Below are 57671 nucleotides of genomic sequence, written 5' to 3' on the forward strand. Positions count from 1 at the left end.
GAGCGCCCGCATGATGAAGAAGATGATCACGCCCGCGAGGGCGTACATGACGATCAGGCTGGGACCGGCCTTGGCGATGTTCGCCCCGGCTCCCAGGAAGAGGCCGACGCCGATGGCGCCGCCGATCGCGATCATCTGGACCTGACGGCTGCCGAGCCCGCGCTCGTACCCCTCTTCGGGGGCGTCGCCGCCCACGGCCTCACTGCCGTCGTGACTCTTGCCGACCTGCGATGAGGTCATGTCTGGTGCGCCTTTCTCCGTACCGGTCCGAGCCGGTCTCCCGGCTTCGCATCGGCTTCCGATCCCCCCGGACAGGTGGAGCTCGTGCCTGGCCGACGGTCCGCCGGCTCGGTGGCGCACCCGGCGGGACGTGGGTGGTGTCCTGCCGGGCGGTCGTGAAGATCTATCACGGCGAAGGCGTCGATCGATCGAGGCTCGTGTTGCGCAGACCACAGGAAGAACCGGACAAAACGTCGAACCGCGCCCCAAAGGACGCGGTTGCGGTGACGCGATCGTTATGCGGATTTGAGCGTCCTCTGAGCGAACACACAGACAGGTGTGCCGGAGGACGGATCCGGATGGATCAGGGCATAAGGGTGGCGACGAGGGTCTCCTGGAGGCCCCCCAGCCACAGGTAGGCCATCACCATCGGCTTGCGCGGGTCCTCGTCGGGCAGGCGGTAGAGGAGGTCGGTGTCCTCCTCGTCGACGACGTCGAGCCGTGAACCGATCGCCAGGCGCAGGTCGTTCAGGGCACGCAGCCACTGCTCGGACTGCCCCGTGGTCAGCTCCAGGACCGCTCCGCCGTCGCCGCCGGGCGTCAGCGCGTCCAGCGAGCGGATGACGGCGAGGGCGTTCTCGCGCTTGCCGGCGCGCAGGTCGTTCTCGGTGAAGCGGCGGAACTCGGCGGAGTGGGCCTGCTGCTCCTCGGCCTGCTCGGGCGTGGCGGCCTCGACGCCGGGGCCGCTGTAGGCGTCGGGGAACAGGCGCCTGAGCACGGGGTCGCTCGGCGGCTCGCTCGGGCCCTCGGCGAACAGCTCGGCGAGCGGGTCGGCGGAGGCGTTCTCCGCGGGGCCGGGACCGATGAGCTCCAGGAGCTGGACGGCGAGGGAGCGGATGATGGAGATCTCGACCTCGTCGAGCGCGACGGCCGCGCCGCCGCCGGGGAGCGGTTCGAAGTGTCCTGGCATGGAGTGAGTTCGCTACTTCCGGTCCTGCGGGCGGTCGGTGGACAGGGGGCCGGCTACTTCCGGTCCTGCTGAAGGGTGGCCCACAGACCGTAGCCGTGCATGGCCTGCACGTCGCGCTCCATCTCCTCGCGCGTGCCGCTGGAGACGACGGCCCGGCCCTTGTGGTGGACGTCCATCATCAGCTTGGTGGCCTTGTCCTTGGAGTAGCCGAAGTACGTCTGGAAGACATACGTCACATAGCTCATGAGGTTGACCGGGTCGTTGTGGACGATCGTGACCCAGGGGACGTCCGGCTCGGGTACGGCGAAGACCTCCTCCGCCGACTCGGTCTTCTCGATCTCTAGAGGTGCGGGAGCCGTCACATCGCCCATGCTCCCACCCCGGGGGGTCACCCGCATAAACGGACCCCCGGGCGGCGGTTCAGGGACCCGGGAACCGCCACCCGCACGAGAAATCGTCAAACTGACGAAATGGGGGTACGATCCCTGCCATGAACACAGCGGACCTTGGGCTGCCGGTGGATGTCCCCTCTACGGCGCTCTTCACCGACCAGTACGAGCTGACGATGCTGCAGGCCGCGCTCGCGGCCGGGACGGCCGAGCGGCGCTCGGTCTTCGAGGTCTTCACCCGCAGGCTGCCCGAGGGGCGGCGCTACGGAGTGGTCGCGGGCACCGGGCGTGTCCTGGACGCCGTCGAGAACTTCCGGTTCGACGCGGACGTCCTCGGTTTCCTGCGCGAACGCGGGATCGTGGACGAACCGACCCTGGAGTGGCTCGCCTCCTACCGCTTCGGCGGCGACATCTGGGGCTACCCCGAGGGCGAGGTGTACTTCCCGGGCTCTCCGCTGCTGCGCGTCGAGGGCAGCTTCGCGGAGTGCGTGCTCCTGGAGACGGTGATCCTCTCGATCCTCAACCACGACTCCGCGATCGCGGCGGCCGCCTCCCGGATGTCCTCCGCCGCGGGCGAGCGGCCGCTGATCGAGATGGGCGCCCGGCGCACCCACGAGCTCGCGGCGGTCGCCGCCTCGCGGGCCGCCTACCTCGGCGGCTTCACCAGCACCTCCGACCTGGCCGCGGGCTTCCGCTACGGCATCCCGACCGTGGGCACCTCCGCGCACGCCTTCACCCTCCTGCACGACCACGAGCGGGACGCCTTCCGGGCCCAGGTGGACTCGCTGGGCCGGGGCACCACCCTGCTCGTGGACACCTACGACGTCGCCGAGGCGGTCCGCACGGCCGTCGAGGTCGCCGGGACGGACCTCGGCGCGGTGCGCATCGACTCCGGCGACCTGCTGCTCGTCGCCCACCGGGTGCGCCGGCAGCTGGACGAGCTGGGCGCGACCGGGACGAAGATCGTCGTCACCTCCGACCTCGACGAGTACGCCATCGCCTCGCTCGCGGCGGCGCCCGTGGACGCGTACGGCGTCGGCACCCAGCTGGTGACGGGATCCGGCCATCCGACGTGCTCGATGGTCTACAAGCTGGTCGCCCGCGCCGAGTCCGCCGACCCGAAGGCTCCGCTGGAGCCGGTGGCCAAGAAGTCCACGGGCGGCAAGACGTCCGTCGGCGGCCGCAAGTGGGCCGCGCGCCGCCTGGACGCCCAGGGGGTCGCGGAGGCCGAGGTCGTCGGCGTCGGACCGGTGCCGCCCGAGCTGGCCGACCGGCAGCTCCTGGTCCAGCTGGTCAAGGGGGGCCAGGTCCTGTCCCGTGAGTCGCTCGACGTCGTACGCGACCGGCACGCGGAGGCCCGCGCCCGGCTGCCGCTGTCGGCGACGCAGCTCTCGCGCGGCGAGCCGGTGATCCCCACCGAATACGTCTGATACGCCCGGGACGGGTGGTGCGGGTGGTGCCGGGGTGGCACCGCGCATGAACCCTCGGTGAGCGGGAATGCAACGGCAGCGTGCCCCCGCGGGCCGCCGAAGCCGAATACCCCCTCCCGCACCACCCCGGAATTCTCTAGGCTCGGAAGTTCAACGGCCGGGCCCGCACCCTTGTCTGCCGCACCCATAGCCGAAGGACACCGCCCATGCGCCGCGCCTTGATCGTCGTAGACGTGCAGAACGACTTCTGCGAGGGGGGCAGCCTCGCGGTGGCCGGGGGCGCCGACGTGGCCGCCGCCGTCACGGAGCTGATCGGGCAGGCCCCCGCCGGCTACCGGCACGTCGTGGCCACCCGCGATCTGCACATCGCCCCCGGCGGCCACTTCGCCGACAACCCCGACTACGTGCACTCCTGGCCCGCGCACTGCGTGGCCGGCACCGAGGGCGTGGGCTTCCACCCGAACTTCGCCCCGGCCGTCGCCTCCGGCGCGATCGACGCGGTCTTCGACAAGGGCGCCTACGCGGCGGCGTACAGCGGCTTCGAGGGCGCCGACGAGAACGGGGTGGCCCTCGGCGACTGGCTGCGCGCCCGCGAGATCGGCGAGGTGGACGTGGTCGGCATCGCGACCGACCACTGTGTGAAGGCCACCGCCCTGGACGCGGCCCGGCAGGGCTTCCGCACGAACGTCCTGCTGGACCTGACGGCCGGCGTGGCCGAGGAGACGACGCAGCGGGCCCTGGAGGAGCTGCGCGCCGCCGGGGTCGAGCTCACGGGCAAGCCGGTCGTCTGAGGGCGGTCCCCCGGGCGCCGCACGGCCCCGGCCGGGGTCAGGACGGGGGCGCGGGCCGTCCGAACCGGGTCGGAACAGCGACGCGGGGCGTCCGGGCAGGGTCAGGACAGCGGCACGGGGCTCCGGAACAGGGTCAGGACAGCGGCGCCGGGCGTCTGAGCAGGGTCCGCACGGGGTGCCACAGCTCCTGGCTGAGCTCGGTGCACCCGCTCTCGGGGGCCGTGCGCCATATGAGCCCGTCGGGATGGTGCAGGACGGCGGTGATCTCGTCGGGGGTCGGCGGGGCGGCGTTGCCCCGCAGGTAGACGGCCCGCAGGCCGAGGTTCCGCAGCCGGGTCAGGGCGCGGGCACGGTTCGGGGCGCGGACCAGGAACCGCAGGCAGCCGCCCGCCGGACCCGCCGGGCTGGGCAGGTTCAGCGCCACGACGACGCTGCCGTTGGGCAGTCTGCAGAAACCTCCTGCGGCCATGCGGTCACACCCCCGTGTGAGTCGGTGTCGATGTCGGTGTCAATAAGCCGGGCACAGGAGGCACCTAAACACGATCGGCGGCAACCCGCCAGGGGTTGCCGCCGATACGCTTCTGACCTGCGGTTATTCCAATTACTTGACCGCGGGGCCGACCTTGAGCGAGATCGAGGAGCCGTCCTTGGCCTGCTTGACGATCTCGATCTTGGTGTTGGTGTCAGTGATCTTCACGCCACCGGTGGGGTTCCGGTTGTCGTAGTAGTCACTGGTGTGGTCGTTGAAGACCGAGACGCCCTTCGACGACGGGATCTTCGTGGCGACGTCCGCGCTGTGCAGCGTGATGCCGCCCGTGCGGTACAGGCTGAAGGGCGAGTCGTAGGCCTGGATGCGGTTGCGCATCAGCGTGCCGTTGTCCCACCACAGGGCCTTCGGGTGCGAGTCGACCGGAAGCGCGAGGCCGACACCCGGGTGCTGGCTGGTGTTGTTGTCCGCCTGCGAGGTGTCCCACTTCCAGATCAACAGGCCGGTCTGGTACGGGTAGTGCTCCACCCAGTCCGGACGGGTCGTCGAGAAGCCGAAGTTGTACGGGCCGACCTTGAGGGTCTTGTCGTACGACACGTACTGGCGGTTCTCCGCGAGGTAGTACTGCGCGTAGGCCTTGGTGAACGAGGCACCGATGCGCGAGAAGCCCGCGGCGGTCCAAGCGGGGTCGGCCGTCTCGGCGTTGTCCGTGAACAGCGCGGTGCCGTCGGCGGTCACGCTGATCTCGTCGGCCGCGAAGCCCTTGAGCGCCACGCCGCCGTCGCTCTGGTAGCGGAAGCGGATGTCGATCTTCTTGCCCGCGTAGGCGTCGAGCGGGTACACGAGCTTCTTGTACGCGTCGACCGTTCCGGTCAGGACGGGCTTGTCGCTGCCGTCGCGCGGGATGGCCGCGCCGTCCACCGTGCCGTCCAGGGCGGTCCAGTTGGCGCCGCCGTCGGTCGAGACCTCGGTGTACAGGTAGTCGTAGTTCGCCTCGATGTCGTACCAGCCGTCGAGGGTCAGCTTCGCCGAGGACTTGCCCGTGAGGTCCACGGACCGGGTCAGCGTGTTCTTCAGGTTGTCGCCGCTGCCGCTCCACCACTGGGACGAGCCCTGCGCGGGGTTGACGACCGTGGTCGTGACGTCCTTGTCCGGCAGGTTGACGACGAGCGCCTGCTTGTTCCAGGTGTTGTACTCGGCGACGCCCAGCTTGTGCGTGGACTGCTTGCCGGCCTTGGCGGTGTCGTAGTTCAGCCAGCCGAGCTGCAGCTTGTCCCAGGCGTTGAAGTCGCCGGGGAGGTCACCGATGGACTGCTTGCCGGTGCCGAGCCACGAACCGGAGGACATCAGGGTCCAGAAACCGGTGGAGTTGTCGCCGCCGGCGGTGTCGTAGTGGTCCGGCAGACCGAGGTCGTGGCCGTACTCGTGGGCGAAGACGCCGAGTCCGCCGTTCTCCGGCTGGATGGTGTAGTCGCCGACCCAGATGCCGGAGTCGCCGATCTGCGCGCCACCGAGCTTGTTGTCCGCGGGACCCGTGGCACCGGCGTCGGTGCCGAAGGCGTACCAGCGGTGGGCCCAGATCGCGTCCTTGCCCTGGACGCCGCCACCGGCGGACTCGTCCTCACCGGCGTGCACGATCTGGAAGTGGTCGATGTAGCCGTCCGGCTCGTTGAAGTTGCCGTCGCCGTCGTAGTCGTAGCGGTCCCACTGGTCGAACTGGGCCAGGTCCGCCTTGATGGCCGCGTCGGACTTGCCGGCCGCCTTCTGCTGCGCGACCCAGGCGGTGACGCCGTCCTTGACGACGTTCCACACGCTCGGGCAGTTGGTGCTGCCGCAGGCGTTGTTGCCGTAACGCGCCTCGTTGTACGGCACCTTGACCCAGTCGGCGACCTCGCCGTCGACCGAGTAGCGGCCCGAGGACTGCGTCTCGTAGAACTTCTTCATCGACTCGGTGTTCTTGCCGGTGCCGAAGTAGAGGTTCTGGAAGTGCTTCTGGTTGTAGTCCGCCTGCCAGGCCGTGCTGTTGTCCTTCGCACGGTCCGGCGCGGCTATCTGGTTGTGCGCGGGGCCGGCGGTGCCACCGAACTTGGGGTCGGTCTTGTCGCCGAACTCCACCAGGATCGTGAAGATCTTGTCGGTCTTCTCGCGGCCGAGCTCGACGTACTTCGAGCTGCCCTTCTTGCTCTTGAGCTGCACGACCTGCGAGCCGTGGCGCTTCTGCACCTTGGCGTCGCCGGAGATGACCTGGTTCAGCGCCTCCTGGCGCTGGGCGTTCTGGGTCTTGCTCAGCGGGCCGTCGAGGTCGTGGTCGACCGTGTTGCGGACCGGCTGGGGGTCGTGGCGGTCCACGACCGGGGACGCGGCGGCCGAGTCGGCCTGCGCGACGGCGTACGTCGAGAACGTGGCGGTGGCCGCCGCGAAGGCTACGCCCACCGCGGCCGCTCTGAACGTCCATGGTCTGTTGGTCACTTGATGTCCTCCCCCGCGCACGTTCGCGCGGAGGGGGTTCCGGGTCATGGAGGTCCGCACGCGTCTACGCGATTCAAGTGACGTCATTTGACCGGAGTTACCAAAGAAAAAACAGATCTTGACTTGAACCTGGCAAGTGCATTATGCGGAGCCTGCGTTCGGATTACGGACGCACCGGAAACGCCTCAACAGGCGCGCTCGAACGTCCACTTGATGGACGCGATGACTCCGTGCGCCCCCTGTGCACCGGCACCGTGGGTAAGGTCACGCTTACCGGACGTTCCAGTCGGGCATGCAGGCGAATAGAGTCGATTGGCGGACGTCGGAAGCCGGCGGACACCACGTCGACACCGTTGTCTCCACCCCGACATCTATCCGCACCTCCCCCATCGCGAGAGGCACCGGGGGGAGAACCCCCATCCGAGGACACGATTGCCATGCCTCGTCCGACCGCCGCACAGCTCGCCTACGGTTCCTGCACCGTGATCTTCTCCACACTCGCCATGCTGCTGCTGTCACAGACGAGTTCGAGTCTGGGGATCGTGCTGATCGCCCTCTCGGCGCTCGCTCTCGGACTGCTGGTGGCCATGACGGTCCCGCTGCCGAAGCCCGCGCCGGCCGCCGCCGTCGTCCGCGAGCGCGTGCCGGCGCAGCGCGAGACCGCCTCCGTGTCCGCCGCCTCCGCCTCCTCCACACCCGAGCCGGTGCGCGAACCCGCGGGGCCCTGAAGCCGGGTGCACCGGCCCGCGCGTGCTCCGGTTCCCCGACGGGACCGGTGGACCGCGCCGGCACCCCGGACGCCACGACCTACGACCTCGCACGCAAAAACGGCGGGCCCGTGAACCACGGGCCCGCCGTTTCCGCGTCCGCTGCCGCTCCCACCGCCGGGAGAGCCGCCGTACCGGCCGTCAGCCGGTGTCGACCACCACCGTCTTCGCCGCCTTGTCGTGCAGACCCTGCTTGTAGGGCTTGTCGAAGAAGCTCCAACCGCCCGCGATCGCGGTCCAGATGCAGGCGCAGCAGAACGCGAACGGGATCCACAGGACCAGGGCGCGGACCAGGGAGGTCTGCACGGAGGGGGTGGATCCGTTGTCGAGGTTGGCGACCCGGTGGTTGAACAGCCGCTTGCCGAGGGTCTGGCCCGTCTTGCTGATCATCACGGTGTCGTAGGAGACGTAGAGCACGGCGGCCACCAGTGACTGCCCGAGCGACTTGCTGTACTCGATCTTGTTCGAGTCCATGTTGTACTCGGTGACCCCGAACGCCCAGGACAGCAGCCACACCACGACGCCCACGAGGATCATGTCCAGGATCCTGGCCAGCACCCGCTTGCCGCTGTCCGCGAGCGGAGGCATGCCGGCGAGCGGGTCGCCGCCGTACGGGCCGCCACCGCCGTAGGGATCGCCGCCTCCCGGGTACGGGCCGCCGCCCTGTCCGTGGGGTCCGCCGCCGAACGGGGGCGGTTCGCTGCCGTACGGCGGGGTCCGGTCGCCCGAGGGGGGCGGCGGGTCGTAGGGGGAACCGCCGCCGGACGCGGGCGGCGGGTCGTACGGGGAGCCCGTGCCCCCGCCGGGCGGGGGCTGCTTCTTGAACGGGTCGTCGTCCGGTGGCCCCCCGGAACCCGGGGGCGGCGGTTCGCTGCTCATGGCCCGAGTCGACCGCGAACCCCCCGGCTCCGCATCCGGCGAAGGGCCGTCCGGGGGACGGGGTTACCTGGCCGGACCCGCCACGAAGGTGTGGGCCGCCTTGTCGTGCCAGCACTGCTTCCAGGGCCGGTCGAACAGGCACCACAGGACGCCGAGGAAGCCGACGAGCAGCAGGCACGGCACGCTGAGGACCAGCCAGCGCAGCAGGGCCCGGCCGAAGCCGGGCGGTTCGTGGCCCTCGATGTCGTGGACCTCGATGCCGCACAGCTTCTTCCCCGCCGTTCGGCCCCACTTGACGGTGGGCAGGACTTCGTAGAGCACGCCGAAGACGAGCAGGACGGCGAGGACGGCGCCGAGGCAGGAGGCGGTCGTGCCGTCGAGCAGCCAGACGGTCACCTTCTCCCCCGACAGTTTGGCGGCGTCGATCTTCTCGTTGATGTGGTCGACCGCCCTGGTGCCCAGCGGCACGGCGGCCGCCGCGGTGACACCGCCGATGACGACGGTGTCCACCAGCCGGGCGGCCAGGCGCCGGCCGAGGCCGGAGGGGCGGGCCGCCGCCTGCCGGCGCGCGGCCGCCTGGAACACGTCGTCGACGGGCGGCTTCCACGGCGCCACCCTCGTCCCGTCCTCGGCCGGATCGCCGGCGAGCTGGTGCACCTGCTGCGCCCAGGAGGGCTGGCCACCGCCGGACCCGGAGGTCACGGGGGCGGAACCGCCCGGCTGTTGGGGGACGGCGGACGCGGGAGCGGCCTGGACGGCGGACGCCTGCGCGGCGGGGGCCGGGTCCGGTGCGGCCCCGGTGGCGGCGGCTGCCGACGCCTCGGGCGCGGCTGGATCCGCGGGTGCACCGGGTGTTGCGGGTGCGGCGGCCGCGGCGGACGAAACGGGAGTGGCCGGTACGGCTCCCACGAGGCCGGCAGACGAACCGGCGGGCGCGGCGGAGTGGCCGGGCGCGGAGCCGAAACCGCCGCCGGCCGGGGCCGCGGACGAACCGGCGGGGGTGGTGGACGCGGGGGAAGGACCCGGCACGACCGGCGCGGGACCGAAACCACCGGCGGCCGGTGCGGCCGTCCCGGCTCCGCTGCCGCCGCCCGCCGCTCCCCCGGGCGTGCCGGGCGTGGCGGACGCGGCGGACGGTCCGGGAGCGGCCGGTGCGGGGCCGAAACCGTCGGCGGCCGGGGTCGCGGGCACGCCCGGCGCACGCGCCGGAGCCGTGCCCCCGTCCTGCCGCTCCGTACGCGGGGAGGGCGCACGGAACGCCGGGTCGCCGCCGTCGGAAACGGGGTCCGTAGCGGCGGGGGCACCGGTTCCGACAGCGCCCCACACGTCGGCTCCGGACGAACTCGCCTCTCCCGCAAGGCCCGTACCGTCGGCGCCCTCCGGGCCCGTGGACGGCACCGGCCCCGTGGGACGGCGGAAGACCACGGGCCCCGCGGGCGCCGGGGGCCGGACGGCGGATTCGGCGGGCGGGATCGTCGCCGTGCCGTCCGCCCGCGCCGACGCCCCGTCGGGCCGGTTCACCGGGTCGGCGGCTCCCGCGGCACGCGGGTCCTGCGGACCGGACGCCCGGGGCGCGCCCCACGAGATCCGGCGGTCCTGGTCGCCGCCGAAGCCCGACTGCCGGGAGCGGTCAGCGCCCCACGAGGCGGCGGGTTCGGGCCGGCTGCCGTGCTGGGACTCGGCGGGGTCGGGAGCGGCGACGGGGTCGGGAGCGGAGGAGGAGGGCTGCGGGTCCTCGTCGAAGAAGTGCGGACCGGTCTCCTCCGCGGCGGGGACACCGGTCCGGCCGCGGGAGGCCGAGAACTCGGGGGACGACGCCGGGGCGGGCACCTGCGCGGGGCGCACGGCGGCCGGAGGGGAGAGCGCCTCGCCCGCGGACGGTGCCGGGCGGCTCGTGCCCGGCACCCAGGCGGCACCGTTCCAGTACCGGACGTATCCAGGGATGGAGGGGTCCGGGTAATACCCTTCGCGGGGCCTGTCGTCACCAGGGGCCGGGGTTGGGGCGCTCATGTCCGTCGTCCCGTATCTGCTCGGGGGTCGTGTGGGAGGTCCACATCTACCAGACCGGCGCACGTGTCACGGCCGGTCCCGCCGTACCCAATCCTTTCGGGCAAGGTTGCGCCCGCCCTCGCGACGGGACGTCCGGCGGGCCGGACGGCAGGTGACCGCGAGGGGCCGGCGCGGGGGCGGCACGGAGGCAGGCATGGCCCGGAGGACGGCGGGAAAAGTTTTCTCCGAACCCGCGTAATGGTCCCGGCGCGAGGCGCTCTCCACTCGTACGAGCCCGTCCTCGGGAGCCCGTGCGACGAAAGGAAGAGCACCGACATGCACACCGTGGTGGAACGCGAACTGGAGCTTCATCTCGTCCTGTCGCCCGAACACAGCATCCCGGTGCCGGCGCGACTGAGTTACCGCGCCGACGACCCGTACGCCGTCCGCATCGTCTTCCACGTCGGATCGGACCATCCCGTCCAGTGGACCTTCGCCCGCGAGCTGCTCGTCGAGGGGGTGTTCCGGCCGTGCGGCCACGGTGACGTGCGGGTGTGGCCGACGAAGGTCGGCGGCCGGAGCGTCGTGCTGATGGCGCTGAGCTCGCCGGACGGGGACGCGCTGCTCGAGGCGCCCGCCGCGCAGGTCACCGCCTGGCTGGAGCGCACCCTGAGGGCGGTCCCGCCGGGCACCGAGGCGGGACAGCTCGGCATCGACGCCGGGCTCGCGGACCTGCTCGCGCCGAGGCTCTCGGCCTCGCTCGACCAGACGGGAGCCCCGTCCCCCGACGACCTGTGGCTGCGCGACCCGTGGCCGTCGGACGAGTCGGCGGACGGCGAGCAGTCCTGACGGGGCCGACGGGCCGACGGACGGACGGACCGTCAGCGGCCTGCGCGGCCGCGGGCGGGTCGACGGGCGGCGGACCGTCAGCGGCCCTGCGGGCCCCGGCCGCGGGCGGGCGGGCGGCTGATCACCGGTCCGGCGGCTCGCAACCGCGGGCCCGGCATCGCCGGTCCCGGTGGTTCAGAACAGCTTGCCCGGGTTCAGCAGGCCCAACGGGTCGAACGCCGTCTTGATGGCCCGCTGCATCTCCAGTCCCACCGGGCCGATCTCACGGGCCAGCCATTCCTTCTTCAGCACGCCCACACCGTGCTCGCCGGTGATCGTGCCGCCCAGTTCCAGGCCGAGGGCCATGATCTCGTCGAAGGACTCGCGGGCGCGCCGGGACTCGTCGGGATCTGCCGCGTCGAAGCAGACGGTGGGGTGCGTGTTGCCGTCGCCCGCGTGGGCGCAGACGCCGATCGTCAGGGCGTACTTCTCGGCGACGCGCTCGATGCCGTCGAGCATGTCGCCGAGCCGGGAGCGCGGCACGCACACGTCGTCGATCATCGTGGTGCCCTTGACCGCCTCCAGCGCGGTCAGCGACAACCGCCGTGCCTGGAGCAGCAGTTCGGACTCGGCCGCGTCCTCGGCGGGAACCACCTGGGTCGCTCCGGCGGCCTCGCACAGAGCGCCCACGAGGGCGAGGTCGGCCGCCGGGTCGTGGGTGTCGAACGCGGCGAGCAGCAGTGCCTCGGTGGTCTCCGGGAGACCCATGTGCGCGAGGTCGTTGACGGCCTTGACGGTCGTACGGTCCATCAGTTCGAGCAGGGAGGGGACGTGGCCGCCCTCCATGATCCTGCACACGGCGTCGCAGGCGGCCCGGGCCGAGGCGAACTCGGCCGCCAGGACGAGCTGGGCCGGCGGCTGCGGCTTCAGCGCGAGGACGGCGCGCACGACGATGCCGAGCGATCCCTCGGAGCCCACGAAGAGGCGGGTGAGGTCGTAGCCGGCGACGCCCTTGGCGGTGCGGCGCCCGGTGGACATCAGCCGCCCGTCGGCGAGGACGACGTCCAGGCCGAGGACGTACTCGGCGGTGACCCCGTACTTCACGCAGCACAGGCCGCCGGAGGCCGTGCCGATGTTGCCGCCGATGGTGCAGGTCTCCCAGCTGGAGGGGTCCGGCGGGTAGTACAGGCCGTGTTCGCCGACGGCGCGGGAGAGCGCCGCGTTGACGACGCCGGGTTCGACGACGGCGATGCGGTCGACCGGGTTGATCTCCAGGATCCGGTCCATCTTCACCAGGGACAGGACCACGCAGCCGTCGCTGGCGTTGGCCGCGCCGGACAGCCCGGTGCGGGCGCCCTGCGGGACGACGGGCACGCGCAGCTCGGTCGCGACGCGCATGACGTGCTGGACCTGCTCGACCGTGCGCGGCAGGACGACCACGGCGGGCGTGCCCGCGTCGCAGAAGCTCGCCATGTCGTTGGCGTAGGAGGCCGTGACGTCCGGATCGGTGAGGACGGCCTCGGCCGGCAGACCGGTCAGCAGGCGGTCGCGGAGGCTGCCGGTCGTCTCCGTGTCCTCGTCGCGCGGGGCTTCGATACGGCTCATGATCACAGCGTCGCACCCGGGGCCATCGGTGTGAACCCCATCCGGTGGACGCTTCGCGTGCCGCGGGATGGTCTTCGTATTGACGCACAGTGAGCGGCATGGAGATCGAAGAGCGAGAGCCGGTGTCCGCCGGGGCCGGACGCGCGGTGCCGCCCGGTCCGCGGCCCGGGGAGCCCGTCGGCGGTCCGCCCCCGGGGCCCTCCGGCCCGCGCCGCTCCCCGCTCACCCGTCGTCGCTCGCTGATCGCGGCCGCGGCCGGCTGTGCCGTGCTCGGCGGCGCGCTGGTGCTGCTGCCCTCGACGGACCGGGGCGGGGCGCCGCGGGGCGCGCCGGGTCCGGTGGCGCGGGCGGCGGGCGCGGTGGGAGCGGGGGTGCCGGCGGCGCTGCCCGATCTCGCCGCGCTCATCGGCGACCGCGAGGCCCGGGTGCGGGCCCGTCCCGGGGACGACGCGTCGTGGGCGGTGCTGGGCGCCGCGTACACGGAGCGGGCACGGCGGACGGCGGCGGCCGCGTACTACCCGAAGGCGGAGCGGGCGCTGCGCACCTCGCTGCGGGTGCGGCCCGAGGGCAACGTGGCGGCGCTGGAGGGGCTCGCGTCACTGGCCGGCGCGCGGGGCGACTTCCGGGCCGCGAAGCGGTGGGGCGAGGAGGCGTCGAAGCTGGCGCCGAAGCGGTGGACGACGTATCCGGCGCTGATCGACGCGTACTCCGGGCTCGGTGACTACAAGGCCGTGGACAGGACGCTGGCCCGGCTGCTGGAGCTGCGGCCCGGTCCGGCGGCGCGGTCCGTCGCGGCGCGGGTGTACCGGGACCGCGGCCGGCGCGAGGACGCGGCGGCGGTGCTCTCGGACGCCGCGGCGGCTGCGGCCGGCCCGGCCGAACAGGCGGCCCTGCTCACCCAGGCCGGGGATCTCGCCTGGGAGCGCGGCGACGTCCGGGACGCCCTGGACCACTACCGGGCCGCGACGAGCACGGACGCCGGCGCGTACGACGCGCTGGCCGGGCAGGGGCGCGCGCTGGCGGCGCTGGGGCGCACGACGGAGGCGCTGCGCGCGTACCGGGCGGCGCTCGCGAAGCGGCCGGTGCCGCGCTACGCGCTGGAGCTGGGCGAGCTGTACGACACGCTCCGGCTCGGCGCGGACGCGCGGGCGCAGTACGGCCTGCTGCGGGACCTGGTGCGGCGGGACGGCGCCGCGGGCGTGGACGACGAACCGGTCGCCGGGCTGTTCGAGGCGGATCACGGCGACCCGCAGGCGGCGGTGACGGCGTTGCGGGCCGAGTGGCGGCGGCAGCCCGGTATCGCGGTGGCGGACGCGCTGGGCTGGGCGCTGCACCGCGCCGGGAACGACCGGGAGGCCCTGGGGTTCGCGGTGCGGGCCACGGACGCGGAGCACGGGGGCGGTGTGCGCAGTGCGCTGTACGCGTATCACCGGGGGCAGATCGAACGGGATCTCGGACTGTCGGGTCCGGCCCGCCGGCATCTCGCGGAGGCGCTGCGGATCAACCCGTACTTCTCGCCGCTGCTGGCACCCGCGGCGAGGGAGGCCCTGACGGCGCTGGGCGAGCCGCCGGCCGGTGGCCCGCCGGAGGAGTCGGAGGACGCGCAGACCGCGGAGGGTTCGGCGGACCCGGGGGGTTCGGCGGACCCGGGGGGTTCGGCGGACCCCGGCGGTTCGGTGGCCCCAGGGGGATCCGAGAGCACCGATCGCACCGACGGCGCCGACGGCGCGGGCCGGCCCGGCGTCCGCTCCGACGCGTCCCGGTCGGCCGAGGGCTCCGGCGACACGGCCGCCGCGGGGTCCACGGGGCCGTCGGGCTCGGCGGCCGCTCCGGCCCCGGGCGCGGCCCCCGCCTCCCCCGGCACGGCGTCCGCGCCGAACGCGCCGGAACGGACCGCGCCGCGCTGAGCCCCGCACCCGCGGGAGTGGGACCGGCCTTCGGCGAAGGCCGGTCCGGCGGCGTCAGAGGTTGCCGCGCTTCTCCTGCTCGCGCTCGATCGCCTCGAACAGGGCCTTGAAGTTGCCCTTGCCGAAGCCCATCGAGCCGTGCCGCTCGATCATCTCGAAGAAGACGGTCGGACGGTCCTGGACCGGCTTGGTGAAGATCTGGAGCAGATAGCCGTCCTCGTCACGGTCGACGAGGATCTTCAGCTCGCGCAGGGTGTCGACGGGGACACGGGTGTCGCCGGCCCACTCGCCGAGCGTGTCGTAGTAGGAGTCGGGGGTGTCGAGGAACTGGACACCGGCCGCGCGCATGGCCCGCACGGTCGCGACGATGTCGTTCGTGTTCAGCGCGATGTGCTGGACACCGGCGCCGCCGTAGAACTCCAGGTACTCGTCGATCTGGGACTTCTTCTTGGCGATGGCGGGCTCGTTGATCGGGAACTTGACCTTGAGCGTGCCGTCGGCGACGACCTTCGACATCAGGGCGCTGTACTCGGTCGCGATGTCGTCGCCCACGAACTCCTTCATGTTCGTGAAGCCCATGACCTTGTTGTAGAAGCCGACCCACTCGTTCATGCGGCCGAGCTCGACGTTGCCCACGCAGTGGTCGATGGCCTGGAAGGTGCGCTTCGCGGGCGGCTCGACGATCGGGGCGGCGGCCACGTACCCGGGCAGGTAGGGGCCGTCGTAGCCGGAGCGCTCGACGAGCGTGTGGCGGGTCTTGCCGTACGTGGCGATGACGGCGAGGACGACCGTGCCGTTCTCGTCCTTCAGCTCGTACGGCTCGGCGATCGAACGGGCGCCGTGCTCGACGGCGTACGCGTGGGCGGCGCGGGCGTCCGGGACCTCGATGGCGAGGTCGACGACGCCGTCGCCGTGCTCCGCCACGTGCTCGGCCAGGAAGTGGCCCCAGGCGGTGGCGGGCTTGATCACCGAGGTGAACACGAAGCGCGCCGAGCCGTTCTCGAGGACGTACGACGCCGTCTCGCGGCTGCCGTTCTCCGGTCCGGAGTACGCGACGAGCCGCATGCCGAAGGCCGTGGAGTAGTAGTGGGCGGCCTGCTTGGCGTTGCCGACGGCGAAGACGACCGCGTCCATTCCCTTGACCGGGAAGGGATCGGCCTGCCGGGCGGTGTCGGGAGTGTCGTGTGTGGTCTGCGTCATGGCCGCAGGCTCCCTCCGTTCCGCAAGGTGCGCAATAGTTCGCCTGTCGGCTGGACAATATGCGCAGTGGCTGGCCCGGACGGCCGGGCTTTCTGTACATGATGACCATCTCGGAGGGACGCATGGCGATCGATCATCTGGACGGGCGGCTGCTCGTGCTGCTGGCGAAGGAGCCGCGCATCGGTGTCCTGGAGATGTCACGGCGGCTCGGGGTGGCGCGGGGGACCGTGCAGGCACGGCTGGACCGTCTTCAGTCGAACGGAGTCATCCGGGGCTTCGGTCCGCAGGTCGACCCGGCCGCGCTCGGCTATCCGGTCACGGCGTTCGCCACGCTCCAGATCCGGCAGGGACAAGGCGCGGACGTTCGGGCCCACTTGACCACCGTGCCCGAGGTGCTGGAGCTGCACACGACGACGGGCAGCGGGGACATGCTGTGCCGGCTGGTGGCCCGCTCCAACGCCGATCTCCAACGTGTGATCGACCGGGTTGTCGGTTTTGATGGCATCGTCCGGGCCTCCACGGCGATCGTCATGGAGAACCCGGTCCCCTTGCGGATCATCCCGCTCGTGGAGCAGGCGGCGACCGAGCGCTGATGCGAGGAGCGGGGTGAGGGCGTGAATTTCTGGCAATACCTGAGCAGCCGCCACGAACAGCTGCTCACGGACGCCTACCAACACGCCAGCGCCGTCTTCCAGTGCATGGTCGTGGCGACCGTCATCGGCGTGCTGATCGGTGTCGTCACCTACCGCAGCGACTGGGCCGGCAACCTCGCCACCACCACGACCTCCGCCATCCTGACGATTCCCTCGCTGGCCATGATCGGTCTGCTGATCCCCATCGTCGGCCTGGGCGTCCCGCCGACCGTGATCGCCCTGACGCTGTACGGGCTGCTGCCGATCGTGCGCAACTCGATCGTCGGCCTGCGCGGTGTCGACCCCTCGCTGGTCGACGCGGCCCGGGGCATCGGGATGTCGCGGGCGGCCCGTCTGCTGCGGGTCGAACTGCCGCTGGCCTGGCCGCCGATCCTGACCGGCATCCGGATCGCCACCCAGATGCTGATGGGCATCGCGGCCATCGCGGCCTACGCCTCCGGGCCGGGCCTCGGCAACGAGATCTTCCGCGGCATCAGCTCGCTGGGCAGCAAGAACGCGCTCAACCAGGTGCTCGCGGGCACGGTCGGGATCATCATCCTCGCGCTGCTCTTCGACGCCGGGTACGTCCTGCTGGGGCGGCTGACCATTCCGAGGGGGATCCGTGCCTGAGACCGCGAGGACGGCCGGGGGCGCCGCGCCGGCCGGGGGCGCCGCCGGTGCCGGAGACACCGCCGCGAAGTCCACCACGGGCGCCACCATCGAGCTGGAGAACCTCACCAAGCGCTACCCGGGCAGCCGCGACGCGGCCGTCGACAGCGTCAACATGGAGATCAAGGCGGGTGAACTGGTCGTCTTCGTCGGACCGTCCGGCTGCGGCAAGTCGACCACGCTGAAGATGATCAACCGGCTGATCGAGCCGAGCGGCGGCCGCATCCGGATCGGCGGCGAGGACGTCACCGACATGGACCCGGTGAAGCTGCGCCGCAAGGTCGGGTACGCGATCCAGTCCTCCGGGCTCTTCCCGCACATGACGGTCGCCCAGAACATCGCGCTGGTGCCCCGGATGGTCGGCTGGCCGAAGGCGCGGACCACGGCCCGGGTCGAGGAGATGCTGGACCTGGTGGGGCTCGACCCCGGCGAGTTCCAGGGCCGCTACCCGCGCCAGCTCTCCGGCGGCCAGCAGCAGCGCGTGGGCGTGGCGCGGGCGCTGGCGGCGGACCCGCCCGTGCTGCTGATGGACGAGCCGTTCGGTGCGGTGGACCCGATCACCCGCGACCACCTCCAGGACGAGCTGATCCGCCTCCAGCACGAGCTCCACAAGACGATCGTCTTCGTGACCCACGACTTCGACGAGGCCATCAAGCTCGGCGACCGGATCGCGGTGCTGCGCGAGCACTCCCACATCGCGCAGTTCGACACCCCGGAGGCGATCCTCACCAACCCGGCCGACGACTTCGTGTCGGGCTTCGTGGGCGCGGGCGCCGCGCTGAAACGGCTCAACCTCAGCCGCGTACGGGACGTCGAGATCAGGGACTATCCGACGGTCACCGTCGACGACCCGCTCCAGGAGATCTTCGGCAAGCTGCGTTCCAGCGGGACGAACGAGATCCTGCTGCTCGACAAGCGGCGCCGCCCCTACAAGTGGCTGCGGCGCGGGGATCTGATGCGGGCCAAGGGCTCGCTCGCGCGGGCGGGCACGCTGGTGCACGACACGGTGACCCGGGACGGCACCCTGCGCGACGCCCTGGAGGCGGTGCTCACCGACAACTCGGGGCGGGTGCCGGTCACCGGGCGGCGCGGCGAGTACACCGGGGTGGTCGACATGGAGACGCTGATGAACTCCGTGCACGAACTGCTGGAGGCGGACCGGCTGGAGGCCATGGAGCACCAGCACGAGCTGAGGGAGGCGCGCGCCCATCAGACCCAGTTCGAGCAGGAGGGCGTCGACGGCGGGGAGGCGAAGGCGTGAGCACCCCGCCGCCCGCCTCCCGGCGTCCCGAGGGCGAGCACGAGGTCCGGGGCGTCGCCTTCCGCGACGACAGCGAGGGCGAGGGCACGGAGCGGGAGGTGCCGCCGCCGGCGCTGACGGCCCCGAGGCGGCGGATCAGCTGGCAGAAGCTGACCTTCCTGCCCGCCGTGCTGGTCGCCCTGCTGCTGGGCACCTGGATCTGGTTCCAGCAGGCCGACCTCGACGCGATCTCCCGGAACGCCCTGTCGAACGGCCAGGTGTCCAAGGCCCTGTGGCAGCACATCCAGCTGACGGTGATCTCCACGTTCTTCGTGCTGATCATCGCGATCCCGCTGGGGATCCTGCTGACCCGCAAGGCGTTCCGCAAGTTCACCCCGCTCGCGATGACGATCGCCAACATGGGCCAGGCGACCCCGGCGATCGGTCTGCTGGCCCTGCTGGTGATCTGGCTCGGCACCGGGGAGAAGTCGGCGCTGATCGGCATCACGATCTACGCGATCCTGCCGGTGCTCTCCAACACGATCACGGGTCTGAAGGCCAACGACCCGACGCTGCTGGAGGCGGCCCGCGGCATCGGCATGTCCCCGCTGGGGGTGCTCACCCGGGTCGAACTCCCGCTCGCCGTACCGCTGATCCTCGCGGGTGTCCGGACGGCGCTGGTCCTGAACGTGGGCACCGCGACGCTGGCCACGTTCGGCGGGGGCGGTGGTCTCGGGGTGCTGATCACCACCGGCATCACCACCCAGCGCATGCCGGTCCTGGTCCTCGGCGCGATCCTCACGGTCGCGCTCGCGCTGCTCGTCGACTGGCTGGCGTCGCTGGCGGAACTGCTGCTGCGGCCGCGCGGGCTGGAGGTGGGCACATGAGAGGGGCGCGCGCCCACGCGGCGCTGGCCGCCGTCCTCGTACTGGCCTGCGCGTGCGGTCTGACCAGTGGTTCCCCCATGACGGACAACGTGAAGCCGGGGACGATCGGGAAGGGCGAGCCGCTCAAGGGCGCGACGCTCACGGTGGCGTCGAAGGAGTTCACCGAGCAGCTGATCCTCGGCGCGATCATGGGCATCGCGTTCCAGGCGGCGGGCGCGAAGGTGATCGACCGCACGGGCATCCAGGGATCGATCGGCGCGCGCGAGGCCATCAAGAACGGGGACGCGGACGCCATGTACGAGTACACGGGCACCGCGTGGATCACATACCTCGGCAACAGCGAGCCGATCCCGGACCCGCAGAAGCAGTGGCAGGCGGTGCATGACGCCGACCCGAAGAACGGGGTGACCTGGCTGCCCCCGTCGGCCCTGAACAACACCTACGCGCTCGCGATGAACCAGGCCAACTACAAGAAGTACGGCACGACGACGCTGTCCGGGGTGGCCGCGCTGTCGAAGTCGGACCCGAGCGCCGTCACCCTGTGCGTGGAGAGCGAGTTCGCCAACCGGGCCGACGGACTGCCGGGCATGGAGAAGGCGTACGGGATGCACATCCCCGCGAAGAACATCACGCAGATGGACACCGGGATCATCTACACCCAGGTGGCGAAGGGGAGTTGCACCTACGGGGAGGTGTTCACCACCGACGGACGCATCAAGTCCATGAACCTGGTGGTGATGAAGGACGACAAGAAGTTCTTCCCCAACTACAACGCGGCCCCGGTGATCAACTCCAAGGCCCTGAAGAAGTATCCGCAGATCGCGGAGGTCATCGACCCGGTGACGAAGCGGCTGAACAACACGGTGGCGCAGGACCTCAACGCGAAGGTGGACGTCCAGGGCCAGGACCCGCACGAGGTGGCGCTGGACTGGATGACGTCGGAGGGGCTCGTGCAGCAGGACTGAACGGGCTCACGGGAGGCGGGAGCAGAGTTACAAAGAAACCGTTGCAAGGAAGTCTTTGCAACGCTATCTTTGTACTCATGAAGGAGCAGCCACCGCTTCCCCCCGAACCGCCGGTCCCGGACAGAATCCCCGGTCCGCCGGAGGTTCCGGGCCCCCCGCACCCGCCGGAGCCGCCATCGGCTCCGGAGCCGCCCGAGCCCCCGAAGCACCGCCGTCTGGACGCGCGTTCACTGCGCGGGATCGCCCACCCCCTGCGGATGGAGCTGCTGAGCAGCCTGCGCCGTCAGGGGCCGGCCACCGCGTCGATGCTCGCCGAGCGGCTGGGCGAGTCCAGCGGAGCGACCAGTTACCACCTGCGCCAGCTCGCCGCCCACGGCTTCGTCGAGGACGCCCCCGAGCGGGGCAAGGGGCGCGAGCGCTGGTGGCGGGCGGTCGACCAGGGGATCGACTTCGGCGAGGACCTGCTCGAGAACCCGGACCCGGCGGTACGGGGCGCGGCCGACGTGTTCCTGCACGAGGTGGCCACCACCCACGCACGGGAGCTGTCGACCTGGCTCGGCACCCGGCACGACTGGCCGGAGAGCTGGACCCGCGCCACCGACATGAGCGACTTCACGATCCGTCTGACGCCGGAGCAGTCCCGTGAGCTGATCCAGAAGATGCACGACCTGCTCGACAGCTACTGCGCCCTCGAACGTCCCGAGGACGACCCCGAGGCGGAACAGGTGCGCTTCCACACGCACGCCTTCCCGCAGTCCTCGGACTGACGGACCGCACGGCGATCCACCCGATTCACCCGTCGCGGGCCGGCCCGTCCGGCCGGCCCGCGCGGCCCGCACGACCCGTTCGCACCGCTCGACCCGCACCACCACCGGCTCGATCACACCGAAGAGAGGTCACCGCCATGCATCCCGAGACCCACCTCCAGCTCCAGCACGTCCGCGCCGCCGACCTGCGCGCCGAGGCGGACGCGTACCGCCTCACCACCGAGGCCGCGGACACCCGTCGGCTGCGCGCCCGCCTCGGCTGGACGCTGGTGGAGGTCGGCCTCCGGCTGGCCTCCGCGCCGCGGACCGCCGTCGCCGCCGCCTGCTGACGGCCGCACCCCAGGGGGCCGGGAAGGCCGCCCGCTAGCAGCTCGGGACCGAGCCCTTGTTCTTCTCCAGGGCCACCAGGGCGTTCACCGCTCCGTCGAGGTTCGTCACCGGGATCAGCCGGAGGTTCTTCGGCAGCTCCGCCTTGGCGTCCGAGCACTCCGCCTTCGGCACCAGGAACACGGTCGCGCCGTCACGGTGGGCCGCCTGGGTCTTGAGACTCACACCGCCGACCGCTCCCACCTTGCCGTCGGCGTCGATCGTCCCCGTACCCGCGACGACCCGGCCGCCCGTGAGGTCGCCCCCGCTGCCGTCGCCGTCCAGCTTGTCGATGATCCCGAGCGAGAAGAGCAGTCCGGCGCTCGGTCCGCCGACGTCGGCGAGCTTGAGCGTGACCTTGACGTCGCCCTTCTCGTGCAGATACCCCAGGGCCGCCTGGGTGGCGCTGTCCTGGGACTCCTTCATCTCGTTCGCGTTGTGCTGCTCGATCTCCTTGACGCTGCCGCCGCTCGGGTAGACCGAGTCGCGGGGCATCACGGCCTTGTCGGTGGCGAACCAGGCGCTGAGCACGTCGCCGAGGGAGACGCTGGCGTCCGGGCCGGTGGCCTCGATCGTCGTCATCCGCAGCTGGCCGCTCGTCCTCCGGGTGGGCGCCCCGCTGATGGTGATCACCGGCTCGCCCTTGTTCTCGCCGAGGACGTTCGCCGTCAGGCCGGGCTGCGCCAGGGAGAAGGGCAGCGGCGCGAACACCGCCGTGGCGAGGAGGGCCACGACGGGGAGGGCGCAGACGGCGACGGCCTTGGGGCGCGTGAGGCGAGAGAGCACGGGGTCAATCTAACGTCACCGCCCGCCGGAACCTCCGTACAGGTCCCCCGGCCCGTGCACCGGCCCCCGGCCCCGGTTCCCGGACCGGTCAGCGCAGGGCGTCCGCCACTTCGCGAGCCGCGTCGACCACGCGCGGGCCGACCCGCTCCGGCACGGCGTCCGCCAGCATGACCACGCCCACGCTGCCCTCGACCCCCGTCACCCCGATCAGCGGTGCCGCGGCACCGCACGCGCCCGCCTCCAGCTCTCCGTGGGTGAGCGTGTAGCCGGGCTCCACCGCCGGCGCGCGGCGGGCGGCGAGGATCGCCCGGCCCGCGGCGCCCCGGTCCAGGGCGTGCCGGAAACCGGCGCGGTAGGCCACGTGGTAGTCCGTCCAGGTCGGCTCGACGACGGCGACGGCGAGCGCCTCGGTGCCGTCGACCAGCGTCAGATGGGCCGTCGCGCCTATGTCCTCGGCCAGCGCCCGCAGCGCGGGCAGCGCGGCCTCGCGGACCAGCGGATGCACCTGGCGGCCCAGGCGCAGCACACCGAGCCCGACCCGGGCACGGCCGCCCAGGTCACGGCGTACCAGGGCGTGCTGCTCCAGGGTGGCGAGCAACCGGTACACCACGGTCCGGTTGACGCCCAGCTTGTTCGAGAGCTCGGTGACGGTCAGCCCGTGATCGGTGTCGGCGAGCAGCTTGAGGACCCGCAGTCCCCGGTCGAGCGTCTGAGAGGTCTCCGCGGTCACGACGCCCACTCCTTAGTGGTGAGGTCGACGGCCCCTGGACGGCGGGCGGCACCGAGTCCCGTCGGCGACGCGCTACAGAGGCCGCCGGTCGGCCGACGCCCCGGGCTCTTCCCGGGCCGCAGTGGCTTCACGGCTGCGCTCCGCGGCGGCGCTGCCACGGGGCGTGTGCGTAGCCGGACAGTAGCGAGCCGGTCCGCTCAGCGGAAGCCTTTGTCCAGAATCCGGGCATCCGTGGATGCGAAGTGATTCCGTTTGTCCCGGAACGCGGGGCGTGCGCACCGGGTGCGCACCGCTCGCGCGCACCGCGCACGGGCCCCTGCGCAAGCCCGCCGGAGCCTCGGACGCCCCCTCGACCGGGCACACGCGTCCGGCGGGACGGATTCCGGATACCGCCGCCCGAAAAGGTCATGGCTCCGCCATGTCACCCCCGCACGAGGACGCCCCGGGACCGCTCCCCGGTTCCCGGCGGGCGCCCCGCGCCGGCACGCTCCGTCGTAGGGGCGTCACCGCATCCGGGTGGCCCACTCCTGCACCTTGGCGATCCGCTGCCGGAGCTGTCCGGCCGTGGCCTCCGCGCTCGGCGGGCCGCCGCAGACACGGCGCAGCTCGGTGTGGATCACGCCGTGCGGCTTGCCGCTCTGGTGGACGTACGCGCCGACCATGGTGTTGAGCTGCTTGCGCAGTTCCAGCATCTCCTTGTGGGAGACCACCGGGCGGCGCTCGGCGGGGAGTTCGAGGAGGTCCGCCTCCTCGTCCGGCTTCTTACGGCTGTGCGCGATCTGCCGGGCCTGCCGCTTCTGGAGCAGCAGCTGCACCTGGTCGGGTTCGAGGAGCCCGGGGATGCCGAGGTAGTCCTGCTCCTCCGCGCTTCCCGGGTGGGCCTGCATGCCGAACTCGGCGCCGTCGTAGAGGACGCGGTCGAAGACGGCCTCGGACTCCAGCGCCTCGAAGGAGAACTGCTCCTGCTCGCCGGTGTCCTCGTCCTGCTCCTTGTTCGCCTCCTCCATCTCCTTCTCGGACTCGGCGTACGGGTCCTCCTCGCCCTCCTTCTTGGGCTTGTCGAGGGCGTGGTCGCGCTCGACCTCCATCTCGTTGGCGAAGGTGAGGAGGTCGGGGACCGTAGGGAGGAACACGGACGCGGTCTCGCCGCGCCGGCGGGAGCGCACGAAACGGCCGACGGCCTGGGCGAAGAACAGGGGGGTGGAGATGGTGGTGGCGTAGACGCCGACGGCCAGGCGGGGGACGTCGACGCCCTCGGACACCATGCGGACGGCGACCATCCACCGGTCGGTGCTCGCGGAGAAGTCGTCGATCCGCTTCGAGGCACCGGTGTCGTCCGACAGCACGAGGGTGGCCTTGGTGCCGGTGATCTCGCGGATCAGCTTGGCGTACGCGCGCGCGGAGTCCTGGTCCGAGGCGATGACGAGCGCACCGGCGTCGGGGATGCCCTTGCGGACCTCGGTGAGGCGCTGGTCGGCGGCGCGCAGCACGCTCGGCATCCACTCGCCGCGCGGGTCGAGCGCGGTGCGCCAGGCCTGGCTGATCGCGTCCTTGGTCATCGGCTCGCCGAGCCGGGCGGCGATCTCGTCGCCCGCCTTGGTGCGCCAGCGCATGTTGCCGCTGTAGGACAGGAAGATCACCGGCCGCACGACGTGGTCGGCCAGCGCGTTGCCGTAGCCGTAGGTGTAGTCGGCCGAGGACCGCCGGATGCCGTCGTTGCCCTCCTCGTACGTGACGAAGGGGATGGGGTTGGTGTCGGACCGGAAGGGCGTACCGGTCAGCGCGAGCCGACGGGTGGCGGGCTCGAACGCCTCCAGGCAGGCCTCGCCCCAGGACTTGCTGTCACCGGCGTGGTGGATCTCGTCGAGGATGACGAGGGTCTTGCGCTGCTCGGAGCGGTTGCGGTGCAGCATCGGGCGCACGCCGACACCGGCGTACGTGACGGCGACGCCCTGGTACTCCTTGCTCAGGGGCCCCGCGCTGTACTCGGGGTCGAGCTTGATCCCTATCCGCGCGGCCGCCTCGGCCCACTGCTTCTTCAGGTGCTCGGTCGGCGCGACGACGGTCACCTGCTGCACGACGTGGTGGTGCAGCAGCCAGGACGCGAGGGTCAGCGCGAACGTCGTCTTTCCGGCGCCGGGCGTCGCCACGGCGAGGAAGTCACGCGGCTGCTCCCGGATGTACCGCTCCATCGCCCCCTGCTGCCAGGCGCGCAGCTTGTTGGCGGTGCCCCAGGGGGCCCGGCCGGGGAAGGCGGGCGAGAGATGGTGGGTGTGCGAGGAGGTGCTGGCGGCGGTGGTAGTCACGGTCTCCGGTCTGGGTGTCGATTGGGAGCGTCCGGGTCCGTGCGCGGCGCGTCGGGGTGCGTGACGGGAGGCGCGCGGGCGGCTCGGCTACGTATGACAACCGGGCCACCCTACCGGCGCCCGGCACACGACGACGCGCGGACGAGGCCGGGTCGGCGGCGGATGGGACTGACGTCACAGATCACCCACCCGCCCCTCCGGCACCCCGGCCGGCCCCTCGCGCGGGCCGGCCCGGCGGGTCCCCTCAGGCCGTCCCCCGCGGCTCCCGGAGGCGGGTGGTCACCCAGGCGCCCAGCAGGGCCACCCCGGCCATCGGCAGGAACACGGCGGCGAAGGCGGCCGGGTGGGAGGCGGGGGCGCCGGAGGCCGCGGAGGTGGCCGCGCCGGCCACCGCGCCGCCGCCCAGGGCCGCGAAGGCCGCTCCCCCGACGGCGAGCAGCAGCACGTTGGACAGGGCGTCGGAGATCTGCAGGGCGGCCGAGTTGGCGCCGGCCTCCTCGGGGGCCGAGAGCTGGAGCAGCAGCACGCTGGTCGAGGCGATCACCAGGCCCATCCCGAAGCAGCCGAACGCCCAGGCCACGGCCACCGTCCACACCGGCACGGCGGGGATCAGCACGCTCGGGGCGGCGGCGACGGCCGCCGCGACCAGCAGCATGCCGACGAACATCAGCCGCTCCCGGTACGGCTCCACGCGGGGCCGTGCCTGCACCCAGGACCCCAGGGCCCAGGTCCCGCCGCCGGCCGCGAGCGAGAGCCCGGCGAGGGTCGGCGACAGTCCCCGCTGGGTGACCAGCATCAGCGGCACGAAGGACTCGGCGGCGATGAAGCCGCCGGCGGAGACCCCGCGCAGCAGCACCACGGACGGGAGCCCGCGGGCCGCCCGCCAGGTGCCGTGGGGCAGCAGTCCGCGCACGGCCGGGACGAGGAGCGCGGTGCCGGCCGCGGCGGGCAGCAGGGAGAACGGGCGCAGGTCCTGGGCGGCGTACTGGAGCAGCCCGGCGCCCAGCGCGATCCCGAACGCCAGCCGGATGCGCCGGCGGTCCGGCGGGCGGCGGTCGCCCGTGCCGGCGGACCCGGAGGCCCGCCGCCGTATCTGCGGCAGGGCGAGCGCGAGCGGGACACCGACCAGGGCCGGGATCCCGACGAACACCCAGCGCCAGCCGAGGTGCTCGGTGACCGCGCCCGCGGCGAGCGGTCCGACCACGGACGGCACCACCCAGGCCGCCGCGAACGCCGCCATGATCGAGGGGCGCAGCCGCTGCGGGTAGGCCCGTCCGACGACGACGTAGAGCGCGACGATGACGAGTCCGCCGCCGAGTCCCTGGACGGCGCGCCCGAGGATGAACGTCCACATGCCGCCGGCGGTCCCGGACAGCAGCAGTCCCGCGGCGAAGGCGGCGATGCCGGTGGCCAGCGAGCCGAGCGGCCCGTCGCGGTCGGACCACTGTCCGGCGAGCACCATCCCGAACAGGCTCGTGGTGAAGTAGCCGGAGAACGCGAACGCGTACAGGGCGACCCCGTCGAGGTCCCGGGCGGCGACGGGCATCGCCGTCCCCACGGCCGTGGCCTCGAACGCGATGACCAGGACCACGGACACGATCCCGACGGTGAGCGCCCGGTGGGCCCGGCTGAGCACGCCGCCGCCGTCGCCGCCGTCCTCGCTCCCGCGCCGGTCCTGGGAGGGCGTCGTCGCGGCCTCGCCCGCTTCCACTGCTGTCATGCCGGTCAGCGTAAGGTGCGCAGCTTTGGATGACTGCTGTCGGAGGGCGGTGATCAAGCAGTCCTTTGGACCTAGGACCGCTCCCCGCCCCGTTTCCCGGGGCCCGCCCGGCCTTTCGTGAACGGCGTGTGGCAGTCGCGTTGCAGCCGCCCCGGAACCCTTGAGCACGCTCCGGGGGCCCGCCTACGGTCGTTCCATCAGGTCCGGAACGAGTGAGCCGTGCCGCACCTGATGAACGACCGTGTGCCCGAGTGGTTCAGGGGCTCGACTGCAACTCGAGTTACGTGGGTTCGAATCCCGCCACGGTCTCCACGCGCAGGCCGGCCGTCCCCGAGGGGGTGGCCGGCCTGTGGTCCGTTCCCCGCCGGGCGGCGGGGGTCAGGCGTACAGCATGCCGACGGAGCGGTCCTCGAACAGTTCCGGCCAGTGGCGGCGGCCGTCGTCTCCGGGGAGCGCCGGGGTCCGGTCGCAGGAGGCGGGGTCGACGGTGGCCAGGGTCTGGGTCAGGGTCGCGGCCAGCTGTTCGTAGGAGTCGCTGAGGTGGTGGGCCGCGTCGACGGTCTTCTCGCGGTGCAGGAGCCACAGGGTGAACGCCAGCGTGGAGATGTCCGCGTTGAGCGGGCGCAGGGTGAGGTCCGGTTCGCTCCAGGCGAGGACGGCGCCCGTGGAGCCGTCCATCACCAGGCTGGTGTCCTCCAGGAGCGGGCCGAGGCGTATCAGGCGGTCGGCGGCGGGCGGGAGCAGCCCGGCGGAGAAGGCGTCGGGGTGCTCGTCCGCGTAGTACTCGGTGAGGGGCGGCAGGGGCATCTCGGTGTCGAGCTGGAAGAGGAAGCCGTCCTCGGGCAGTCCGGACTCGCGCAGGAAGCGGCGGGTCGGCTCGTGCGTCAGGGCGGGCGGGAAGTCGACGTCCTCGAAGCGCATGATCTCGCCCGCGCCGAACTCCTCGTCCAGCAGCCGCTTCGGCAGGCCGAGGACGAGCCCCTCACCGGGGCCGGCGATCCGGGCCAGCGGGCGGATGAGGGCGGCCATCCGCCAGTACGGGGGCACCTCCGCTCCGGCCGCGTCCTCGAAGACGGCGCTCAGCCGGTCGGAGACCTGCGCGACCGTCCTCGGGCCGAACGGACCGGGGCCGCCCCGGGACAGCGTCAGCTCCTCGGTGGCCGCGGCGAAGCTCAGCAGGGCGTCCAGGGAGGGCGCGAGGGGCGCGAGGTCCAGGTGGACGGGGTCGCGCCGGACGTACGCCGAGGAGACCTCGCCCGTCGTGCCGTCCAGCAGGATCGACTCCAGGTCGCGGTCGAGGCTGCGCAGCGCCCCGACGACGAGCCGGTCGCGCAGTTCCCCGGCGAGCTTGTCGGCGTCGCCCGCCAGGTCCGCGACGGTGCGCAGGCCGTGCTCCCGCAGGGTGTCGAAGGCGAGCAGCGCGCCGTCGCAGGGCAGTCCGGGGCCGGTGAGCCGGTCCCGGGTCCCGGCGTGGGTGACGAACGGATCCAGCTCGTCGGCGGTCAGTGTGATCGCGCCGCCGACATCGGTGTCAGTCGTGCTCATGAGCTCCCCCGCGCATGTGAACGCCCTGTGCTTCCCCCGAGGGCAACGGCCGGTGGTTCCACGGCGGTTCCCCATCGAGCCAGAACGATACGCCGCCCCACTGACAACGCCAGGGGGCGCGCGAACAAGCCATCGACGGAACGGAAGGCGCCGGGAACGGGGCCGGGCTCCGGGTCCCGCGAGGCCGCCGCGGGACGCCGCCGAACGCCGCTGAGCGTCAGGTGAGGTACACGCCGCCCGGCCTCAGGTGAAGTACACGCCGCCCAGGACGACGACCACGGCCGCCAGCACGAACAGCAGCACCCAGCCGAGCAGCTTGCCCATGCTCGGCGGGGGTTCATAGCGCGGCTGACCGTCCCCGGCCCCGGGGACGGCCGGAACGGAACCGTCCGGCGCGGTGCCGTCGGGAGCGTGGTCGCCGGGGGCCGGCTCCGGCGTGCTCACGAGGCCGTCACCACGGCCGCCTGCGGGCGGATCGGCAGCCGGTTGACCGGACGGCCGGTGGCCGCCCGTACCGCGGACGCGATGGCCGCGGGCGAGGTCACGACCGGCACCGCGCTGGCCGCCTTGGCGCCGAACGGGGCGACGACGTCCCGCTCCTCGACCAGCTTGACGATCCGGATGTCGGGCACGTCCAGCGCGGTCGGCAGGGCGTAGCCGGTGAGGTCGGGGTGCCGGACGACACCGCGGTTGGTCCGCAGGTTCTCCGTCAGCGCCGCGCCCACGCCCTGGGTGACGCCCGCCTCGATACGGGCCCTGAGCTGGGCCGGGTTGAGGATGCGGCCGACGTCCTGGGCGAGCGCGAGTTCCACGACCCGGACCGAGCCGAGTTCGATGTCGACGTCCACCACCGCGCGCACGGCGCAGAACGCGAGGCCCACGAAGGCGTCGCCCTGGCCGTGCTCGTCGAGCGGTTCGGTCGGGTGCGGGCGGCACTGCGCGGTCGCCCACAGCTCCTTGCCGTCCATCGCCTCGGTGACCGTGGTCGACAGCACCCCGTCGTACGAGGTGATCTTGCCGTCGGTGATCTGGAGCAGCTCGGTGGACATCCCGAACTTGTGCGCCAGCGGCTGGAGAAGCTGGGTGCGGACCATCTTGGCCGCGCGCTCCACCGCTCCGCCGGACACCCAGGTGTGCCGGCCTCGGGAGCTCGGGCCGGCCGGGGGCTGGTCGGTGTCGACGGGGGCGACGTGCACCTCGTCGATGCCGAGGGTCTCCTGGACGATCTGCCGGGCCAGCGTGGTGAAGCCCTGGCCGGTCTCCACGGCCGCGCAGAGCACGGTGGCGACGCCGTCGTGGACCTTCACGGTGGCCGTCGAGACCTCGTCGGCGCCCTCGGCGCCGAGCATGTGGACCATGCCGAGGCCGTAGCCGACGCCGCGGCGCACGGCGCCGGGCTCGCCCGCGCCCTCGGGGCCGCCGGGCAGCAGCCACTCGTCCTCGGGGGTGTCCTTGGGCAGGGCGGGCAGCGGGAAGTCGCGCACGGCCTGGAGCAGTTCGGCGACGGGTGCCGGGCAGGTGACCGTCTGGCCGGTCGGCAGGACGTCGCCGGTGGCCAGGACGTTGCGCAGCCGCAGCTCGGCCGGGTCGACGCCGAGCTTCTTGGCCAGCTTGTCCATCTGGGCCTCGTAGGCGGCGCAGACCTGGAGGGCGCCCTCGCCGCGCACGTGCCCGGAGGGCGGGTTGTTGGTGCGCACGGCCCAGCCCTCGATGAAGGCGTTCGGGACGACGTAGGGCCCGCAGGCGAAGGAGACCGCGGCGGCCAGCGACTCGCCGGAGGTGTCGGCGTAGGCGCCCGCGTCGAGCAGGATCTGCGCCTCGACCTTGACCAGGTTGCCCTCCGCGTCGGCGTGGTGCCGGTAGCGGAGCAGGGTCGGGTGGCGGTGGGCGTGGCCGAGGAAGGACTCCTCGCGCGTGGCGGTGAGTTTCACCGGGCAGCCGGTCGCGAGGGCGAGCAGGCCGAGCGCGAGCTGGAAGCCCTGGTCCTCGCGGTCGGCGGTGGCCCCGGGGACGCCGGTGACGACGACCTTCACGCGCGCGGGTTCGAGGCCGTAGCAGGCGGCGGCCGCGTCGCGGTCGCTGTGCGGGTCGGTGGAGGCGATGTAGAGCTCGACGCCGCCGTCCGGGCGGGGCACGGCGAGTCCGGCCTCGGCGCCGATGGGGGCGGGGTCCTGGCGGCCGATGCGGTACAGGCCCTCGACGACGACCTCGCCGGCCGCGTCCGGATCACCGTGGCGCAGCGGGATGTGCCGGATCAGGTTGCCGTCGGGGTGCAGCGGTTCGGCCTCGAAGGCGTGCTCGGGGTCGGTGACCGGTTCGAGTACCTCGTACTCGACGATGACGGCCGCGGCGGCCATCCGCGCGGTGTCGGGGTGGTCGGCGGCGACGGCCGCGATGGGCTCGCCGTGGTGGCGCACGACGTCGGAGGCGAACACGGGGCGGTCGGCGCGGCCGCGGCCGTGCATCGGAGTGCCGGGCACGTCCTCGTGGGTGATGACGGCGCGGACGCCGGGCATCTCGCGCGCGTGGCTGGTGTCGATGGACACGATGCGGGCGTGCGCGTGGGGCGAGCGGAGCACGGCGGCCCACAGCAGGCCCTCGGCCCACAGGTCGGCGGCGTAGGGGAAGGTGCCCTCGGTCTTGGCGCGGTCCTCGGCCGCGGGCAGCGAGACGCCGAGCCCGTGCGGCAGGGGCTCGGGGCCCGTCTCGGGCGCCGCCGGTGTCGCGGTAGCGGCTTGGTTGGTCACGCCTGGCCTCCGTCCTGGCCGTACGGCTGGTCGTGCTGTGTTCCGTAGGCGGCGCCGTCCTCGTACGCGGACGGGTGGACGCCGCCGGCGCCGGGTCCGGCCTGGTGCGGGATGCGGGCCTCTTCCGCCTCGGCCGTCTCGGCCGCGGCGTGCGCCTCGCGTTCGGCGACGACCTCGCGCACGGCGTCCAGGACGCCGCGGTAGCCCGAGCAGCGGCACAGGTTGCCGCACAGGGCCTGGCGGGTCTCCAGCTCGGTGGGCGCGGGGTTGCCCTCCAGCAGGTCGTGCAGGGTCATGGCCATGCCGGGTACGCAGAAGCCGCACTGCACGGCGCCGCACCGGGCGAGCGCGCGCTGGACGTCGGAGGGCTGCCCGTCGGCGGCCAGGCCCTCGACGGTGCGCACCTCGCTGCCGGCGGCGGTGACGCCCGGCACCAGGCAGGACGCCACGAGCCGGCCGTCCACCTGGACGTTGCAGGCGCCGCACTCGCCCTGCGAGCAGCCGTCCTTGGCGCCCGCGAGGCCGAGCCGCTCGCGCAGCACGTAGAGCAGCGACTCCCCGACCCAGGCGTCGGTGACGGGCCGGTCGGCGCCGTTGACGCGCAGGACGTAGGAGGCGAGGGGGTGGTCGTCGGGTCCGGCCGGGCCCAGGAGGTCCGCCTCCGGTGCCGTCTCGTCCGTCCCGTCGGCCTCGTGCGCCGGATCCGGCTCGGACACCTCGGGTGTCCCCGCGGTCACGGGATCGGGGTCGGCGGCGGTCTCAGGGGCCTCGTGGGCGGCCTGTACGGCCTCCTGGGCGGCCCCCGCGGCCGGTCCGGCTCCCGGATGCCCCCCGGGAGCCTCGGGGGCCTCGGCGACCGCCTCGTGGGCGTCGGCGGTCCAGGGCTGCCCGATCTCGCCGGCCCAGGGCGCGGACGCCCCGCCCGGCAGGGTGGCGGGCGGCGTGCCGCCCCACTGCTCGACGAGCGCCGAGGTGGTGAACTCGCCCGACTCGTCCGGGAGGTCGCCCCCGGCCACGGGAATCGACCACTGCCCGGTCACGTCGTGCCCGGGGCCCTGCCCCTGGCCGTCGTCGAACTGCCACTGCCCGGTGGACCCGGGGTGGTAGGCGAACCGGTCGTCGTGGGCGCCGGCTCCCGGCTGCGCGGCGGCGGGATCCGGCCACTGCCCGGTGCCGTCCTGGCCGGCCCAGGGGCCGCCGGCGGCGGGGTCCGCCGCCTCGGTCGGGGCCGGGGTGACGCTGATCTGCGGGGGCACGTAACCGTGTCCGGGCGCGGCGAGGGGCTCGCGGGCGGCGAGGAGGGCCTCGATGCCGCCCTCGGGCAGCTTCACGAAGGCGGTCGCCCCGTCGTCGTAGTCGCCCTGCGGCAGCGGGTCCCAGCGGCCCCCGCTGTGCGCGGCGCCCTCTTCGTGCTGGTCGTCGGTCACGACAGTGCCCTTCCAAGTGCGCGTCGGGCCAGCGCGGCGACGGTGCGCCGCAGATGCAGTACGGCGGGCGGCAGCGGCGCCAGGGTTCCGTCCTCGGCCGGGACGGGATCCGGGATGCAGGCCGCGGCCACGTACTCGCCGAAGGCGGTGAGGGCCTCGGGGACGATCGCGCGGTTGTTGTCCCAGTCGATCAGCTGGGCCACCCAGGCCTCGGCGTCCAGCGGCCGCAGCGGCATGGGCGCTATGGCGCCGACGGCGCAGCGCACACCGCGGCGGGCCGGGTCGAGGACGACCGCCACGGAGGCGATGGCGCGGCCGGGGCCGGTGCGGCCGGTGGCCTTGAGGAAGACCTGCGGGGCGTGCAGCAGCGGCACGCGCACGTAGCCGATGAGCTCTCCGCCGCGGAGCATGTCCACGCCGGCGAGCAGGTGCGACACGGGGATCTCGCGGCGGGCTCCGCCCGGCCCCGCGATGATCAGGGTGGCTTCGAGGGCGGCCAGGACGGGCAGCGCGTCCCCGGTGGGGGCGGCCGAGGCGATGTTGCCGCCGAGGGTTCCGGCGTTGCGGATCTGGGGCGGTCCGGCCGCGCGCGCGGCGGCGGCGAGCGCGGGGATGAGGGCGGCGAAGTCGGGGCGGCCCATGCGGGCGTGCGTGAGGCCCGCGCCGAGCAGCGCGTGGCCGTCCTGGTACTGCCATCCGCGGATCTCGGTGATCCGGCCGAGGCCGACGAGCGCGGACGGCCTGAGCTGCCCGGAGTTCACCGCGGCCATCAGGTCCGTGCCGCCCGCGACCGGAACGGCCGTGGGCATGGCGGACAGTGCCGCGACCGCCTCGTCCAGCGAGACGGGCAGCGTCACGGCCTGCGCCGTCTGCGGTGCGTGCGTGGTCAAACCGGTTGCCCCTTCCCGCTGCCCCACCTGGTCCCACCTGTGCTGCCGTACGGTACGTGCTGACAGGGCGGACGTGGCAACTCTGGCACATCTTCCCGGGCCCCCGACGCAGGGGTCCGCTAGGAGGCATTCGCCCGCCTCACCAGGGAGATGGCCGGTTTTCGCACGGCATCGCCGCTGGAAACCCATTGTCACTCTTCGGTGACCCTTGGGGGCCTTTTTCCTTGTGGTGCAACGGCTCCGGGGCACCGGCCCCGGAGCCGGTCGACCGTGAGCGGTCTCACACGTTCGGGGGCGCTCCCTCGATCGGGCGTCCGAGGACCCCCGGCCGCCGCTGCCAGGGCCTCGGACCGGCGGGTTCGCGGTAGGCCACGCCGAGGGCGTCGAGCCTCCCGTAGTGGGCGTCCATCCGCCGCTCGAAGCCCGCGAAGTCCCGTTCCGCGGAGGCCGGCAGCCGGCTCCAGGCGACCTCGGCGAAGGCGGCGAGCCTCGGGAACGCCTGGTAGTCCACGCGCGCGGGGTCCTCCATCACCTCGGTCCACACGTTGGCCTGGGTGCCCAGCACATGGCGCGCCTCCGCCTCGGTGAGCTGCGGCGGAACCGGTTCGAAGCGGTAGACGTCCTCCAGGGTGCGCACATAGGCGATCGGCACCGGTTCGTCCTCGCCCGGGGCCTGGCGGTAGTCCAGGTACACGTGCTGCTCGGGGCACATGACGACGTCGTGGCCCGCGCGCGCGGCCGTCACGCCGCCCTGGTAGCCGCGCCAGGAGGACACCGCGGCGCCGGGCGCGAGACCGCCCTCCAGGATCTCGTCCCAGCCGATCAGCCGGCGTCCGCGCGCGGTCAGCCAGGTGTCGAAGTGCCGGATGAACCAGGACTGGAGCGCGTCCTCGTCGGCGATTCCGAGTTCCCTGATGCGTGCCTGGGCCGTCGCCGACTCCCGCCACTGGTCCTTGGCGCACTCGTCGCCGCCGATGTGGAAGAAGCCGGAGAACTCCGGGAAGCGGTCCGGGTCCGCCGGGAACAGGTCGAGGAGTTCCTCGAAGACCGCTTCGTAGAAGCGCAGGGTGGCCTCGGTGGGGGCGAGGACGTTTTTGGAGACGCCCCAGTTGTCCCAGACGGTCAGTGAGGCCGTGTCGACAACGTCGGTGTTGCCGAGTTCCGGATACGCGGCGATGGCCGCCTGCGAGTGGCCGGGGATGTCGATTTCGGGGACGACGGCGATATGCCGCTCGGCCGCGTAGGCGACGATCTCGCGGATGTCGTCCTGGGTGTAGAAGCCCCCGTGCGGCTTCTCCTCCCACAACGGTGAGGCCCGGTGGCCGAATTTGGTGCGCGCCCGCCAGGAACCGATCTCCGTCAGCCTCGGGTAGCGCTTGATCTGAACACGCCATCCCTGATCGTCGGTGAGATGGAAGTGGAAGACGTTGAGTTTGTGCGCGGCCAGCAGATCGAGGTAGCGCAGGACGCCTTCCTTGGGCATGAAGTGCCGGGAGACGTCGAGCATCAGACCGCGCCAGCGGAATCGGGGCGCGTCCTCGATGACGCCGTGCTCGATTTCGTGCACCGCTCCCGGACGGACCGGGGCCCGGCGGAATGCGTCGGGGCCGAGCAGTTGACGCAGCGTCTGGGCGCCCCAGAAGACGCCCGCCGCGTCACCGCCGCGGATCTCGACGCCGGTGTCCCCCGCGACGAGCCGGTACGCCTCCGGTCCCAAGGTGTCGTCGAGGAGCAGGCGTACGGCCTGCGGGGCGTCCTCGGGCCCAGGTCGCAGCGGCAGTCCGAGCGCGGCGCCGAGGACCGCGGAGAGCCAGCGCGCGGTGCCCTCCGTGCCCGGCGCGGCCCACAGGACGGTGTCCGCGTCCAGGGTGAACCGCCCGTCGGGGGCGCCTTCCACGACGAGGGGAGCGGGAATCAGACCCGTGTCCATCATGTCCATCCGTCCTTCAGTCCTTTGTGCCGCCGGGGCTGGAGTCGAGTCGCTTGGGGGTTCGTCCGATGAATCCGATGAAGAAGACCGGCACCTGAATCGCCGTCACCGCACAGAGGAGCGCCGTACCGTCCGGTCGGACTCCCGGGCGGGCGGGGAGTTCCGCGCGAGGAGCGGGCGCGGGCGCCGGCGAGAAGGGGCCCGGGAAGGAGAAGCCCTTCCCTGAGGGCGGGCGCCGGAAAACGTCCCGGCGGCCGTGATCCGGGGGAAGGCGGGGCGGAAAGCGGTCCGCCGGGGAAAACGCGCGGGGCTCTCCCGGAAGCCTTCCGGGACGCCTTGCGCGGGTGCGCGGGGAGCCTGTGGAAACCGCGGGGCATCACGGCGGCCGAGGGCCGCGAGAAGGACCGTGGGCGGCCCGCCCGGCGAACGGTCCGGGTTCGGCCCGGGGAAGTCCCGGGCGCCTTCCCGGGACCCTTCCGACGCACCTTCGCGCGCGAAGTTCCGGGCGAAGTACCGGGTGAAGTCCCGGTCGAAGACGCGGCGGGGTCCGACGGGGCTTCGAAGGGCTCCGTCCGGGCTGCCGGGAACATGATCGGGACGGCGGCCGGGATTCGGAAGCGGAATCGTTCCGGCGCCGCCGCCGGGAGAATTCCGTTGCTCGCGGGGACGATCTCGGCCGGGCCTGCCCGCCGTATGCGCCCGGGGAACGGGCGGGCGAATTCCCGCCGCCCGAAGCTGCGCGGAAATGGCCCGCGCGAAGTCCGCGGGAAGCCGGCGGCTCGCACGGAGGGAGTGCGCCGCGCCGTCCCCGACCGTGGGGCGGGGTTGCGCCGGGCAGCCCCCGGCCGTGCGGCGGGGTTGCCCCGGGCCGTCCCCTGCCGTGCGGCGGGGTTGCCCCACGCCCTCTCCGACCGGCCGGCCGGCGCGGGCGTCGCCGCGGGCGGGCCGGCATCCGGGCGCCGAGACCCGGCCGCCACCGCCACCGGGGCGGTCACCGGGCGGGTCCGGGCGAGCCGGGGCGGGGGCTGGGGTTCATCGGGCCTCCAGGCAGGCGTTGCGGTGTGCGCAATGGCGATTTCGCAGCGCACAACACCCTGGAGGCTAGGGAGAACACGATCCCGGCCACAAGAGGTCTACACCAGTCTGTGATCACGGACCCTGTGAAAAGCGGTGCCCGCTCCGCGCACGACACGGCCGCGGCGCCCCTCTCCGGGGGCGTCGCGGCCGTGTTCGGTCTGCGCGGCCTGCCGCGCCGGGGACTCGGTCCCGGCGCTACTTCTTGTCGCCGCTCTTGCCCTGGTCGCCGCCGGCGCCCATGGACTCGAAGATCTCCTTGCACATGGGACACACGGGGTACTTCTTCGGGTCACGGCCCGGCACCCACACCTTGCCGCACAGCGCCACCACGGGCGTGCCGTCCAGCGCGCTCGCCATGATCTTGTCCTTCTGGACGTAATGGGCGAAGCGCTCGTGGTCCCCGTCGCCGTGCGACACCTGCGGCGTCGGCTCCACGAGGGTCCCCGTCCCCGTGCCTCGCTGGGGCTGGGTCTCAGGCTCAAGAGTGCTCATGAACCCAAGGGTACTGGGGCTCGGACCCATCAGATGAGGGAAGGGGCACGCACCCCCGGCACGCACCCCCGAGGGCGCGTGACCCGGTCAGTTGAGGGAGGGGTCGTCCGGGTACGTGGCGACCATCGCCAGCTCGCTGCGCTGGCGGCGCAGGACCTCGCGCCACAGGCGTTCCGGTGCCGGGGAGGAGACGTCCCCGGGCTCGGACTCGACGACGTACCAGGCGCCGTCGACCAGTTCGTTCTCCAGCTGACCCGGCCCCCAGCCGGCGTATCCGGCGAAGATGCGCAGGGAGCCGAGGGCGGAGGCGAGCAGCTCGGGCGGGGCCTCCAGGTCCACCAGACCGATCGCGCCGTGCACCCGGCGCCAGCCGAGCGGCGCGCGCTCCCCCGCCGTGCCGCCGGGGATGACCGCCACCCCCAGGGCGGAGTCCAGCGAGACCGGGCCGCCCTGGAAGACGACGCCCGGCTCCCCGGCGAGGCCGGCCCAGTTCTCCAGGATGTCGCCGACGCCCACCGGGGTCGGACGGTTGAGGACGACACCGAGGGAGCCCTCCTCGTCGTGGTCGAGGAGCAGCACGACCGCGCGGTCGAAGTTCGGGTCCGCCAGGGCGGGCGTGGCCACGAGCAGCCGCCCTGTGAGCGAGGACACCTCGGTCATGCCAGACATGATCCCGCACATTCCCTTCATGTGGGGAGCCAATGCGCGTACGGGAGTGAATGCAGCTCAGGGCGCAACGAAGCGTTGCCCGCGCACACGGGCAACGCTTACCCCGCGTGCCCGGTCCGGAACGGGTCGTGTTGTGGCCAAGCTATGACGCAGCTGAGTCCTGCTCGGGCTTACTGCACCGGGGTGGGCGGCCATTACCCTTGCTGTTCGGCTCCCGTACGACCGGCCTGCCGACGACCCACGCCTGCCCAACTCATCGGAACGCGAGATACATGACCGTCAACGACGATGTCCTGCTTGTCCATGGCGGAACCCCGCTTGAGGGCGAGATCCGTGTCCGCGGTGCGAAGAACCTCGTACCGAAGGCCATGGTCGCCGCCCTGCTGGGCAGTGGACCGAGCCGGCTGCGCAATGTCCCCGACATCCGCGACGTACGTGTCGTACGCGGACTCCTGCAGTTGCACGGTGTGACCGTACGCCCGGGTGAGGAGCCCGGTGAGCTGATCCTCGATCCCTCGCACGTCGAGAGCGCGAACGTCGCCGACATCGATGCCCACGCGGGCTCGTCGCGCATCCCGATCCTCTTCTGCGGCCCGCTGCTGCACCGTCTGGGCCACGCGTTCATCCCGGGCCTCGGCGGCTGCGACATCGGCGGCCGGCCGATCGACTTCCACTTCGAGGTGCTGCGGCAGTTCGGTGCGAAGATCGAGAAGCGGGAGGACGGCCAGTACCTGGAGGCCCCGCAGCGTCTGCGCGGCACCAAGATCCAGCTCCCGTACCCGTCCGTGGGCGCGACCGAGCAGGTGCTGCTGACCGCCGTCCTGGCGGAGGGCGTCACGGAGCTCTCGAACGCGGCCGTGGAGCCGGAGATCGAGGACCTGATCTGCGTCCTGCAGAAGATGGGCGCCATCATCGCGATGGACACCGACCGGACGATCCGCATCACCGGTGTGGACTCGCTCGGCGGTTACACCCACGCGGCCCTCCCGGACCGCCTGGAGGCCGCCTCCTGGGCCTCCGCGGCGCTGGCGACCGAGGGGAACATCTACGTCCGCGGCGCCCAGCAGCGGTCGATGATGACGTTCCTGAACACCTACCGCAAGGTCGGCGGTGCCTTCGAGATCGACGACGAGGGCATCCGCTTCTGGCACCCGGGCTCGCAGCTCAAGTCCATCGCGCTCGAGACGGACGTCCACCCCGGCTTCCAGACGGACTGGCAGCAGCCGCTGGTCGTGGCCCTGACGCAGGCCACGGGCCTGTCGATCATCCACGAGACGGTGTACGAGTCCCGGCTGGGCTTCACGTCCGCGCTGAACCAGATGGGCGCGCACATCCAGCTCTACCGCGAGTGCCTCGGCGGCTCGAACTGCCGCTTCGGCCAGCGCAACTTCCTGCACTCCGCGGTCGTTTCGGGCCCGACGAAGCTGCAGGGCGCCGACCTGGTCATCCCCGACCTGCGCGGCGGCTTCTCGTACCTGATCGCGGCGCTGGCGGCCCAGGGCACGTCCCGCGTCCACGGCATCGACCTGATCAACCGCGGCTACGAGAACTTCATGGACAAGCTGATCGCCCTCGGTGCGAAGGTCGAACTCCCGGGCAAGGCGCTCGGCTGACCCGAGCCCCTGCGACCCACCCCGGCCGGCTGTTCCCCCGGCCGGGGGTCCGGGGGTTGTCCCCCGGACCGGCAGCTCCGGCGGAGCCCGTGTGCACGACGATGGGGCGGCCCCCCTGAAAGGGGCCGCCCCATTGGCGTTGCTGGGCCTGGTACGCCTCCCGCGTCCCGCGTCCGAGGGGACGTACCGGCGCCGCGACTAGTTGCCCTTGGCGGCTTCCTTGAGCTTGCTGCCCGCGGAGACCTTCACGCTGAAGCCGGCCGGGATCTGGATCGGGTCGCCGGTCTGCGGGTTGCGCGCGGTGCGAGCGGCACGGTGGGTGCGCTCGAAGGTCAGGAAGCCGGGGATGGTCACCTTCTCGTCGCCCTTGGCGACGATCTCGCCGACGGTCTCGGCGAAAGCGGCCAGAACGGCGTCGGCGTCCTTGCGGGTCACCTCGGCGCGGTCGGCCAGCGCGGCCACCAGCTCACTGCGGTTCATGTTGTTACTCCCGTGTTCTTCTTGCTGTTGAGGCGTGCCACGCGGCGGAGCCGCATATCGGGCACAGTGAAGCCGATGCTGCCAGGGACCTCGGTCGGCTCCCGGACCCGGGTCCGTAGCCAGACCGTCGCGCCCGAAGACGCATCCTGCCCCCACCTGCGGCGGGAAAGCCAATCCGGCACCCCTGGGAGTCACACGAACACCCTTGGGGGTCACACGAAGAGGCCCCTGCGAGGCCTGAACCTGGCCGCCACCCTAGAGGCGGCCACTGGCCCCGCGTTCCGCGACGCGCCGGGGTCCGGGCGGTCGTGGCGCCCGTCACAGGCGCCACGAAGGCCGGTACGGCACGGACTCGCGGCCCGGCTCGACCCGTGCTACGCGCTCGTGTTGGCCGCGTCGCCCGCCCCGGCGGCCTTCGCCGCGTCGCGCACCGCTCCGGCGACCGCGCCCGCGACCTTGTCGTTGAAGACGCTGGGGATGATGTAGTTCGGGTTGAGCTCGTCCTCGGTCACCACGTTCGCGAGCGCGGCTGCGGCGGCGAGCATCATGTCCGTGTTGACGGTACGCGACTGTGCGTCCAGGAGGCCACGGAAGACGCCCGGGAACACCAGGACGTTGTTGATCTGGTTGGGGAAGTCGGAGCGGCCGGTGGCGACAACTGCCGCGGTCTGGCGGGCGATTGCCGGGTCGACCTCGGGGTCGGGGTTCGCGAGCGCGAACACGATGGCGTCGTCGGCCATCGAGGCCACGTCGTCGCCGTCGATGACGTTCGGGGCGGAGACACCGATGAAGACGTCGGCGCCCTGCACGGCCTCCTTCAACGTGCCCGTGAGGCCTTCGAGGTTGGTGTTGTCGGCGATCCAGCGCAGCGGGGAGTCCGCTGCGGCGTCGACGAGGTCGGCGCGGTCCGCGTGCACGACGCCGTGGATGTCGGCGACGACGGCGTGCTTCACGCCCGCGGCGATCAGCAGTTTGAGGATGGCCGTACCGGCCGCTCCCGCACCGGACATGACGACCCTGATGTCGCCGATCTCCTTGCCCGCGACGCGAAGTGCGTTGGTCAGGGCGGCGAGGACGACGATCGCGGTGCCGTGCTGGTCGTCGTGGAAGACGGGGATGTCGAGGGCCTCGCGCAGCCGGGCCTCGATCTCGAAGCAGCGCGGCGCGGAGATGTCCTCCAGGTTGATGCCCGCGAAGCCGGGGGCGATCGCCTTCACGATCTCGACGATCGCGTCGGTGTCCTGGGTGTCCAGGCACAGCGGCCAGGCGTCGATGCCGGCGAAGCGCTTGAAGAGGGCCGCCTTGCCCTCCATGACGGGCAGCGCGGCCTTCGGGCCGATGTTGCCGAGACCGAGGACGGCGGAGCCGTCCGTCACGACCGCAACGGAATTGCGCTTGATGGTGAGGCGCCGGGCGTCCTCGGGGTTCTCGGCGATCGCCATGCACACCCGGGCCACACCCGGGGTGTAGATCATGGACAGGTCGTCACGGTTGCGGATCGGGTGCTTGGACTGCATCTCGATCTTGCCGCCGAGGTGCATGAGGAACGTACGGTCGGAGACCTTGCCGAGGGTCACGCCCTCGATCTGCCGCAGCTGCTCGACGATCTCGTCCGCGTGGGAGGTGGAGGTCGCCGCGATGGTGACGTCGATCCGGAGCTTCTCGTGGCCCGAGGCGGTCACGTCGAGGCCGGTCACCGAGCCTCCGCTGGACTCCACGGCCGTGGTGAGCTGGGAGACCGCGGTTCCGCTCGCGGGCACCTCCAGCCGGACCGTCATCGAGTAGGAGACGCTGGGCGCCGTTGCCATGGCCGACTTCCTCTGCTTTTCACCGAGTCACTGCTGTGTGCCGTCCGATCGTCGCACCTACCCCTGAGTACGCGGTAGTCGCCCCGGATTGCGAACGTTTTGTTCACCGGAGTGCGTGTTTTCGGAAAACGGATTCCACTCTACGAGAGGGACGGGAGCGGCGGAAGAGACCCGGGTCATGACGAAAGAGGCCCACGTCCGACGACGTGGGCCTCTCCTGTCCTTCGGTGAAGGACGACGTTCAATGACACCGACCCGCCATGCTCGCCTCGCGGCAAGTGGTCGCTCGTAGCGACGAAGGTTGGGCCCGGGGGCTTGGATCGGGCCGGTGCCACGTCAAAGGTAACAAAGGATTCCCGTGGAGCAATTCCCGTCCGGGGAGATCTTTTCGGCGGGACGGGACCCGGGCCCGCGGGGGCCGCTTCCCGGGCCCGGTGGAGGACGCGCGGGGCGTCCGCCGTCCGGGGGAAGCGACACGGGCCGGTCCCGCCCGCCGTCCGGGGAAGGTGGCGAGACCGGTCCCGCCCGCCGCCCGGGGAAGGCCGCGGGTCGGGCCCGTGCGTCGCCCGGAAGGCGGCGAGGTCAGTCGCGCAGGAGGTCGGGCACCCCGTCCGCGTCGGGCTCGTCCCGCTCGCTGGAGACGACCGTCAGCTGCTGTGTGGCCCGGGTCAGGGCGACGTACAGCACCCGCAGTCCGGCGGGCGACTCGTCGGCGATCTCCGCGGGCGACACGACCACCGTCGCGTCGTACTCCAGGCCCTTGGCCTCCAGGCTTCCGAGGGCCACCACGCGGTCCCCGAGCCCGGCGAGCCAGCGGGCGGCCTCCTCGCGCCGGTTCATGGCGACGACGACGCCCACGGTGCCGTCGACCCGGTCGAGGAGGTGGGCCGCCTCGGCGCGCACGGTCTCGGCGAGGGAGTCCCGGACGACCGCGAAGCGGGGCTCGACGCCGGTGGACCGCACGGCGGACGGCGACTCCGAGCCCGGCATGGCGAGGGCGAGGACCTTGGCGGCCAGCTCGGCGATCTCCGCCGGGTTGCGGTAGTTCACGGTGAGGGTGAAGCGGCGCCGGGGGCGGGTACCGAGCGCCTCGTCCCGGGACTCGGCCGCCTCGTCCGGGTCGGACCAGGAGGACTGGGCCGGGTCGCCGACGACGGTCCAGGTGGCGTGCCGGCCGCGCCGGCCCACCATCCGCCACTGCATGGGCGTGAGGTCCTGCGCCTCGTCGACGATGACGTGCGCGTACTCGGTCCGCTCCTGGGCCAGCCGCTCGGCGCGCTCGCGCTGCGTCTCCTCGCGCACCGGCATCAGCTCGTCGAGGCCGGTGAGCTGGTCCAGCGGGTCCAGATCACGGCGCTTCCTCGGCCGGGCGGGGGTCCCGACGATGGCCTCCAGCTCGTCGAGCATCGCCACGTCGTGCACGGAGAACCCGTCCCGCTTGAGCGAGCGGGCCACCCGGCGGACCTCCCCGGGGTTGAGGATCCGGCGCGCCCAGCGTCCGAGGCGCCGTTCGTCGGCCATGGCGGTCAGCACCCCGCGCGGGGTCAGCTCCGGCCACCAGGCGTCCAGGAAGGCCGTGAAGCTGTCCTCGGAGGTGACGTCCTCGTCGAAGGAGGACCGCAGCTCGGCGGCCAGCTCGGGGTCCGAGTGCCGGCTCCCGGCGCCGGACTTCGCCCACAGGGCGTCGAGCAGCAGTCTGCGGGCCCGCGGGCGCAGCAGGTTGACCGGCGCGGTCCCGCCGAGCGCGTTGTGCTTGATCCGGTCCAGCTCGGGCGCCTCCAGCTCCAGCCGGCGTCCGAAGGCGACGACCCGCAGCCGGTTGGGAGTGGCCGCGGGGCCGGGCTCGGGCTCGCCGAGTGCGAGCTGGCCGGTGTCGGCGCCGGCCGGTGCGGCCGGGGTCTCCAGCGCCCCGCGCGCCGCCTTCCGCAGCACTCTCAGCATCCGCGAGGAGCCCTTGGCGCGGGCCACGGCCGGGGAGTCGTAGAGCGTGGCGGCCACACCGTCGACGAGGGAGCCGATCGCGCGGATCGCGACCTGCCCCTCCTCGCCGAGCGAGGGCAGGACGCCCTCGGTGTAGGCGACGAGCAGCGGGGTCGGAGAGACGATCAGGATGCCTCCGGCGTAGCGGCGGCGGTCCTGGTACAGGAGGTAGGCGGCCCGGTGCAGGGCGACGGCCGTCTTGCCGGTGCCGGGGCCGCCCTCGACGTAGGTCACGGAGGCGGCGGGCGCGCGGATCACCAGGTCCTGCTCGGCCTGGATGGAGGCCACGATGTCCCGCATGGTGTGGCTGCGGGCCTGCCCGAGCGCGGCCATGAGGGCGCCGTCGCCGATGACGGGCAGCTCACGGCCGTCGAGGGAGGCCTTGACCTGCGGGCGCATGAGGTCGTCCTCGACCCCGAGGACCCGGCGGCCCTTGGAGCGGATGACCCGGCGGCGCACGACCCGGCCGGGGTCGACGGGGGTGGAGCGGTAGAAGGGGGCGGCGGCCGGTGCCCGCCAGTCGATCACCAGCGGGGCGTACTCGGCGTCCAGGACACCGATGCGGCCGATGTGGAGCGTCTCGGCGATGTCGGCGGTGTTGTCCTCGCGGACCGCGCCCTCGGCGGGCTCGACCGCGGTGTAGGCGCCGTCGGGCCCCTTCACGCCGTCCTTGCCGCGGAGCAGGTCGATCCGGCCGAACAGGAAGTCCTCGAACTCGTTGTTGAGACGGTTGAGGTGGATCCCCGCGCGGAACACCTGGGCGTCCCGCTCCGCGAGCGCCCCCGGTGTGCCGACGTGACCGCGCTGGGCGGCGTCGTGCATGAGGAACTCGGCCTCGTGGATCTTCTCCTCGAGGCGCCGGTAGACCCGGTCCAGATGTTCCTGTTCGACGGCGATCTCACGCTCCCGTACGGAGTCGTCCTTGACGGATTCGTCCGGTACGGGTGTGTGGACCGAGCCGAGCGCGGTTTCCTGCTGAGCCTGAGCGGCCACCGGGCGCCCCCTTCTGACGTGCTGGGCAGCCGTCAACCGTACGCGAAGGGAGGCCCGCCGGGCTACGTGCGCGCCCGGAGTCCGCTCACGCCTTCACCTCGACGAGACGCTTCCCGCCGAAGGTCATGACCTCGAAGTGATCGATCTGGTTCGGGGTGAAGGCCGCGCCGCCGTGGACGTAGAGCGGTTCCTTGGCCTGCTCGGTCTTGGCGTTGGGGGTGCCGTAGCCCCACTCCGGGACCGACCAGGACGTGACCGTCTCGCGCTCGCCGTTCTTGCCGACGGCGATCAGCGAGCACTTCTCCGGGCCCGTGACGTTCTTCAGCTGGAGGACGGCGTGGGTGCCCCAGTCCTTCGGCTCGATCGCGACGACGGCGCTGACCTTGGTCTTCGGGTCGGTGGCCGACGCCTTGTCGGTGATGACCTGGAAGGCCGCCTTGGCGGGACTGGTCGCGTGCGCCTGCGGGGTGTTCGTTCCGGTGTCGCTGCCGCCGTTGACCGCCATGACGGTCAGCGGGCCGCCGATGATCAGCGCGGCCGCGGCCGCCACCAGGTACATACCGCGCCGGCGCTTCTGGGCGCGGCGGGCCGAGACCTCGTCCACCAGCCGTTCCGCGAGCCGCGGGCTCGGGCGGGCCGAGAGGGACTCGGCGATCGCCGGGCTGCCCTGCGAGGCGGGCAGGTCGGCGAGGGCGGCGAGCATCGGTTCCATGCCGGCGAGCTCGTCGAGCTGCTGGGCGCACCATTCGCAGGAGGCGAGGTGCTCCTCGAAGGCGGTCGCCTCGATGTCGTCGAGAATGCCGAGCGCGTAGGCGCCGACAGTCTCGTGAATGTTGTCCCCGGACCCTTGCTGTCCTCGTGGACCTTGCATGGCTCCCGGACCACCTGTTCCGTAACCCCCGTACGTGTTCATGCCGTCACCCCCCGCTCCTCAAGCGCCAGCTTCATCGACCGCAGGGCGTAGAAAACCCGTGAGCGCACAGTGCCGCTGGGAATGCCGAGCGTTTCGGCCGCCTCATTGACGGTACGCCCTTTGAAGTAAGTTTCGACCAGTACTTCCCTGTGAGCAGGGGTCAGGTCGTCCAGCGCGTCCGACAGTGTCATCAGCCACAACGCCTTGTCGATCTCGTCCTCCGCGGGGATGACCTCCAGCGGCGACGGGTCGACCTCCTGCGGCCGGGCCTGCCGGCTGCGGTGGCCGTCGATGACGATGCGCCGGGCGACCGTCACCAGCCAGGGGCGTACAGAACCGGTCGCTCGATTGAGCTGGCCGGCGTTCTTCCAGGCACGGATGAGTGTTTCCTGCACAACGTCTTCGGCGCGCTGCCGGTCTCCGGCCACCAGGCGCAGCACGTAGGCCAGCAACGGCCCCGCGTGTTCCCGGTACAGCGCACGCATCAGCTCCTCGTCGGGTTCGGTCGACGAGGACTGCTGAGACATGCGATGTCGGGCCCTTGGCCTGTGTTCATCAGCCACGGCTGAATCCTTGCGCACGCCTACCTCCGGTGTCCGGGGGTTCCCCCAGTCGGTCGCTCATCACCGGGTACGTGTCTCGGTACGCGGGTGTTCAAAGTGTTCAGTATTTTTTCTGGTGAAGATGTGTAGAGCGCGAAAAGAATGAGCATCGATCACGTCGAGTCACTGGCGGATCACGCACCGATGTGATTCAGGCCCGCGCCAGGGCCGCCCGCCGCCGGTGCCGGGCCACGCGCTCCCGGTTGCCGCACACCTCGCTTGAGCACCAGCGCCGGCGCCGGCCGCGCGAGGTGTCGAGGTAGACGATCGGGCAGTTGTCACCCTCACACTGTCTCAGACTCCCGCGCGCGTCAGGGTCGGTGAGCAGGTCGAGGGCGTCCCGGGCGACCACGGAGAGCAGTTCGGCGCAGCGGGGCGGGGTGTGCAGGGCCCGGCACAGCGAGCCGTCGTCGGCGCGGACGGCGCAGAGGGCGGGCGGGGCCGCGAGCGCGAGGGCGTTGACGCGGGCGAGCGCCCCGTCCGCGGGCCGCCCGTCCAGTTCGCCGCGCACCAACCGGGTTATCTGTCCCCGCAGTTCCCTGAAGGCGAGCAGCCACGAGGCGTCCACGGCGGCCAGCGCGGTGCCCGCGGGTGCCAGCCCGGACCCGAGGAGCCAGGCTCCCAACCGGGCCTCGGTGCCGAGGCGTTCCTCGGGATGGGTGGTCGCCGTCAGGTCCAGGCAGATCCGCCCGGAGTCGAACCGCAGCTCGTACGAGGCTGTGGCCGTGCCCGATGCCATGTGCCTGTCACCGCCTTGGGGTCACCCGCCGTCGTCCCCCCTACAGTGCATCCCCCGGCGCCCCGCCGGAAGACTCGGCACCGGTCCCGTACCGGATGCCCACCGGATACCTACCGTGCCCGGGGCGCGGCGGACCGTGGACGCCCGCTTATGCCCCCGCGCCTCTCGGCCATGTCCCCCGCTCCCGGGCGCCGGTTGACTGGACGGCATGACGGACGAGAGCACACGACGGCACGACACGGCGGCGGGAGTACTGGGGGCGGCCACGGTCGCGACGGGCCTGGTCGCCGGGGTCTTCTACATCTTCGCCTGCGCGGTGATGCCGGCGCTCGCGCGCAGCGGCGACCGCGTCTTCATCGAGGTCATGCAGAACATCAACGAGGTGATCCAGAACCCGGTCTTCTTCCTGGGCTTCTTCGGCGCGCTCGTGCTGACGGCGCTCGCCGCGTGGCAGTCCCGCGGGACGCCGGGGAGCAGATGGGGGCTGGCCGCGTTCGCCGCGTACGCGCTCGTGTTCCTGATCACCGTGACCGTGAGCGTCCCGCTCAACGACGGTCTCGCGAACGCGGGCACCCCCGCGCGGATCGCCGATCCGGCCGCGGTGCGCGACCGGTTCGAGGACCCGTGGGTGGCGTGGAACGTCGTCCGGGCGGTGCTGTCGACGCTGGCGACGGCCCTGCTCACCCGTGCCCTGCTGCGGCACCGGCGGCCGGCTCAGACGTCGGCGTACTTGGCGTCGGCCGCGGGGTCGAGCGCGAGGCGGTAGCCGCGCTTGACGACCGTCTGGATCAGCCGGGGCGCGCCGAGTGCCGTCCGCAGCCGGGCCATCGCGGTCTCCACCGCGTGCTCGTCACGGCCGGACCCCGGCAGCGCGCGCAGCAGTTCGGACCGCGCCACCACCCAGCCGGGCCGCCGCGCGAGGGCGCGCAGCAGCGACATCCCGGCGGGCGGTACGGGCCGCAGCGCCCCGTCGACCAGCACCGCGTGGCCCCGGATCTCCACCTGGTGCCCGGCGATCGGCAACGCCCGCGCCCGGCCGGGAAGTTCCTGGCAGAGCAGCTGGACGAGGGGGCCGAGCCGGAAGCGTTCGGGCTGGACGGTGTCGATGCCGACGGCCTGGAGCGGCAGGGCGGTGACCGGGCCGACGCAGGCGGGCAGGACGTCGTGGTGCAGCGCGGCGAGGAACTCCGCGCGTACGCCCCGCTCCTCGGCCCGCGACAGCAGGGAGGCCGCGGCGGGGGCGCTGGTGAAGGTGAGCGCGTCCAGGCCCCGGGTGAGGGTGGCGTCGAGCAGCCGGTCGACCGGGGCGATGTCCTCGGGCGGCATCCACCGGTACACGGGCACGAGGACGATCTCGGCGCCCGCGGCCCGCAGCGACTCGACGAACCCGGGCAGCGGTTCCCCGTGCAGCTGCACGGCGATGCGCCGGCCGTCCACGCCCTCCTCCAGGAGCCGGTCGAGGACCTCGGCCATCGACTCGGAGGACGGCGACCACTCCTCGGTGAGGCCCTGGGCCCGGACCGCGCCCTTCACCTTGGGCCCGCGGGCGAGGAGTTCGACGCCGCGCAGCCGGGCGAGCAGTTCCTCGCCCAGCCCCCAGCCGTCGGCGGCCTCGACCCAGCCGCGGAATCCGATGGCGGTGGTGGCCACCACCACGTCGGGTGCGTTGTCGACCAGTTCCTTGGTCGCGGTGAGCAGTTCGCCGTCGTCGGCGAGGGGAACGATCCGCAGGGCCGGTGCGTGCACGACGGTGGCGCCGCGCCGCTGGAGCAGCGCGCCCAGCTCGTCGGCGCGGCGCGCGGCGGTCACCCCCACGGTGAACCCGGAGAGTGGCCCGTGGTCGGGTCGCTGCTGTTCGTCGTACATGGGGTTCTCGTCTCGCGCTCGTCGAGTCGTCGTACGGGTCACTGCTGTCGTACGTCGTGGCTGATCCGAGCCTGTCAACGGACCGTGACAGGCTCGGATCAAGGTGATGTCGGGCGTGTTACGTCACACCTCGGCGTAGCTGAGCTGGGGCTTCGTCTCGGCGGTGGCGCTTGCCGGGATCGCCGCGGCCGGGCGGCGAAGGTATACGGCCCAGGTGACCACGAACGCCACCGCGTAGAAGGCGAGGAAGGTGACGAAGGCGCCGGTGCCGGAGCCTGATTCGAGGAACGACTGGCGGAAGGCGAGGTTGATGCCGACTCCGCCGAGCGCGCCCACCGCGCCGATCAGTCCCATGGCGGCGCCGGAGAGCCGGCGTCCGTGACGGGCGGCCTCCTCCCCTTCGAGCCCCGCCTCCAGCGCCTTGTTCTGGAAGATGCCGGGGATCATCTTGTACGTCGACCCGTTGCCGAGGCCGCTGAGTACGAAGAGGACCACGAAGACCGAGACGAACAGCGTCAGGGACTTCTCACTGCTGGCGAACACCAGGACCCCGGTCGCCACGGCCATGGCGACGAAGTTCCAGAGGGTGATGCGGGCGCCGCCGTAGCGGTCGGCGAGCCAGCCGCCCACGGGCCGGATCAGGGAGCCGAGCAGCGGGCCGATGAAGGTGAGGTAGGCGGCCTGGAGCGGGGTGCGCCCGAACTCGACCTGGAGCACCTGCCCGAAGGCGAAGGCGTAGCCGATGAACGAGCCGAACGTCCCGATGTAGAGGAACGCCATGATCCAGGTGTGCGCGTCCTTGGCGGCGTCCACGGCGGCGCCGGTGTCGTTCTTCACGGAGGCGAGGTTGTCCATGAAGAGGGCCGCGAGCACGGCGGCCAGGACGACCAGCGGGATGTAGATCCCGAGGAGCACCCGGGGACCGCCGCTCGCGCCGATGATCGCGAGCGCCGCCAGCTGGATGACGGGGACGCCGATGTTGCCGCCGCCCGCGTTGAGGCCGAGCGCCCAGCCCTTCTTCCGCAGCGGGAAGAAGGCGTTGATGTTGGTCATGCTGGAGGCGAAGTTGCCGCCGCCGACGCCGGCCAGCAGCCCGACCACGAGGAACGTGGTGAACGAGGTGCCGGGCTTCATCACCACGAACGCGGCGACGGTCGGCACGAGCAGCAGACTCGCGGACACGATGGTCCAGTTCCGGCCGCCGAAGAGCGCGACGGCGAAGGTGTAGGGGACCCGCACGACCGCGCCGACCAGCGTCACCATCGAGGTGAGCAGGAACTTGTCGGCCGGGGTGAGCCCGTACTCCGGTCCCATGAACAGGACCAGCACCGACCACATCGTCCAGACGGAGAAGCCGATGTGCTCGGACAGGACGGAGAAGAGCAGGTTGCGCCGGGCGACCTTCTCCCCCTTCTCCGCCCAGAAGGTCTCGTCCTCGGGGTCCCACTCCTCGATCCAGCGACCGCCCCGCGCGGGGGCCCTACTCGTGGCTGGGGCAGTCATCACACGCCTCCATTGGTTCTCCGGGCCTGCCGGCCTCCTGAACCCGAAGGTAGGGAGGGCGCGTTTCCGCCCTGTGGCTGTGAGTGACCTGAAGGGAACGTTGCTCTCACCCGGTCCCGGGCCCGGCGGTGAGGACGGCCCGGGAGGGGGTGGACCGCCCGCGGTCCGCGCGCCCGCCGGACGGGCGCGCGGACCCCCGGCGGGCCCGCTCGGTGCTGTCGTCCGGGCTGTCGTCCGGGCTGTCAGACGGACGCGTTGTGGTACGAGGTGATGGCCCAGGTCCCGTCGCCGGGATCGCGGACGAGCACCCAGGTCGCCCGGTGCTGCCGGTCCGCGGGCACCTCGCTCTCCCCGGCCAGGAGGATCCCGGCCTCGCTGACGACGACCGCGGTGCCGGGCCGCGGGAACCGGACGCGCCGGGGCTCGTCGATCGGCCGGGACCCCTTCAGCGGCCCCTCGAACCCGGCCTTGATGTAGGCGCGGATCTCCTCCCGCCCGTCGTTGAAGACGCCCGGCATCACCACGGTGGCGTCCTCGGTGTAGAGCGCGGCGAAGGCGTCGGCGTCGTACTCGGCCCAGGCGGCGTAGAGACGGTCGAGGACGGCGCGGACGTCCTGGACGGTGTCGGTGCTGGTCATGGTGGTTCCTCCTGCTCGATCGGGTTCGGTCGCCGGTATGTACCTCGGGGCCGCGGCGAACTCATCGGTGCCGGGGCGATGAATACGCGCGGGCCGTGAGGTAGGTACGGGTGAGCGACGGGACGCAGCCGAGGAGCAGACCATGCAGACACCTGACGCCGACCGCTTCGACGAGGACGGCGAGGGCGGCGGGGACGGCGAGGAGGACGCGCGCGACGGGGGCTTCGCGCGCGGTGACGCCGGCGACGGGCGGGGCGACGACGGCCGGCGAGGCGCCGGCGGCTTCGGGCAGGAGGACGACCGATCCGAACGGGAGCGGGACGACGACCGTTTCGGGAGGCGCGAGGACTTCGAGAAGGGGACGGCTCCCTACCGCCGCGAACTGCTGACCCACTGCTACCGGATGGTCGGCTCGGTGCACGAGGCCGAGGACCTGGTGCAGGACACGATGCTCCGGGCCTGGCTCGCCTACGACCGCTACGACGCCGCCCGCGCCTCCCTGCGCACCTGGCTGTACCGCATCGCCACCAACCGCTGTCTGACCGCGCTGCGCGGCCGCACCCGCCGTCCGCTGCCGTCCGGTCTGGTCGGCGCGCTGGAGGATCCCGGGGCGCCGATGACCCTGGCGGCGGAGGTGCCCTGGCTCGAACCGTTCCCCGACCGGGGCACGGCCGGGACCGCCTTCGGCGCCGGGGCGGCGGCCGGGGATCCCGCGGGCGTGGTCGCCGCCCGGGGCAGTCTGCGCCTCGCGCTGATCACCGCGATGCAGCTGCTGCCCCCGCGGCAGCGGGCGGTCCTCATCCTGCGCGACGTACTGGCCTGGTCGGCGGCCGAGGTGGCCGAGGCCCTCGGCACGTCGACCGCCTCGGTGAACAGCGCGCTCCAGCGGGCCCGCGCCCGGCTGGGCGAGGCGGGGCTGACGGAGGAAGAGGTGACGGAACCCCCGGACCCAGGGCAGCGCCTGGTGATCGACCGCTATCTGCGCGCCTTCGAGGACGCCGATCTCGACGCCCTGCGCGCCCTGCTCACCCGGGACGTCGTCCTGGAGATGCCCCCGGTCCTCAACTGGTACGTCGGCCCCGACGCCTACGTCGCCTTCATCGCCCGCGTCTTCGCGATGCGCGGCACGGACTGGCGGCTGCGCCCGACCTCGGCGAACGGCCAGCCGGCCGTGGCGGCCTACGTCCGCGCCCCCGGCGACGACACGCACCGCCTGCACACGCTTCAGGTCTTCACGGCCGAGGACGGCGCGGTGAGCCACACGGTGGTGTTCCAACTCCCCTCGGTCTTCGCCGCGTTCGGGCTGCCCGAGACCTGGGAGGAGTAGCGGCGCCGGAGCCGTGGGCCTACTGGGGAGGCTTCGGCGGTACGGGGCCGGGCTGGGCGGCGTACGGGTTGCCGGGCCCGTTCGGGACGACGGGAGGCTGCCCGCCGTAGGGGCCGGGGACCTGGGAGGCGTACGGACCCTGACCCGCGTACGGCGCCTGCGGAGCCACCGGAGCCTGGCCGGGGTAGGGAGCCTGCCCGGCGTACGGGGGCTGGGGCACCTGACCGGGGTAAGGGGGTTGCGGTGCCTGGCCGGCGTAAGGGGGTTGCGGTGCCTGACCGGGGTAAGGGGGTTGCGGTGCCTGGCCGGCGTACGGGGGCTGCGGTGCCTGGGGGGCCTGGCCGGCGTACGGGGTGTAGGGGCCGTACGGGCCGGTGGGCTGCCCGGCGTGTCCCGCGGTCGGCGGCAGATACCGCACCCGTCCGCCCTCCTCCGTCACGGGCGCGAACCCGGCCGCGGCCAGCAGCGCCGCGAACTTGGCGTTCCGCTTGCGGGTGACGACGAGACCGACGGCGAGGACGACCATCAGCACGGCCCAGAGGATGCCGGCCACCGCGAAGGCGTCGGAGCTCCCGCCCGCCCGTACCGCGAGGACGGCGCACCCGACGCTGAGGCCGAGGGCCGCGTACACCATGCGCTTCTCGGCGTTCTTGCCGGTGAGGTCGAAGTTGATGCGGGCCTTGAGGAGTTCCAGGGCGTCGGGGACGACGGGCGGCAGCGAGACGCCGTCACCGGCCTGCGGATACTGCGCCCAGTTCTGCGCGGCCCGCGCCTGCGCCTGCGGCCCGGGGTCGGGCACGATGAGCATCGTGAGCGCGTTGTTGCGGCCGGCGCCCTGACGCACGTCGGCGTACTCGTAGCCGAACTGCTGCGCGATGAAGGCGAGTCGGGCCAGTTTCTTCACCGAGGCCATGGGGCTCGTGAGCTCCACCGCCTGGCCCTGGGCCATCAGCCCGAACATCTTCCGGATCTGCCGCTTGCTCACCGCGTCCCCCCGCTCCCCGTCGACCTGTCCCGTTCACACCTGCGACGGCCTGTCCCCCACCATTTCACGCCCGGACATCCCCGCAGAACGGCCGGGTGGCGCGGTTTACCGGCACTTGACCCGGGGCCGGTGGGCGGTCCGGCCCCTCCCGGCCCCTTCCAACCCCGTCCGGCCTCTTCCCGGCTCAGCGGTTGACGGACTGGATCTCCTGCACGACGACGTCCTGGTCGGCTCCGAAGGTGCCGTCCGGCAGGTCCCGCGGGTCGGTCACGCCCGTGCCCGTCCAGTGGATCTTCCAGGTGATCGTGGCCCTCAGCTTGTAGGAGCCGTCACCCGAGGAACGCAGATACTTCACTCCGCAGGGCGGGGTCTTCCCGGCCTTGCCCTTCGCGTACGCCTCGCCGATGCGGTCGCCCTCGATCTCGCAGACGCCCGACGCGGGGTACGTCTGCGCGTCCGCCGTACCGGGATCGATCCTCAGCGCGACCGGCTCGGCCGTCGTCGTCGCCGTCACGCCGAGCAGGGGCACCGAGGCGGTCACCGACACCGGCTTGAACTTCGCCGTGTCCAGCCAGGCCCACGTCGGCAGGTTCACCTTCGTGGTGCCCTCGGGAGCGAGGTCCACCTTGGTCCCGGGCACGCGTATCTCCGCGTACGCGAGCTGTGCCAGTACCTCTGGGGTGATCGCCTGCGGAATGTCCGCCGGCGGGGGGTCGCCCTTGTCGACCCAGAAGATCGGCTTGTCGCAGTCCAGCGCGTGGGGGTCGCCCTCACGGCCCGGGGTGACGTACGAGTCCCACCAGTAGCCCTTGCCGGCCTTGTCCTTGTTGAAGTCCTTGGCCTCTCCGCCGTTGACGTACCTGTCCCGCTGGGTCTGGTCCCAGTCGGAACCGGTCGACTCGGCGTTCCAGATCGGCTCCAGGTACTTCTGCAGCTCGTCCGGGCTGTACTTCGGGGCGTAGTAGCAGGCGGGCGGGGTCCAGTTCCCTGAGGAGGAGGCCACGGGCCCGGCGGCATCCCCGGCCCCGTTCTTGGACCGATCGAAGACGACGGCTCCGGCGGTGGCGGTGAGGCTTCCCTTGGCGTCGCTGTTACCAGAGGCATGGCCACCGGGCTTCTGGCTTCCGCCACCGAAGTCGTCGTCGGCATTCGCCGGACTCGCGTTGCCCAAGAGAATCACTGCTATCGCGGAACCGCTCACGATCCCGCGCCATTTCACGGCTGACATTTGGAGCTCCCCCTCTCCGAAAGCATGTCCTGCGTCACCCAGACGCCATCCGAGTTCCGCTTCAGAGACGTGTTGTAGAAGATGTAGCTGTTCTTCGTGACCGGGGTCTTGTCGACCTTTCCGGTCTTGACGTACTTGTTGTACGCCTTGCCCTGGTCCTCGCAGTAGGCGAGCGCCGCCGATCCGTCACCCAGAAGAGTCACCGACTCGCTGTAGAAGCGATAAGTCCCAGTGGTACGGGCCTTGTGGTCAACAAATCGCTGCACGTACTTCTGCGTCGCCGCAGCAAGCTCTTCCGACGAGTAGAAGCGATATGCGGGGTCGAGTGAATTCTGATTGGCGATGGCCTGGTCCGTGGCCTTGATGAACAAGACACCGTCGGCCAGGACGTCGCCCTTGTCCTTGTTGCCAGTCTTTCGCCACTCGAAGTTGTAGTGGAGGTCGGACGGCAGCTCGATCTTCGGGCGGCCCTGGTCCTGGGTCGGCGTCGCGCTCGGGGACGGGGACTTGGAACCCGTGTCCGCGCCGGCGATCTTGTCGTTGGTCTTCGGCTTGTCCCCACCCCCGCCGCACGCGGTCAAAAGCAGCGCAGCTGACGCTCCGGCAGCGACTGTGGTGAGCAGGCGGGAACGGCGGTTCACGGCGGACTCCTGAGCGGCGTGGGGTGCGGAAGGGCACCAACACGCTAGCGGGGGCCTGTGCGAACACACCAGCGCGAATGGTGCCAAGGGCGTAACAGTGGCCGCCCACACAGACCCATACCATCGCCAACCGGAGCTCAACGGACCGCAATTGGGTGACCGACACCGCTCACCCGGTTCACCCGGTTGCTGTCCGCAAAGCCCCCGGCCACGTTCACGCCCGCCCGCCGGGAGCCGGACGGAGCGGGCCGTCGAAGCTGGTCAGCGACGCGATCCGGCGGAGGATCGCCCGGTACTGCTCCCGGTGCCCGACGGCGGCGGTGCTCAGCGTGAACACGGCCAAGCGCCGGCAGTCCGGATGCGGCAGGTACGCACGGAACTGGACCAGGGGCACCCGAGGAACCCCTTCGACGGCCCTGGGCAGGGACAGGTCCTCGCTGAACGTGACCGGCCCGCAGGGCAGTTCGACGTATTCGACGCAGGCTCCGGCACCGAGACCACTGACCGCACGGGCGGCCGTCGCGGCCCGGGACGCCACCGCCGTGGACCGCCAGGAGACGGTGAAGAAGGACAGCAGCGGCGGGCCACCGCTCGTATCGCCCTCTCCGACGTCGTCACGGTGCAGCCCGATCGAGCAGTGGACGGTTCCCTCCTCCCTCAACGCGCCCAGCAGATGCTGCCCTTGGGACAGCTCGTCGATGAACCGACGGCGCACGAACGCGTCGGGCGCCGCCCGGAGCAACGGCTCGACGGCCGCGCGCAGATCGTCGGACGCCAGGGAGTCCGGGTCGGGCAGCAGCGCGTCGAGGGGCACGGCGGTGAAGCCGGCCGGTTCCGCGAACCAGATGACGGCGTCGGGGTCCCCGGCCGAGTCCGCGACGGTGAAGTGAGGAGCGGTGGTCATCGAATCCCGCCGGTTGCGCGTCAGTGGGGACGCGCGTGCGGGCGCACCGCGTCGGGAACGTGGGCGCCGCAACGCCGGGCCCGTTCGAGGGCGGCCGGGCTCGCGTTCCGGTCGGTGGGCTCGATGCCCCGGCGGCCCGTGGCCGTGCGCTGATAGAGCAGATGCAGTCTCCTGGGCGCGTCGCCCTTCCGGCCGGATGCCGCGACGACGGCGACGAACCGGGGGTCACCGGCGAACCAGAGCGGCTCGATCTCCGCCTTGAGCTCCGGTTTCGTACGGGCGGTACCGATCCGCCGCATCCACCAGAAGGTGCGCATGGTGGAGAGGAACAACAGCGGGATCCGCTCCCCCGGCTCCTCGGGATTCTCCAACTCCAGCCACATTTCGTCCTCTTCGACCGACGGATGCCTGGCCCGTCCCCGGGGGACATCGGTGAGGAGCTGCCAGGGGTACTCCCACAGGACCCGCTGGATCTGGAGGGAGGGCCGAACATAGGCGAGCTGAAGAACGGCCCGGAACGTTGCATAGAGCAGCAGTACGAGGAACAACCAACCGGCCCACCGTGGTGTGGCCACAATGAGGAAGAGGCTCCCGATCCAGGCTGCGAGCCAGCCGGTGAAACGCCACACGATCAGGACCATGTGCAAAATCCAGGCGCGCCTCGTCGGCGGGTGATCCCAGGCGGTCCGGTGGGTCGTCGGATCCATTTGCGCAATCCCTTCTCTCTGCTCGCTTCAGAACACGTGGCGGGCAAGGCTGACAAGTGCACCGGCGTCCAGGCCTAGCCGCGCTCCGTCGACGCTCGCGACGGACCCGTCCTTGAGACCGTCGTCATCTGTGTCCACGGCAGCCATGACCAGGCCGAACCCAGCCGTACCGACGCCAATCGATGCCGACGTGACTTCGACCGTCTTGGCAATGGATGCGGCTCGAGCACCGCGGACGGTGAAGCCCAACAGTGCGTTGTCCAGTTCGGCGATGGATTTCGCGTGCTCCATGGTTTCCGTGCCGAATCGAGCCGCTCGTTGGCTGAGCGTCAGGACTTCTCCCGCCTCGCCGGTAGCCCGAACGGCGATCGCGGCTCCCTTGCCCACCGCACCGATCCCGGGAAGCACTCCCAGCGCGTCACCACCGACGGTGACGACGTTGCTCCAGAAGTCGATGTCGAACTCACCCTTGGTGAATCCGTCCCACAGGGATTCACGCAGGGTCGGGTCACCGAACACCCGCAGAGCCAGCGCCGTCCCACTCAGCGCGGCCGTGGCCAGCAACAGCACCGCCGCCACCGTCCCGCCCGACACCACGAACAGGGCTACCAGGCCGATCACCGCCCCCAGGGTGCTCAGGATGTCCGGGAGGTTCTCGGTGATCCAGTCGAGGGCCGAGTCGAACCAGCCCGGTTCGTGCGGGGCCAGCTTCCGTGTCGCCTCGCGGATCCTGCCCGCCCGCAGCCGGGCCCGCCGCTCGTGTTCCTCGGCGAGTTCGCGCGCCTTGCCCCGAATGCGGCGCAGCGCGTCCTCCGCGTCGTCCACCGCCGCCTTCGCCTTGGTCAGCGACTTGTGCGCGGCGTCGTGCGCGGCGCCCTTCCCGTCCAGGTCGGGACTGTCAGCGGCGGTCGCGGCGCGGCCATGGGCCCGGTCCAGCGCGGCCTGCGCGTCCTTCGCGTCCTGTTCGAG

The 57671-nt window shown here is 72.2% G+C and carries 51 protein-coding genes and 1 tRNA gene (2 of these 52 only partly in view); 16 read left to right on the forward strand and 36 right to left on the reverse strand.

The window, feature by feature from the left end; all coding sequences use genetic code 11:
* The 3 genes from IO36_RS12205 to clpS form a co-directional block, all read right to left on the reverse strand.
* Positions 1-240 carry the 5' end (the start) of an amino acid permease gene (locus IO36_RS12205; RefSeq protein WP_051900326.1) on the reverse strand. It extends 1212 nt beyond the left edge of the window, so 240 of the gene's 1452 nt are visible here — the first part of the coding sequence; its start codon is at positions 238-240; the stop codon falls past the left edge of the window.
* Between the two features lie 343 nt (positions 241-583).
* Positions 584-1189, reverse strand: a complete 606-nt coding sequence (locus IO36_RS12210; RefSeq protein WP_037619205.1) for a DUF2017 domain-containing protein — start codon at positions 1187-1189, stop codon at positions 584-586.
* Positions 1190-1242: 53 nt separating this feature from the next.
* Positions 1243-1560: an ATP-dependent Clp protease adapter ClpS gene (gene clpS / locus IO36_RS12215; RefSeq protein WP_037619207.1), complete on the reverse strand. Its 318-nt coding sequence runs from the start codon at positions 1558-1560 to the stop codon at positions 1243-1245.
* 119 nt (positions 1561-1679) lie between these two features.
* On the opposite strand from clpS, the gene IO36_RS12220 reads away from it, so the two are divergent.
* Together IO36_RS12220 and IO36_RS12225 are read left to right on the forward strand one after the other, a co-directional pair.
* Positions 1680-3008 carry a nicotinate phosphoribosyltransferase gene (locus IO36_RS12220; protein ID WP_037619209.1) on the forward strand — a complete coding sequence of 443 codons (1329 nt, stop codon included), beginning with the start codon at positions 1680-1682 and terminating at the stop codon, positions 3006-3008.
* A 206-nt stretch (positions 3009-3214) separates the two neighbouring features.
* Positions 3215-3799: an isochorismatase family protein gene (locus tag IO36_RS12225; protein WP_037619211.1), complete on the forward strand. Its 585-nt coding sequence runs from the start codon at positions 3215-3217 to the stop codon at positions 3797-3799.
* 133 nt (positions 3800-3932) lie between these two features.
* On the opposite strand, the gene IO36_RS12230 is transcribed toward IO36_RS12225, so the two are convergent.
* Positions 3933-4268, reverse strand: a complete 336-nt coding sequence (locus IO36_RS12230) for a hypothetical protein (RefSeq protein WP_037619213.1) — start codon at positions 4266-4268, stop codon at positions 3933-3935.
* 132 nt (positions 4269-4400) lie between these two features.
* Positions 4401-6755 carry an immune inhibitor A domain-containing protein gene (locus IO36_RS12235; protein WP_037619214.1) on the reverse strand — a complete coding sequence of 785 codons (2355 nt, stop codon included), beginning with the start codon at positions 6753-6755 and terminating at the stop codon, positions 4401-4403.
* Between the two features lie 437 nt (positions 6756-7192).
* Between IO36_RS12235 and IO36_RS12240 the strand changes: the two genes are divergently transcribed.
* Complete coding sequence (locus tag IO36_RS12240; protein WP_037619216.1) at positions 7193-7483, forward strand: hypothetical protein; 291 nt, start codon at positions 7193-7195, stop codon at positions 7481-7483.
* 180 nt (positions 7484-7663) lie between these two features.
* Here the strand turns inward: IO36_RS12240 and IO36_RS12245 are convergent, their stop codons facing one another.
* Positions 7664-8401, reverse strand: coding sequence for an RDD family protein (locus IO36_RS12245; protein ID WP_037619217.1), 738 nt, complete (start codon positions 8399-8401; stop codon positions 7664-7666).
* Between the two features lie 63 nt (positions 8402-8464).
* Positions 8465-10411, reverse strand: a complete 1947-nt coding sequence (locus IO36_RS12250; RefSeq protein WP_051900327.1) for an RDD family protein — start codon at positions 10409-10411, stop codon at positions 8465-8467.
* A 315-nt stretch (positions 10412-10726) separates the two neighbouring features.
* On the opposite strand from IO36_RS12250, the gene IO36_RS12255 reads away from it, so the two are divergent.
* On the forward strand, positions 10727-11239 hold the full coding sequence (locus IO36_RS12255) for an SsgA family sporulation/cell division regulator (RefSeq protein ID WP_037619221.1): 513 nt from the start codon (positions 10727-10729) through the stop codon (positions 11237-11239).
* A gap of 174 nt (positions 11240-11413) precedes the next feature.
* On the opposite strand, the gene IO36_RS12260 is transcribed toward IO36_RS12255, so the two are convergent.
* Positions 11414-12829 (reverse strand): FAD-binding oxidoreductase, encoded by a 1416-nt coding sequence (locus tag IO36_RS12260; RefSeq protein WP_037619223.1) that lies wholly within the window; start codon positions 12827-12829, stop codon positions 11414-11416.
* A gap of 92 nt (positions 12830-12921) precedes the next feature.
* Between IO36_RS12260 and IO36_RS12265 the strand changes: the two genes are divergently transcribed.
* On the forward strand, positions 12922-14730 hold the full coding sequence (locus IO36_RS12265; RefSeq protein ID WP_063764846.1) for a tetratricopeptide repeat protein: 1809 nt from the start codon (positions 12922-12924) through the stop codon (positions 14728-14730).
* A gap of 54 nt (positions 14731-14784) precedes the next feature.
* On the opposite strand, the gene hppD is transcribed toward IO36_RS12265, so the two are convergent.
* A complete protein-coding gene (gene hppD, locus IO36_RS12270; protein ID WP_037619225.1) occupies positions 14785-15930 on the reverse strand; it encodes a 4-hydroxyphenylpyruvate dioxygenase in 1146 nt (381 codons plus the stop codon).
* Positions 15931-16052: 122 nt separating this feature from the next.
* On the opposite strand from hppD, the gene IO36_RS12275 reads away from it, so the two are divergent.
* From IO36_RS12275 to IO36_RS12305, 7 genes are all read left to right on the forward strand, one after another.
* Positions 16053-16523: an Lrp/AsnC family transcriptional regulator gene (locus tag IO36_RS12275; protein ID WP_037619495.1), complete on the forward strand. Its 471-nt coding sequence runs from the start codon at positions 16053-16055 to the stop codon at positions 16521-16523.
* A gap of 21 nt (positions 16524-16544) precedes the next feature.
* Positions 16545-17192 carry an ABC transporter permease gene (locus IO36_RS12280; RefSeq protein ID WP_037619227.1) on the forward strand — a complete coding sequence of 216 codons (648 nt, stop codon included), beginning with the start codon at positions 16545-16547 and terminating at the stop codon, positions 17190-17192.
* On the forward strand, positions 17185-18492 hold the full coding sequence (locus IO36_RS12285) for a betaine/proline/choline family ABC transporter ATP-binding protein (protein WP_037619228.1): 1308 nt from the start codon (positions 17185-17187) through the stop codon (positions 18490-18492). The genes IO36_RS12280 and IO36_RS12285 overlap by 8 nt, the downstream gene beginning before the upstream one ends.
* A complete protein-coding gene (locus tag IO36_RS12290) occupies positions 18489-19358 on the forward strand; it encodes an ABC transporter permease (protein ID WP_037619231.1) in 870 nt (289 codons plus the stop codon). The genes IO36_RS12285 and IO36_RS12290 overlap by 4 nt, the downstream gene beginning before the upstream one ends.
* Positions 19355-20323, forward strand: coding sequence for a glycine betaine ABC transporter substrate-binding protein (locus tag IO36_RS12295; protein ID WP_037619233.1), 969 nt, complete (start codon positions 19355-19357; stop codon positions 20321-20323). Before IO36_RS12290 ends, IO36_RS12295 begins: the two co-directional genes overlap by 4 nt.
* A gap of 77 nt (positions 20324-20400) precedes the next feature.
* On the forward strand, positions 20401-21090 hold the full coding sequence (locus IO36_RS12300) for an ArsR/SmtB family transcription factor (protein WP_078943131.1): 690 nt from the start codon (positions 20401-20403) through the stop codon (positions 21088-21090).
* A 137-nt stretch (positions 21091-21227) separates the two neighbouring features.
* Positions 21228-21419 carry a hypothetical protein gene (locus tag IO36_RS12305; protein WP_037619235.1) on the forward strand — a complete coding sequence of 64 codons (192 nt, stop codon included), beginning with the start codon at positions 21228-21230 and terminating at the stop codon, positions 21417-21419.
* Between the two features lie 34 nt (positions 21420-21453).
* Here IO36_RS12305 and IO36_RS12310 read toward each other — a convergent pair whose 3' ends face one another.
* The 4 genes from IO36_RS12310 to IO36_RS12325 all read right to left on the reverse strand — a co-directional run bounded on the left by IO36_RS12310 (position 21454) and on the right by IO36_RS12325 (position 26998).
* Positions 21454-22242, reverse strand: coding sequence for a YlbL family protein (locus IO36_RS12310; protein WP_037619237.1), 789 nt, complete (start codon positions 22240-22242; stop codon positions 21454-21456).
* A gap of 88 nt (positions 22243-22330) precedes the next feature.
* A complete protein-coding gene (locus IO36_RS12315) occupies positions 22331-22972 on the reverse strand; it encodes an IclR family transcriptional regulator (RefSeq protein ID WP_037619239.1) in 642 nt (213 codons plus the stop codon).
* 503 nt (positions 22973-23475) lie between these two features.
* Entirely contained in the window at positions 23476-25278 is a 1803-nt protein-coding gene (locus IO36_RS12320) for a DEAD/DEAH box helicase (protein WP_037619240.1), read from the reverse strand.
* Between the two features lie 244 nt (positions 25279-25522).
* The gene (locus tag IO36_RS12325; RefSeq protein ID WP_051900328.1) at positions 25523-26998 is read right to left on the reverse strand and encodes an MFS transporter; all 1476 of its coding nucleotides are present in this window, start codon (positions 26996-26998) and stop codon (positions 25523-25525) included.
* Between the two features lie 237 nt (positions 26999-27235).
* Here IO36_RS12325 and IO36_RS12330 point away from each other — a divergent pair.
* A tRNA-Cys gene (locus IO36_RS12330) sits at positions 27236-27310 on the forward strand.
* A gap of 66 nt (positions 27311-27376) precedes the next feature.
* Here the strand turns inward: IO36_RS12330 and IO36_RS12335 are convergent.
* The 8 genes from IO36_RS12335 to IO36_RS12370 all read right to left on the reverse strand — a co-directional run bounded on the left by IO36_RS12335 (position 27377) and on the right by IO36_RS12370 (position 37766).
* Complete coding sequence (locus IO36_RS12335) at positions 27377-28543, reverse strand: SUKH-4 family immunity protein (protein ID WP_037619242.1); 1167 nt, start codon at positions 28541-28543, stop codon at positions 27377-27379.
* Positions 28544-28786: 243 nt separating this feature from the next.
* Complete coding sequence (locus tag IO36_RS12340; protein WP_037619244.1) at positions 28787-28987, reverse strand: hypothetical protein; 201 nt, start codon at positions 28985-28987, stop codon at positions 28787-28789.
* On the reverse strand, positions 28984-31290 hold the full coding sequence (locus IO36_RS12345) for a xanthine dehydrogenase family protein molybdopterin-binding subunit (RefSeq protein WP_037619247.1): 2307 nt from the start codon (positions 31288-31290) through the stop codon (positions 28984-28986). Before IO36_RS12345 ends, IO36_RS12340 begins: the two co-directional genes overlap by 4 nt.
* On the reverse strand, positions 31287-32717 hold the full coding sequence (locus IO36_RS12350; RefSeq protein ID WP_037619249.1) for a 2Fe-2S iron-sulfur cluster-binding protein: 1431 nt from the start codon (positions 32715-32717) through the stop codon (positions 31287-31289). The genes IO36_RS12345 and IO36_RS12350 overlap by 4 nt, the downstream gene beginning before the upstream one ends.
* Positions 32714-33607, reverse strand: a complete 894-nt coding sequence (locus tag IO36_RS12355) for an FAD binding domain-containing protein (RefSeq protein WP_037619250.1) — start codon at positions 33605-33607, stop codon at positions 32714-32716. The genes IO36_RS12350 and IO36_RS12355 overlap by 4 nt, the downstream gene beginning before the upstream one ends.
* Before the next feature lie 280 nt (positions 33608-33887).
* Positions 33888-35546 (reverse strand): beta-N-acetylhexosaminidase, encoded by a 1659-nt coding sequence (locus IO36_RS12360; protein WP_209441188.1) that lies wholly within the window; start codon positions 35544-35546, stop codon positions 33888-33890.
* A gap of 1263 nt (positions 35547-36809) precedes the next feature.
* Positions 36810-37106 (reverse strand): DUF3039 domain-containing protein, encoded by a 297-nt coding sequence (locus IO36_RS12365; RefSeq protein ID WP_037619252.1) that lies wholly within the window; start codon positions 37104-37106, stop codon positions 36810-36812.
* A gap of 87 nt (positions 37107-37193) precedes the next feature.
* Positions 37194-37766, reverse strand: a complete 573-nt coding sequence (locus IO36_RS12370) for a YqgE/AlgH family protein (protein ID WP_037619254.1) — start codon at positions 37764-37766, stop codon at positions 37194-37196.
* A 281-nt stretch (positions 37767-38047) separates the two neighbouring features.
* Between IO36_RS12370 and murA the strand changes: the two genes are divergently transcribed.
* Entirely contained in the window at positions 38048-39388 is a 1341-nt protein-coding gene (gene murA / locus IO36_RS12375) for a UDP-N-acetylglucosamine 1-carboxyvinyltransferase (RefSeq protein ID WP_037619256.1), read from the forward strand.
* A 198-nt stretch (positions 39389-39586) separates the two neighbouring features.
* Here murA and IO36_RS12380 read toward each other — a convergent pair whose 3' ends face one another.
* From IO36_RS12380 to IO36_RS12405, 6 genes are all read right to left on the reverse strand, one after another.
* Positions 39587-39868, reverse strand: coding sequence for an HU family DNA-binding protein (locus tag IO36_RS12380; RefSeq protein ID WP_037619258.1), 282 nt, complete (start codon positions 39866-39868; stop codon positions 39587-39589).
* A gap of 374 nt (positions 39869-40242) precedes the next feature.
* Positions 40243-41676, reverse strand: coding sequence for an NAD-dependent malic enzyme (locus IO36_RS12385; protein ID WP_037619259.1), 1434 nt, complete (start codon positions 41674-41676; stop codon positions 40243-40245).
* Between the two features lie 582 nt (positions 41677-42258).
* Positions 42259-44649 carry a HelD family protein gene (locus IO36_RS12390; protein WP_037619261.1) on the reverse strand — a complete coding sequence of 797 codons (2391 nt, stop codon included), beginning with the start codon at positions 44647-44649 and terminating at the stop codon, positions 42259-42261.
* Between the two features lie 85 nt (positions 44650-44734).
* Complete coding sequence (locus IO36_RS12395; RefSeq protein ID WP_037619263.1) at positions 44735-45520, reverse strand: anti-sigma factor family protein; 786 nt, start codon at positions 45518-45520, stop codon at positions 44735-44737.
* A gap of 38 nt (positions 45521-45558) precedes the next feature.
* A complete protein-coding gene (locus IO36_RS12400) occupies positions 45559-46089 on the reverse strand; it encodes a sigma-70 family RNA polymerase sigma factor (RefSeq protein ID WP_037619265.1) in 531 nt (176 codons plus the stop codon).
* A 226-nt stretch (positions 46090-46315) separates the two neighbouring features.
* Positions 46316-46903, reverse strand: coding sequence for a CGNR zinc finger domain-containing protein (locus tag IO36_RS12405; protein ID WP_037619267.1), 588 nt, complete (start codon positions 46901-46903; stop codon positions 46316-46318).
* A 208-nt stretch (positions 46904-47111) separates the two neighbouring features.
* Between IO36_RS12405 and IO36_RS12410 the strand changes: the two genes are divergently transcribed.
* Entirely contained in the window at positions 47112-47669 is a 558-nt protein-coding gene (locus IO36_RS12410) for an anthrone oxygenase family protein (protein WP_037619269.1), read from the forward strand.
* Here IO36_RS12410 and IO36_RS12415 read toward each other — a convergent pair.
* The 3 genes from IO36_RS12415 to IO36_RS12425 form a co-directional block, all read right to left on the reverse strand.
* Positions 47618-48769 (reverse strand): uroporphyrinogen-III synthase, encoded by a 1152-nt coding sequence (locus IO36_RS12415; protein WP_037619271.1) that lies wholly within the window; start codon positions 48767-48769, stop codon positions 47618-47620. The genes IO36_RS12410 and IO36_RS12415 overlap by 52 nt on opposite strands.
* A 123-nt stretch (positions 48770-48892) precedes the next feature.
* Positions 48893-50272 (reverse strand): nitrate/nitrite transporter, encoded by a 1380-nt coding sequence (locus IO36_RS12420; RefSeq protein ID WP_037619273.1) that lies wholly within the window; start codon positions 50270-50272, stop codon positions 48893-48895.
* A gap of 242 nt (positions 50273-50514) precedes the next feature.
* Positions 50515-50910: an SgcJ/EcaC family oxidoreductase gene (locus IO36_RS12425; RefSeq protein WP_037619275.1), complete on the reverse strand. Its 396-nt coding sequence runs from the start codon at positions 50908-50910 to the stop codon at positions 50515-50517.
* A 142-nt stretch (positions 50911-51052) separates the two neighbouring features.
* Between IO36_RS12425 and IO36_RS12430 the strand changes: the two genes are divergently transcribed.
* Positions 51053-52237, forward strand: coding sequence for a sigma-70 family RNA polymerase sigma factor (locus IO36_RS12430; protein ID WP_078943133.1), 1185 nt, complete (start codon positions 51053-51055; stop codon positions 52235-52237).
* A gap of 19 nt (positions 52238-52256) precedes the next feature.
* Here the strand turns inward: IO36_RS12430 and IO36_RS48060 are convergent, their stop codons facing one another.
* The 6 genes from IO36_RS48060 to IO36_RS12460 form a co-directional block, all read right to left on the reverse strand.
* Complete coding sequence (locus tag IO36_RS48060) at positions 52257-53222, reverse strand: hypothetical protein (RefSeq protein ID WP_051900329.1); 966 nt, start codon at positions 53220-53222, stop codon at positions 52257-52259.
* A 184-nt stretch (positions 53223-53406) separates the two neighbouring features.
* Entirely contained in the window at positions 53407-54450 is a 1044-nt protein-coding gene (locus IO36_RS12440; RefSeq protein WP_037619276.1) for a hypothetical protein, read from the reverse strand.
* On the reverse strand, positions 54438-55091 hold the full coding sequence (locus IO36_RS12445; RefSeq protein WP_107065686.1) for a hypothetical protein: 654 nt from the start codon (positions 55089-55091) through the stop codon (positions 54438-54440). The genes IO36_RS12440 and IO36_RS12445 overlap by 13 nt, the downstream gene beginning before the upstream one ends.
* A 214-nt stretch (positions 55092-55305) precedes the next feature.
* Positions 55306-55995, reverse strand: a complete 690-nt coding sequence (locus IO36_RS12450; RefSeq protein ID WP_037619277.1) for a hypothetical protein — start codon at positions 55993-55995, stop codon at positions 55306-55308.
* 20 nt (positions 55996-56015) lie between these two features.
* Entirely contained in the window at positions 56016-56702 is a 687-nt protein-coding gene (locus IO36_RS12455) for a hypothetical protein (RefSeq protein ID WP_051900330.1), read from the reverse strand.
* 27 nt (positions 56703-56729) lie between these two features.
* Positions 56730-57671, reverse strand: the 3' portion of a protein-coding gene (locus tag IO36_RS12460; RefSeq protein ID WP_037619278.1) for a PspA/IM30 family protein. It continues 399 nt past the right edge of the window; only the last 942 of its 1341 coding nucleotides appear in the window; its start codon lies off the right edge, out of view; it ends in the stop codon at positions 56730-56732.

It is taken from the genome of Streptomyces aureus (genome assembly GCF_000725495.1).
Classification (GTDB): domain Bacteria; phylum Actinomycetota; class Actinomycetes; order Streptomycetales; family Streptomycetaceae; genus Streptomyces; species Streptomyces aureus_B.

Bases quoted from the DNA above. Each gene is read 5' to 3' on its own strand.
- IO36_RS12210 (WP_037619205.1), bottom strand. From the start codon at position 1,189: ATGCCAGGACACTTCGAACCGCTCCCCGGCGGCGGCGCGGCCGTCGCG.
- clpS (WP_037619207.1), bottom strand. From the start codon at position 1,560: ATGGGCGATGTGACGGCTCCCGCACCTCTAGAGATCGAGAAGACCGAG.
- IO36_RS12220 (WP_037619209.1), top strand. From the start codon at position 1,680: ATGAACACAGCGGACCTTGGGCTGCCGGTGGATGTCCCCTCTACGGCG.
- IO36_RS12225 (WP_037619211.1), top strand. From the start codon at position 3,215: ATGCGCCGCGCCTTGATCGTCGTAGACGTGCAGAACGACTTCTGCGAG.
- IO36_RS12230 (WP_037619213.1), bottom strand. From the start codon at position 4,268: ATGGCCGCAGGAGGTTTCTGCAGACTGCCCAACGGCAGCGTCGTCGTG.
- IO36_RS12240 (WP_037619216.1), top strand. From the start codon at position 7,193: ATGCCTCGTCCGACCGCCGCACAGCTCGCCTACGGTTCCTGCACCGTG.
- IO36_RS12245 (WP_037619217.1), bottom strand. From the start codon at position 8,401: ATGAGCAGCGAACCGCCGCCCCCGGGTTCCGGGGGGCCACCGGACGAC.
- IO36_RS12250 (WP_051900327.1), bottom strand. From the start codon at position 10,411: ATGAGCGCCCCAACCCCGGCCCCTGGTGACGACAGGCCCCGCGAAGGG.
- IO36_RS12255 (WP_037619221.1), top strand. From the start codon at position 10,727: ATGCACACCGTGGTGGAACGCGAACTGGAGCTTCATCTCGTCCTGTCG.
- IO36_RS12265 (WP_063764846.1), top strand. From the start codon at position 12,922: ATGGAGATCGAAGAGCGAGAGCCGGTGTCCGCCGGGGCCGGACGCGCG.
- hppD (WP_037619225.1), bottom strand. From the start codon at position 15,930: ATGACGCAGACCACACACGACACTCCCGACACCGCCCGGCAGGCCGAT.
- IO36_RS12275 (WP_037619495.1), top strand. From the start codon at position 16,053: ATGGCGATCGATCATCTGGACGGGCGGCTGCTCGTGCTGCTGGCGAAG.
- IO36_RS12295 (WP_037619233.1), top strand. From the start codon at position 19,355: ATGAGAGGGGCGCGCGCCCACGCGGCGCTGGCCGCCGTCCTCGTACTG.
- IO36_RS12300 (WP_078943131.1), top strand. From the start codon at position 20,401: ATGAAGGAGCAGCCACCGCTTCCCCCCGAACCGCCGGTCCCGGACAGA.
- IO36_RS12305 (WP_037619235.1), top strand. From the start codon at position 21,228: ATGCATCCCGAGACCCACCTCCAGCTCCAGCACGTCCGCGCCGCCGAC.
- IO36_RS12325 (WP_051900328.1), bottom strand. From the start codon at position 26,998: ATGACAGCAGTGGAAGCGGGCGAGGCCGCGACGACGCCCTCCCAGGAC.
- IO36_RS12335 (WP_037619242.1), bottom strand. From the start codon at position 28,543: ATGAGCACGACTGACACCGATGTCGGCGGCGCGATCACACTGACCGCC.
- IO36_RS12360 (WP_209441188.1), bottom strand. From the start codon at position 35,546: ATGGACATGATGGACACGGGTCTGATTCCCGCTCCCCTCGTCGTGGAA.
- IO36_RS12365 (WP_037619252.1), bottom strand. From the start codon at position 37,106: ATGAGCACTCTTGAGCCTGAGACCCAGCCCCAGCGAGGCACGGGGACG.
- IO36_RS12370 (WP_037619254.1), bottom strand. From the start codon at position 37,766: ATGACCGAGGTGTCCTCGCTCACAGGGCGGCTGCTCGTGGCCACGCCC.
- murA (WP_037619256.1), top strand. From the start codon at position 38,048: ATGACCGTCAACGACGATGTCCTGCTTGTCCATGGCGGAACCCCGCTT.
- IO36_RS12380 (WP_037619258.1), bottom strand. From the start codon at position 39,868: ATGAACCGCAGTGAGCTGGTGGCCGCGCTGGCCGACCGCGCCGAGGTG.
- IO36_RS12385 (WP_037619259.1), bottom strand. From the start codon at position 41,676: ATGGCAACGGCGCCCAGCGTCTCCTACTCGATGACGGTCCGGCTGGAG.
- IO36_RS12395 (WP_037619263.1), bottom strand. From the start codon at position 45,520: ATGCAAGGTCCACGAGGACAGCAAGGGTCCGGGGACAACATTCACGAG.
- IO36_RS12400 (WP_037619265.1), bottom strand. From the start codon at position 46,089: ATGTCTCAGCAGTCCTCGTCGACCGAACCCGACGAGGAGCTGATGCGT.
- IO36_RS12405 (WP_037619267.1), bottom strand. From the start codon at position 46,903: ATGGCATCGGGCACGGCCACAGCCTCGTACGAGCTGCGGTTCGACTCC.
- IO36_RS12410 (WP_037619269.1), top strand. From the start codon at position 47,112: ATGACGGACGAGAGCACACGACGGCACGACACGGCGGCGGGAGTACTG.
- IO36_RS12415 (WP_037619271.1), bottom strand. From the start codon at position 48,769: ATGTACGACGAACAGCAGCGACCCGACCACGGGCCACTCTCCGGGTTC.
- IO36_RS12420 (WP_037619273.1), bottom strand. From the start codon at position 50,272: ATGACTGCCCCAGCCACGAGTAGGGCCCCCGCGCGGGGCGGTCGCTGG.
- IO36_RS12425 (WP_037619275.1), bottom strand. From the start codon at position 50,910: ATGACCAGCACCGACACCGTCCAGGACGTCCGCGCCGTCCTCGACCGT.
- IO36_RS12430 (WP_078943133.1), top strand. From the start codon at position 51,053: ATGCAGACACCTGACGCCGACCGCTTCGACGAGGACGGCGAGGGCGGC.
- IO36_RS12440 (WP_037619276.1), bottom strand. From the start codon at position 54,450: ATGTCAGCCGTGAAATGGCGCGGGATCGTGAGCGGTTCCGCGATAGCA.
- IO36_RS12450 (WP_037619277.1), bottom strand. From the start codon at position 55,995: ATGACCACCGCTCCTCACTTCACCGTCGCGGACTCGGCCGGGGACCCC.
- IO36_RS12455 (WP_051900330.1), bottom strand. From the start codon at position 56,702: ATGGATCCGACGACCCACCGGACCGCCTGGGATCACCCGCCGACGAGG.